This window comes from Pseudomonas sp. LJDD11, assembly GCF_024584215.1.
In the GTDB taxonomy this organism is placed as follows: Bacteria; Pseudomonadota; Gammaproteobacteria; order Pseudomonadales; family Pseudomonadaceae; genus Aquipseudomonas.
Genome location: NZ_JANJFL010000001.1, coordinates 143,830 through 201,040, shown reverse-complemented (window position 1 = coordinate 201,040; position 57,211 = coordinate 143,830). Strand labels below are relative to the sequence as shown.

Annotated in this window: 50 protein-coding genes, 2 rRNA genes and 2 pseudogenes (1 of these 54 cut by a window edge); 35 read left to right on the top strand and 19 right to left on the bottom strand. The window is 59.8% G+C overall.

Annotation, left to right across the window (positions count from 1 at the left end; genetic code table 11):
• Nucleotides 1-566, bottom strand: the 5' portion of a protein-coding gene (locus NRB16_RS00905) for a LysE family transporter (protein ID WP_257105247.1). It extends 52 nt beyond the left edge of the window; 566 of the gene's 618 nt are visible here — the first part of the coding sequence; it begins with the start codon at nt 564-566; the stop codon falls past the left edge of the window.
• Between the two features lie 173 nt (nt 567-739).
• Here NRB16_RS00905 and NRB16_RS00900 point away from each other — a divergent pair, with 173 nt between their 5' ends.
• From NRB16_RS00900 to NRB16_RS00865, 8 genes are all read left to right on the top strand, one after another.
• Entirely contained in the window at nt 740-1,453 is a 714-nt protein-coding gene (locus NRB16_RS00900; RefSeq protein WP_257105246.1) for a response regulator transcription factor, read from the top strand.
• Nucleotides 1,450-2,787, top strand: coding sequence for a sensor histidine kinase (locus NRB16_RS00895; RefSeq protein ID WP_045493082.1), 1,338 nt, complete (start codon nt 1,450-1,452; stop codon nt 2,785-2,787). The genes NRB16_RS00900 and NRB16_RS00895 overlap by 4 nt, the downstream gene beginning before the upstream one ends.
• Before the next feature lie 67 nt (nt 2,788-2,854).
• Entirely contained in the window at nt 2,855-3,247 is a 393-nt protein-coding gene (tusD, locus tag NRB16_RS00890) for a sulfurtransferase complex subunit TusD (RefSeq protein WP_257105245.1), read from the top strand.
• A 1-nt stretch (nt 3,248) separates the two neighbouring features.
• Nucleotides 3,249-3,605 carry a sulfurtransferase complex subunit TusC gene (gene tusC / locus NRB16_RS00885; protein WP_257105244.1) on the top strand — a complete coding sequence of 119 codons (357 nt, stop codon included), beginning with the start codon at nt 3,249-3,251 and terminating at the stop codon, nt 3,603-3,605.
• Nucleotides 3,605-3,889 (top strand): sulfurtransferase complex subunit TusB, encoded by a 285-nt coding sequence (tusB, locus tag NRB16_RS00880; RefSeq protein ID WP_045493088.1) that lies wholly within the window; start codon nt 3,605-3,607, stop codon nt 3,887-3,889. The genes tusC and tusB overlap by 1 nt, the downstream gene beginning before the upstream one ends.
• Nucleotides 3,886-4,221: a TusE/DsrC/DsvC family sulfur relay protein gene (locus tag NRB16_RS00875; protein ID WP_257105243.1), complete on the top strand. Its 336-nt coding sequence runs from the start codon at nt 3,886-3,888 to the stop codon at nt 4,219-4,221. The genes tusB and NRB16_RS00875 overlap by 4 nt, the downstream gene beginning before the upstream one ends.
• Nucleotides 4,218-5,219 (top strand): glycosyl transferase family protein, encoded by a 1,002-nt coding sequence (locus tag NRB16_RS00870; RefSeq protein WP_257105242.1) that lies wholly within the window; start codon nt 4,218-4,220, stop codon nt 5,217-5,219. Before NRB16_RS00875 ends, NRB16_RS00870 begins: the two co-directional genes overlap by 4 nt.
• A gap of 104 nt (nt 5,220-5,323) precedes the next feature.
• Nucleotides 5,324-6,316, top strand: a complete 993-nt coding sequence (locus tag NRB16_RS00865) for a glutathione S-transferase family protein (RefSeq protein WP_045493095.1) — start codon at nt 5,324-5,326, stop codon at nt 6,314-6,316.
• A gap of 120 nt (nt 6,317-6,436) precedes the next feature.
• On the opposite strand, the gene cysG is transcribed toward NRB16_RS00865, so the two are convergent.
• The 6 genes from cysG to NRB16_RS00835 all read right to left on the bottom strand — a co-directional run bounded on the left by cysG (nt 6,437) and on the right by NRB16_RS00835 (nt 14,031).
• A complete protein-coding gene (cysG, locus tag NRB16_RS00860; RefSeq protein WP_045493098.1) occupies nt 6,437-7,831 on the bottom strand; it encodes a siroheme synthase CysG in 1,395 nt (464 codons plus the stop codon).
• Complete coding sequence (serS, locus tag NRB16_RS00855) at nt 7,832-9,112, bottom strand: serine--tRNA ligase (protein WP_045493100.1); 1,281 nt, start codon at nt 9,110-9,112, stop codon at nt 7,832-7,834.
• Nucleotides 9,113-9,128: 16 nt separating this feature from the next.
• The gene (crcB, locus tag NRB16_RS00850) at nt 9,129-9,503 is read right to left on the bottom strand and encodes a fluoride efflux transporter CrcB (RefSeq protein WP_045493103.1); all 375 of its coding nucleotides are present in this window, start codon (nt 9,501-9,503) and stop codon (nt 9,129-9,131) included.
• On the bottom strand, nt 9,500-10,825 hold the full coding sequence (locus NRB16_RS00845) for a replication-associated recombination protein A (RefSeq protein WP_045493106.1): 1,326 nt from the start codon (nt 10,823-10,825) through the stop codon (nt 9,500-9,502). Before NRB16_RS00845 ends, crcB begins: the two co-directional genes overlap by 4 nt.
• 25 nt (nt 10,826-10,850) lie before the next feature.
• Entirely contained in the window at nt 10,851-11,474 is a 624-nt protein-coding gene (lolA, locus tag NRB16_RS00840) for an outer membrane lipoprotein chaperone LolA (protein WP_253117548.1), read from the bottom strand.
• Nucleotides 11,475-11,547: 73 nt separating this feature from the next.
• Complete coding sequence (locus NRB16_RS00835; protein WP_045493112.1) at nt 11,548-14,031, bottom strand: DNA translocase FtsK; 2,484 nt, start codon at nt 14,029-14,031, stop codon at nt 11,548-11,550.
• 410 nt (nt 14,032-14,441) lie between these two features.
• On the opposite strand from NRB16_RS00835, the gene aat reads away from it, so the two are divergent.
• From aat to infA, 3 genes are all read left to right on the top strand, one after another.
• A complete protein-coding gene (gene aat, locus NRB16_RS00830; RefSeq protein WP_045493114.1) occupies nt 14,442-15,131 on the top strand; it encodes a leucyl/phenylalanyl-tRNA--protein transferase in 690 nt (229 codons plus the stop codon).
• 50 nt (nt 15,132-15,181) lie between these two features.
• Nucleotides 15,182-15,889, top strand: a complete 708-nt coding sequence (locus NRB16_RS00825) for an arginyltransferase (protein ID WP_045493118.1) — start codon at nt 15,182-15,184, stop codon at nt 15,887-15,889.
• Between the two features lie 101 nt (nt 15,890-15,990).
• Nucleotides 15,991-16,209: a translation initiation factor IF-1 gene (infA, locus tag NRB16_RS00820; RefSeq protein WP_002553999.1), complete on the top strand. Its 219-nt coding sequence runs from the start codon at nt 15,991-15,993 to the stop codon at nt 16,207-16,209.
• A gap of 131 nt (nt 16,210-16,340) precedes the next feature.
• Here infA and clpA read toward each other — a convergent pair whose 3' ends face one another.
• Together clpA and clpS are read right to left on the bottom strand one after the other, a co-directional pair.
• Entirely contained in the window at nt 16,341-18,614 is a 2,274-nt protein-coding gene (clpA, locus tag NRB16_RS00815) for an ATP-dependent Clp protease ATP-binding subunit ClpA (protein WP_045493120.1), read from the bottom strand.
• Nucleotides 18,615-18,644: 30 nt separating this feature from the next.
• Nucleotides 18,645-19,007: an ATP-dependent Clp protease adapter ClpS gene (clpS, locus tag NRB16_RS00810; protein WP_045493123.1), complete on the bottom strand. Its 363-nt coding sequence runs from the start codon at nt 19,005-19,007 to the stop codon at nt 18,645-18,647.
• 240 nt (nt 19,008-19,247) lie between these two features.
• Here clpS and cspD point away from each other — a divergent pair, with 240 nt between their 5' ends.
• Nucleotides 19,248-19,526 (top strand): cold shock domain-containing protein CspD, encoded by a 279-nt coding sequence (gene cspD, locus NRB16_RS00805; RefSeq protein ID WP_045493125.1) that lies wholly within the window; start codon nt 19,248-19,250, stop codon nt 19,524-19,526.
• Between the two features lie 83 nt (nt 19,527-19,609).
• Here the strand turns inward: cspD and icd are convergent, their stop codons facing one another.
• Nucleotides 19,610-20,872: an NADP-dependent isocitrate dehydrogenase gene (gene icd, locus NRB16_RS00800; RefSeq protein WP_257105241.1), complete on the bottom strand. Its 1,263-nt coding sequence runs from the start codon at nt 20,870-20,872 to the stop codon at nt 19,610-19,612.
• 602 nt (nt 20,873-21,474) lie between these two features.
• On the opposite strand from icd, the gene NRB16_RS00795 reads away from it, so the two are divergent.
• The 22 genes from NRB16_RS00795 (at nt 21,475) to nuoN (ending at nt 47,681) form a co-directional block, all read left to right on the top strand.
• Nucleotides 21,475-23,700: an NADP-dependent isocitrate dehydrogenase gene (locus tag NRB16_RS00795; RefSeq protein WP_045493129.1), complete on the top strand. Its 2,226-nt coding sequence runs from the start codon at nt 21,475-21,477 to the stop codon at nt 23,698-23,700.
• 236 nt (nt 23,701-23,936) lie between these two features.
• Entirely contained in the window at nt 23,937-24,383 is a 447-nt protein-coding gene (locus NRB16_RS00790; RefSeq protein ID WP_045493131.1) for an NUDIX hydrolase, read from the top strand.
• 60 nt (nt 24,384-24,443) lie between these two features.
• On the top strand, nt 24,444-25,574 hold the full coding sequence (gene mnmA / locus NRB16_RS00785) for a tRNA 2-thiouridine(34) synthase MnmA (protein ID WP_045493133.1): 1,131 nt from the start codon (nt 24,444-24,446) through the stop codon (nt 25,572-25,574).
• Nucleotides 25,574-26,194 (top strand): high frequency lysogenization protein HflD, encoded by a 621-nt coding sequence (gene hflD / locus NRB16_RS00780; protein ID WP_045493135.1) that lies wholly within the window; start codon nt 25,574-25,576, stop codon nt 26,192-26,194. Before mnmA ends, hflD begins: the two co-directional genes overlap by 1 nt.
• A 117-nt stretch (nt 26,195-26,311) precedes the next feature.
• The gene (gene purB, locus NRB16_RS00775; protein ID WP_045493138.1) at nt 26,312-27,682 is read left to right on the top strand and encodes an adenylosuccinate lyase; all 1,371 of its coding nucleotides are present in this window, start codon (nt 26,312-26,314) and stop codon (nt 27,680-27,682) included.
• Nucleotides 27,683-27,763: 81 nt separating this feature from the next.
• Complete coding sequence (locus NRB16_RS00770; RefSeq protein ID WP_253117538.1) at nt 27,764-28,930, top strand: cupin domain-containing protein; 1,167 nt, start codon at nt 27,764-27,766, stop codon at nt 28,928-28,930.
• Complete coding sequence (locus tag NRB16_RS00765) at nt 28,923-29,348, top strand: GNAT family N-acetyltransferase (RefSeq protein WP_045493144.1); 426 nt, start codon at nt 28,923-28,925, stop codon at nt 29,346-29,348. The genes NRB16_RS00770 and NRB16_RS00765 overlap by 8 nt, the downstream gene beginning before the upstream one ends.
• A 260-nt stretch (nt 29,349-29,608) precedes the next feature.
• Nucleotides 29,609-30,349 carry a secretin N-terminal domain-containing protein gene (locus NRB16_RS00760; RefSeq protein ID WP_045493148.1) on the top strand — a complete coding sequence of 247 codons (741 nt, stop codon included), beginning with the start codon at nt 29,609-29,611 and terminating at the stop codon, nt 30,347-30,349.
• Between the two features lie 573 nt (nt 30,350-30,922).
• Nucleotides 30,923-32,248 (top strand): isocitrate lyase, encoded by a 1,326-nt coding sequence (aceA, locus tag NRB16_RS00755; RefSeq protein ID WP_257105240.1) that lies wholly within the window; start codon nt 30,923-30,925, stop codon nt 32,246-32,248.
• 462 nt (nt 32,249-32,710) lie between these two features.
• Nucleotides 32,711-33,124 (top strand): NADH-quinone oxidoreductase subunit A, encoded by a 414-nt coding sequence (locus tag NRB16_RS00750; RefSeq protein ID WP_045493154.1) that lies wholly within the window; start codon nt 32,711-32,713, stop codon nt 33,122-33,124.
• A gap of 10 nt (nt 33,125-33,134) precedes the next feature.
• Nucleotides 33,135-33,809 carry an NADH-quinone oxidoreductase subunit B family protein gene (locus NRB16_RS00745; RefSeq protein ID WP_045493157.1) on the top strand — a complete coding sequence of 225 codons (675 nt, stop codon included), beginning with the start codon at nt 33,135-33,137 and terminating at the stop codon, nt 33,807-33,809.
• A gap of 73 nt (nt 33,810-33,882) precedes the next feature.
• Nucleotides 33,883-35,664: an NADH-quinone oxidoreductase subunit C/D gene (gene nuoC, locus NRB16_RS00740; RefSeq protein WP_253141047.1), complete on the top strand. Its 1,782-nt coding sequence runs from the start codon at nt 33,883-33,885 to the stop codon at nt 35,662-35,664.
• A gap of 2 nt (nt 35,665-35,666) precedes the next feature.
• Nucleotides 35,667-36,164 carry an NADH-quinone oxidoreductase subunit NuoE gene (gene nuoE, locus NRB16_RS00735; protein ID WP_253117534.1) on the top strand — a complete coding sequence of 166 codons (498 nt, stop codon included), beginning with the start codon at nt 35,667-35,669 and terminating at the stop codon, nt 36,162-36,164.
• A complete protein-coding gene (nuoF, locus tag NRB16_RS00730; protein WP_257105239.1) occupies nt 36,161-37,519 on the top strand; it encodes an NADH-quinone oxidoreductase subunit NuoF in 1,359 nt (452 codons plus the stop codon). The genes nuoE and nuoF overlap by 4 nt, the downstream gene beginning before the upstream one ends.
• A 146-nt stretch (nt 37,520-37,665) precedes the next feature.
• Nucleotides 37,666-40,389 (top strand): NADH-quinone oxidoreductase subunit NuoG, encoded by a 2,724-nt coding sequence (nuoG, locus tag NRB16_RS00725; protein ID WP_253141046.1) that lies wholly within the window; start codon nt 37,666-37,668, stop codon nt 40,387-40,389.
• A complete protein-coding gene (nuoH, locus tag NRB16_RS00720; protein ID WP_045493172.1) occupies nt 40,386-41,393 on the top strand; it encodes an NADH-quinone oxidoreductase subunit NuoH in 1,008 nt (335 codons plus the stop codon). Before nuoG ends, nuoH begins: the two co-directional genes overlap by 4 nt.
• A gap of 12 nt (nt 41,394-41,405) precedes the next feature.
• Nucleotides 41,406-41,954 carry an NADH-quinone oxidoreductase subunit NuoI gene (gene nuoI, locus NRB16_RS00715; protein ID WP_045493175.1) on the top strand — a complete coding sequence of 183 codons (549 nt, stop codon included), beginning with the start codon at nt 41,406-41,408 and terminating at the stop codon, nt 41,952-41,954.
• A gap of 10 nt (nt 41,955-41,964) precedes the next feature.
• The gene (gene nuoJ / locus NRB16_RS00710) at nt 41,965-42,480 is read left to right on the top strand and encodes an NADH-quinone oxidoreductase subunit J (RefSeq protein WP_045493178.1); all 516 of its coding nucleotides are present in this window, start codon (nt 41,965-41,967) and stop codon (nt 42,478-42,480) included.
• Nucleotides 42,477-42,785 (top strand): NADH-quinone oxidoreductase subunit NuoK, encoded by a 309-nt coding sequence (gene nuoK, locus NRB16_RS00705; protein WP_003317980.1) that lies wholly within the window; start codon nt 42,477-42,479, stop codon nt 42,783-42,785. Before nuoJ ends, nuoK begins: the two co-directional genes overlap by 4 nt.
• Nucleotides 42,782-44,632: an NADH-quinone oxidoreductase subunit L gene (gene nuoL / locus NRB16_RS00700; protein WP_045493186.1), complete on the top strand. Its 1,851-nt coding sequence runs from the start codon at nt 42,782-42,784 to the stop codon at nt 44,630-44,632. The genes nuoK and nuoL overlap by 4 nt, the downstream gene beginning before the upstream one ends.
• A gap of 39 nt (nt 44,633-44,671) precedes the next feature.
• On the top strand, nt 44,672-46,204 hold the full coding sequence (nuoM, locus tag NRB16_RS00695; protein WP_045493189.1) for an NADH-quinone oxidoreductase subunit M: 1,533 nt from the start codon (nt 44,672-44,674) through the stop codon (nt 46,202-46,204).
• A 7-nt stretch (nt 46,205-46,211) separates the two neighbouring features.
• On the top strand, nt 46,212-47,681 hold the full coding sequence (gene nuoN / locus NRB16_RS00690) for an NADH-quinone oxidoreductase subunit NuoN (protein ID WP_045493192.1): 1,470 nt from the start codon (nt 46,212-46,214) through the stop codon (nt 47,679-47,681).
• A 55-nt stretch (nt 47,682-47,736) separates the two neighbouring features.
• On the opposite strand, the gene NRB16_RS00685 is transcribed toward nuoN, so the two are convergent.
• The 7 genes and pseudogenes from NRB16_RS00685 to NRB16_RS00660 all read right to left on the bottom strand — a co-directional run bounded on the left by NRB16_RS00685 (nt 47,737) and on the right by NRB16_RS00660 (nt 53,264).
• Nucleotides 47,737-48,801 carry an AI-2E family transporter gene (locus NRB16_RS00685; RefSeq protein WP_045493195.1) on the bottom strand — a complete coding sequence of 355 codons (1,065 nt, stop codon included), beginning with the start codon at nt 48,799-48,801 and terminating at the stop codon, nt 47,737-47,739.
• Nucleotides 48,802-48,894: 93 nt separating this feature from the next.
• Nucleotides 48,895-49,482: pseudogene (locus tag NRB16_RS29500) on the bottom strand (methyl-accepting chemotaxis protein); the annotation flags it as partial.
• Nucleotides 49,483-49,752: 270 nt separating this feature from the next.
• Nucleotides 49,753-50,574 (bottom strand): annotated as a pseudogene (locus NRB16_RS29495) (cache domain-containing protein); the annotation flags it as partial.
• 92 nt (nt 50,575-50,666) lie between these two features.
• Nucleotides 50,667-51,983, bottom strand: a complete 1,317-nt coding sequence (locus tag NRB16_RS00675; protein ID WP_257105237.1) for a sensor histidine kinase — start codon at nt 51,981-51,983, stop codon at nt 50,667-50,669.
• Complete coding sequence (locus tag NRB16_RS00670; protein ID WP_045493204.1) at nt 51,980-52,648, bottom strand: response regulator transcription factor; 669 nt, start codon at nt 52,646-52,648, stop codon at nt 51,980-51,982. The genes NRB16_RS00675 and NRB16_RS00670 overlap by 4 nt, the downstream gene beginning before the upstream one ends.
• The gene (locus NRB16_RS00665; RefSeq protein WP_045493207.1) at nt 52,648-52,956 is read right to left on the bottom strand and encodes a PepSY domain-containing protein; all 309 of its coding nucleotides are present in this window, start codon (nt 52,954-52,956) and stop codon (nt 52,648-52,650) included. Before NRB16_RS00665 ends, NRB16_RS00670 begins: the two co-directional genes overlap by 1 nt.
• Nucleotides 52,956-53,264: a PepSY domain-containing protein gene (locus NRB16_RS00660; protein WP_253117527.1), complete on the bottom strand. Its 309-nt coding sequence runs from the start codon at nt 53,262-53,264 to the stop codon at nt 52,956-52,958. The genes NRB16_RS00665 and NRB16_RS00660 overlap by 1 nt, the downstream gene beginning before the upstream one ends.
• 171 nt (nt 53,265-53,435) lie before the next feature.
• Here NRB16_RS00660 and queD point away from each other — a divergent pair, with 171 nt between their 5' ends.
• On the top strand, nt 53,436-53,792 hold the full coding sequence (queD, locus tag NRB16_RS00655) for a 6-carboxytetrahydropterin synthase QueD (protein WP_144403353.1): 357 nt from the start codon (nt 53,436-53,438) through the stop codon (nt 53,790-53,792).
• 125 nt (nt 53,793-53,917) lie between these two features.
• Here queD and rrf read toward each other — a convergent pair.
• Together rrf and NRB16_RS00645 are read right to left on the bottom strand one after the other, a co-directional pair.
• Nucleotides 53,918-54,033 (bottom strand): 5S ribosomal RNA (rrf, locus tag NRB16_RS00650).
• Nucleotides 54,034-54,166: 133 nt separating this feature from the next.
• Nucleotides 54,167-57,058, bottom strand: a 23S ribosomal RNA gene (locus tag NRB16_RS00645).
• Between the last annotated feature and the right edge of the window lie 153 nt (nt 57,059-57,211).

The following is a 57,211-nucleotide window of genomic DNA, read 5'->3' as shown; positions in this document are numbered from 1 at the left end:
AGCCGTTCAAGCAGATTGGCGGTGCGCGGGTTGGCACGCATGCGCTCGGCCAGGTGCTGGGTCAGCAGTACCGCAATCAGCCCATAAAGGAATGTCACCACCGCCACCGTGGCGGCCAGAAAGCCAAAGGTCAGCAGGCCCTGATGGCGGACCGGATCGACGAACAGAGGAAAGAACGCCATGTAAAACATGATCGCCTTGGGGTTGAGCAAGGTGATCATCATGGTCTGGCGCAGGTACTGGCCGTTGTCCATACGGCTTTTGCGCGGGGTGCCGCCTGGCTTGCTCAGCAGCATGCGCAGGCCCAGATAAGCCAGGTACGCCGCCCCCGCCCACTGCACGACATGAAAGGCGGCCGGGTAAGCCGCCAGCAGCGTAGCGACCCCGGCCACCGCCAGCCACAGCAGGACCTGATCGCCAAGAATGACCCCGCAAGTGGCCGCCAGCCCGGCCTTGACCCCACCTTTGCCGGTCGCCGTGATCAGTGCGAAATTGCCTGGGCCGGGAATGGCCAGGACGATGATGAACGCAATGACAAAAGCGCCGTAGTCAGTCACGCCTAGCATGGATCCAGCTCCTTGAGGGTGTAGAGCGCGCAGTCTATCCGGTTTTGCCGAAATGCTGTGCTGAGGCTTGGGCTTGCTCCCTATGCAAGCCACGTATAAATACGCCGGTATGAATCTTCAGCGGCTTTCGTCAGAATAGCCAACGTAGAATCATTCTCATACAAGGCACTGTCATGCACCACCTGCCCGCCCCCGCTGCGCCGCCAAGGATTCTGGCCATCGAGGACGATCCCTTGCTGGCCAGCCACCTGGAAGCTCATCTGCTCCAGCGTGGCTTTGCCGTGACCTTGCGACTGCATGCTGAAACCATTATTGAGCTGGTGACCCAGGAACACTTCGACCTGATTCTGATGGACATCATGCTGCCTGACGGCAACGGCCTGGATTTGTTGAGTGAGTTGCGTCGACGCCAGCGGGTGCCGGTGATCCTGATGTCGGCGCTGGGCGCCGAGCAGGACCGTATTCTGGGTTTCAGTCAGGGGGCCGACGATTATTTGCCCAAGCCCTTCAGCATGCGCGAAATGGACGTGCGCATTGATGCAGTGTTACGCCGCGTGGCTTATGAGCACGAAGCCAAGACGCGGCATGATGACCTGCAACTGATCGTCGATAATCGGCGTTGCGATGTTTGCCATGCGCAGCAGTGGGCCGATCTGAGCGGCATGGAATTTCGCGTCCTGCAAGTGCTGCTCGACCATAGCGGCGAGGTGCTGAGCAAAGCGTTTCTGTATCAGCAGGCGATGCATCGTGCCTGGTCGCTGCATGATCGCAGCCTGGACATGCATGTCAGCCGGATCCGTCGCAAGTTGCTGGCCATCGGTTATAACAGCCGCTGCATCGAGACCGTGCGCGGCACCGGTTATGTGCTGAGCCCGACCAAAGCATGAGCCTGCCTGATCGTCATTCGTTGCTGTGGAAGCTGGTTGCGGCCTTGGCATTGCTGTGTCTGCTGGTGGTGATCCTTGAAGAGGACCTGGCCGAGCGGGTGGAAAATGCCACTTCACGTTTGCCTGAAGAAACCCAGCAGGTGCTCAAAGGGTACGCCGCTCAGGCGCAGCGCGCCTGGGAGCAGCAGGGTGCGGCCGGCGTCGATGCGTTTCTCGAGCAACTGCAAGAGCACGAACAGGTCTGGGCGGTGGTCGTCAGTGCCCAGCGCGAATCACTGGCGTCGCAGCCGTTGTCGGAAGACGAGCACACCAGACTCAACTTCATCCGTCCCATTGATGGTCTGATAGGCAGGCCGGGCGCGCGACCGAGTTTCTATATTCCTTTCGAAGGCAGTGACGCGCGGCTGGTGATGGAGCTGCCGTTGCGCCTGAATCCACGCCAGCATAACCGCCTTTGGGAGATCCTCGCCCAGCAGGTGTTGCCCGCCAGCCTGGCTGTGCTACTGGGCGCGCTGCTGTATCGCATGCTGATTGCGCCAATGGCCAGCCTGCGTCGCCAGGCCATTGCGCTGGGCAGCGGCGATCTGTCGGCGCGCATCGAGCCGCGGATTGCCGAGCGCCGCGACGAACTGGGCGAACTGGCGCGCACCGTCAATCACATGGCTGCACGCCTGGAGTCCACCGTCGACTTCCAGCGCCGGCTGTTGCGCGCGCTGTCCCATGAGCTGCGCACGCCGTTGAGCCGCCTGCGGGTGGCTGGCGAGCGTGAACTGGATATCGCCACATTGCGTCAGCGTCAGGAGCGTGAAGTGCTGGCCATGGAACGCTTGATCGACGACACCCTGGAGCTGGTCTGGCTCGACACCGAGCGCCCCCGGTTGCCCGCAGAATCCGTGGAAGTGGCCGAACTGTGGAATATCCTGCGCGAAGACTGCTGCTTTGAAACCGGCTGGCCGGTCGAGCGCCTGCCCTGCGAACTACCGGCCGACTGCCGGGTGTCAGGCAACCTCAATGGCCTGGCCCAGGTGCTGGAGAACATCCTGCGTAACGCGGTACGCCATTCTCCGGAACACGGCATCGTGCGCCTGAGCGGCCAGCGCGAGGACGCCCACTGGCATCTATGGATCGAGGACCAGGGTCCTGGGGTGGCGCCGGAACAACTGCAACAGATTTTCAAGCCGTTTACCCGGCTCAGCGCCGACCGGCCTGGCGGCGACGGCTTTGGCCTGGGGCTGTCGATCGCCCAGAGCGTGGTGCATTCACAAAGCGGCGATATCTGGGCCGATAACGCCCATCCTGGGCTGCGGGTGCATGTACGCTTGCCAGCCGCCTGAGCGGGTTGCTCACACTCAGGCGCCTTAATTCTTTATCATTGTGCCTGTCACGCTGATCGAGCCGAGCATGAAATTCGCCCTTTGTCTGTTTTCCGCCCCCCATGCACCCTCCTCGCGCCGCGCCCTGCTGTTCGCCCAGGCATTGCTGGCGGGCGGGCATGAAATTGTGCGGCTGTTCTTTTATCAGGATGGTGTGCACAACGCCTGCGGCAGTGTGGTTACGCCGCAGGACGAGCAGGACCTGCCGCTACAATGGCGCGCCTTCATCAGCGAACACCAGCTCGATGGCGTGGTGTGCATTGCGGCGGCGTTGCGCCGTGGCGTGCTGAACGCCGAAGAGGCTGCACGCTATCAGCGCAGTGCGGCCAGCCTGCTGGCGCCCTGGGAGCTGTCCGGGTTGGGCCAGTTGCACGATGCGGCGCAGGCAGCCGACCGGGTGATCTGTTTTGGAGGGCCATAAGATGAGCAAATCGCTATTGATTATCAGCCGCCAGGCGCCGTGGTCAGGGCCTGGAGCACGCGAAGCGCTGGACATTGTCCTGGCCGGCGGCGCCTTCGATCTGCCGGTCGGCCTGCTGTTTCTCGACGATGGGGTATTTCAGTTGCAGACCGGGCAGCACGCCAGCGCCGTGCAGCAGAAAGACATCACCGCCAACCTCAAGGCCTTGCCGATGTTCGGTATCGAAGACTTGTATGCCTGCGGCCACAGCCTTGAGCAACGCGGCGTCCAGGCTGACAATCCGGATGTCCAGAGTCTGGCCAGCGGTGCCGATATCGCCGCCCTTATCGACCGTTACGACCAGGTGATCACGATCTGATGGCGACCTTGCACGTTGTATCCCACTCCCCATTCGCCGACAGCCGCCTGAGCAGTTGCCTGCGTGTGCTCGGCGAACATGACGCGCTGCTGCTGTGCGGCGACGCCACCTATGCGCTGCGCCAGCCCGATGCTGCGCTCAGTGCGCTGGGTGAGCGGCTGTTCGCGCTCGAAGAAGACCTGCTTGCCCGACACTTGGCACTGCCCGCCAGCGCCCGTGCGGTGGACTATCCAGGCTTCGTCGAGTTGTCGGTACGCTTCGACAAGGTGAATACCTGGCTATGACCCATCTGAACGTAGACGGCCGCCAGATCCCGCTGGACAGTGATGGATTTCTGCAGAACCTCGGCGACTGGTCACTGGCGGTTGCCCAGGCACTGGCCGCCGAAGAAAACATCGATTTTGGCGACGAGCATGTGGAAATCCTCCTTCTGCTGCGCGCGTTCTACAGCGAATTCCAGCTGTCGCCCGCCACCCGGCCGCTGATCAAGTACACGGCACTCAAGCTGGGCCCGGAAAAGGGCAACAGCATGCACCTCAACCGCCTGTTCAACGGCCGGCCCGCCAAACTGGCGGCCCGTCTGGCAGGCCTGCCCAAGCCGACCAATTGCATATGACCGACTACCGCCCGCTGGTTACCGAAACACCAGAAGAACACTCCTTCGCCCAGTTCGTACGCATCCTCGGCAAGGGCAAACGCGGCGCTCGCGGCCTGACCCGCGAAGAGGCCCGCCAGGCCATGGGCATGCTGCTCGATGAACAGGTCGAGGACACCCAGCTCGGCGCGTTTCTGATGCTGCTGCGCCACAAGGAAGAAAGCCCCGAAGAGCTGGCCGGTTTTACCGAAGCGGTGCGTGAGCGGGTCAAGGCGCCGGCCATTGAGGTGGATATCGACTGGCCGAGCTACGCCGGCAAGAAACGCCACCTGCCGTGGTTTCTGCTGGCCGCCAAATGCCTGGCCAACAACGGTATCCGTGTCCTGCTGCACGGTGGCGGGGCGCACACCGCCGGGCGCCTGTACACCGAACAACTGCTGGAGCTGCTGAATATTCCGCTGTGCCGCAACTGGCAGAGCGTCGACAGCGCGCTGCAACAACGCCACCTGGCGTTCATCCCGCTGGCCGACTGGGCACCGCAGTTGCAGCGCATGATCGACCTGCGCAACACCCTGGGGCTGCGCTCGCCGATCCATTCCCTGGCGCGGGTGCTCAATCCGCTCAAGGCCCGCTGCGGCCTGCAGAGCATCTTCCACCCCGGCTACCAGGCGGTGCACCGTGAAGCCAGCCGCCTGCTGGGCGACCATGCGATTGTGATCAAGGGTGATGGCGGCGAGATCGAGGTCAACCCTGACACCATCAGCCATCTGTACGGTGCCACGGCCGGCGTCGAGTGGGATGAAGAATGGCCGGCATTGTCCGAGCGCCGCCACGTCAAGCCTGCCAGCCTGGAGCCGACACATCTGGTGGCCTACTGGCGCGGTGAAGTCGAAGACAGTTATGGACAACTGGCGCTGCTGTCGAGCATGGCGCTGGCGCTGCGTGGCCTCGGTGTCGAGCGTGAAGCGGCGTTCGAACAGGCCAGGCAGTTCTGGGACAAGCGTGATCGCAACCTTTGATTGATCGAACTGTTCGATAATTAAGGGCCTATATTTGCGCTTTTAGTTCGAACCAATACCGATAGACTGACTCCAATTTCCAACTACGGACCTGGAGTCAGGACATGGGTTTGCTTGTCGAAGGACGCTGGCACGACCAGTGGTACGAAACCAAGGAAGGCGCGTTTCAGCGCGAGAACGCCCAGCGCCGCAACTGGGTGACGGCTGACGGCGCGCCCGGCCCGTCCGGCGAGGGTGGCTTTGCGGCACAAGCCGGTCGCTACCACTTGTATGTGTCGCTGGCCTGCCCGTGGGCGCACCGCACGCTGATCGTGCGCCAGCTCAAAGGTCTGGAAAAGCTCATCGACGTCTCGGTGGTCAGCTGGCTGATGCTGGAAAACGGCTGGACCTTCGACCCGCAGACCGGCTCGACCGGCGATGCGCTCGACGGCCTGGAATTCATGCACCAGCGCTACACCAAAGATGACCCGAACTACACTGGCCGGGTCACGGTGCCGGTGCTGTGGGACAAGAAGCTCAAGCGCATCGTCAGCAACGAGTCGGCGGAGATCATCCGCATGTTCAACTCGGCGTTCAACGAACTGACCGGCAACCCGCTGGACCTTTATCCCGAGCACTTACGGGCGCAGATTGATGAGCTGAACGAGCAGATCTACCCGAATGTGAACAATGGCGTATACCGCGCCGGCTTCGCCACCTCACAGGCGGCGTACGAGCAAGCCTTCGACGCGCTGTTCAGCAAACTTGATGAGCTGGAGCAGTTGCTGGGAGAAAACCGCTACCTCAGCGGTGAATACCTGACCGAAGCCGACGTGCGCCTGTTCACCACACTGATTCGCTTCGATGCCGTGTACCACGGCCACTTCAAGTGCAACCTGCGGCGCTTGAGCGATTATCCGAACCTGAGCAATTGGCTGCGTGAGCTGTACCAGTGGCCGGGCATTGCCCAGACCGTGGATTTCCAGCATATCAAGCATCACTACTACGCCAGCCACCGCACCATCAACCCGACCGGGGTGGTGCCTAAAGGTCCTTGGCAGGACTTCAGCGTGGCGCATGATCGGCAGCGCTTGGCAGGCAAAGGAATTTGGCAGTAACTGCCGCAAGCGTGCAGGAGCGACCTTGGTCACGAAGAGGCCAGATCAGTCAGCGCACCATCTGTGACTGAAATATTGCATTCGCCAGCAAGCTCGCTCCTACCCGGCCATACCGAAGGCTCAGAGTGTCCCCTGAGCCCCTTCAAACCACGCCAGCTTGTTGCGCAACACCACCACTTCCCCCACGATCACCAGGGTCGGAGCATGGACTTCATGCTCGGCTACCAGCTGCGGCAGGTTGGCCAGGGTGCCGGTGAACACCCGCTGACCGGTGGTGGTGCCCTGCTGGACCAAAGCTGCCGGGGTGCTGGCAGCGCGGCCGTGTTTGATCAACTGCTCGCAGATGGTCGGTAGCCCCACCAGGCCCATGTAGAACACCAGAGTCTGCGCCGGCGCGACCAGGTCGCTCCAGGGCAGGTCACTGCTGCCGTCTTTCAGGTGCCCGGTGATGAACCGCACCGACTGCGCATAATCACGGTGGGTCAGCGGAATCCCGGCATAAGCCGCGCAACCGCTGGCGGCGGTAATGCCCGGCACGACCTGGAACGGGATGCCATGGGCGGCCAGTTCTTCGATTTCTTCACCGCCACGACCGAAGATGAACGGGTCACCACCCTTCAGGCGCACGACCCGCTTGCCCTGTTTCGCCAGATCGACCAATTGCTGGTTGATCTGGTCCTGCGGCACGGCATGCTCGGCACGGCGCTTGCCGACGTAAATGCGTTCGGCATCCCGGCGGCACAGCTCAAGAATGGTTGGTGCCACCAGACGGTCGTAAAGCACCACATCAGCCTGCTGCATCAGCCGCAGCGCCTTGAAGGTCAGCAGGTCAGGATCGCCGGGGCCGGCGCCGACCAGATACACCTCACCCGGCGCATGCGGTGGTTCGCCGTCGACCTTGGCCTGCAACAGACGTTCGGCTTCGGCGCCCTGCCCGGCCAGTTGCCGGTCGGCGATAGGCCCCTGAAACACCTCTTCCCAGAAAGCGCGGCGCTGCTGCACATCCGGATAAAGGCTTTTCACCTGGCTGCGAAACCGCGCCGCCAGCCCGGCCAACTGACCATAAGTAGCGGGAATCCAGGCTTCCAGTTTGGCGCGAATCAGGCGCGCCAGCACCGGCGCATCGCCGCCACTGGACACCGCAATGACCAATGGCGAGCGATCGACGATGGCTGGAAAGATCACACTGCATAGCGCCGGCGCATCGACCACGTTGACCGGCATGCCACGACTGCGCGCATCGGCGGACACCTGGGCGTTGAGCGGTTCGTCATCGGTGGCGGCGATCACCAGCACACAGCCGTCCAGGTCGTTCGGCACATAGCCGCGCAGGCGCTGCTCACCGCCACTGCGCTCGATCAGCTCACTCAACTGCGGCTCGATATGCGGGGCGACGACCCGCAACAACGCACCGGCATCGGCCAGCAGGCGTGACTTGCGCAAGGCAATCTCGCCGCCGCCGACCACCAGCACCCAGCTGCCACGCAGGTTGTGGAACAGTGGCAGAAATTCCATTTAGCCGATGACCTCAAGGCCGCCCATGTACGGTTTGAGCACTTGCGGCACACGAATCGAACCGTCGGCCTGCTGGTAGTTCTCCAGCACGGCAACCAGGGTACGGCCCACCGCCAGACCCGAACCGTTCAAGGTGTGCACCAGCTCAGGCTTGCCGGTTTCCGGGTTGCGCCAGCGCGCCTGCATGCGGCGGGCCTGGAAGTCGCCACAGTTGGAGCACGAGGAAATCTCGCGGTACTTGTCCTGGCTCGGCACCCAGACTTCCAGATCGTAGGTCTTGACCGCGCTGAAACCCATGTCGCCGGTGCACAGCGCCAGAACGCGATAAGGCAATTCCAGCAGTTGCAGAACGCGCTCGGCGTTGGCCGTCAGGGATTCGAGCTCATTCATCGATTCGGCCGGGGCCACGACCTTGACCATCTCGACCTTGTCGAACTGGTGCTGGCGGATCATGCCGCGAGTGTCACGACCCGAGGCACCGGCCTCGCTGCGAAAGCACGGCGTGTGAGCGACGAACTTCAGCGGCAGCTCCTTGGCATCGAGGATCTGCCCGGACACGATATTGGTCAGCGACACTTCGGCGGTCGGGATCAGGTACAGGTCGGCTTCGCCATCGCGGCTGATCTTGAACAGGTCTTCTTCGAACTTCGGCAACTGGCCAGTGCCCTGCAAGGCAGGCGCCTGGACCAGATACGGGGTGTAGGTTTCCTCGTAGCCGTGTTCGTTGATGTGCAGGTTGATCATGAACTGCGCCAGAGCGCGGTGCAGGCGGGCAATCGGGCCGCGCAGCAGGGCGAAACGCGCGCCGGACAGTTTGGCGGCGGTCTCGAAGTCCAGCCAGCCGAACTTCTCGCCCAGTGCGACGTGATCCTGTACCTGGAAATCGAACGCGGTCGGCGTGCCCCAGCGGCGCACTTCAAGGTTGCCGTCTTCGTCTTCACCGACCGGCACAGAGGCGTCCGGCAGGTTGGGGATGGTCAGCAGGATGGCGTCCAGCTCGGCCTGCAGCTTGTCCAGCTCAAGCTTGCCTTCGGAGAGCTCGTTACCCATACGCTCGACGTCAGCCATCAGCGGTGCGATGTCTTCGCCGCGTTGCTTGGCCTGTCCAATCGTCTTGGAACGGGCGTTACGCTCGGCCTGCAGCTGTTCGGTGCGGGTCTGTACCACCTTGCGCTGGGCTTCGAGTGCCTCGATGCGGGCCACATCCAGGGTGTAGCCACGCGAAGCCAGGCGGTCCGCTACGTCCTGAAGTTGAGTACGTAACAGTTTGGAATCGAGCATATCGGTCTCTCGTCTATCAAAGTCGGGTCAATGTCAGGCCCACCCAGGTTGCGAGCAGGCCGCCGAACACGCTGATGCCGGCATAGCCCAGGGCCAGTGGCAGTTGCCCGCTTTCCAGCAGGCGCAGCGTATCCAGTGAAAAGGATGAAAAGGTCGTCAGACCACCTACAAAACCGACGATCAGGCCGGCGCGAATCTCGATCGGCACTTCCGGACGAATCAGGAACAGGCCGTACAGCACGCCAATGATCAGACAACCGATCAGGTTGACCGCCAATGTGGCTGTGTAAAAGTGCCGTGGCCAGTGGGCGCTTACCCAGTTGCCAGTGGCGAAACGCAGTAATGTACCAGCGATGCCGGCAATCGACACCGCAAGAATGGTCTGAATCAAGACTTTCTCCGTTGAAGAGGGCTGGCAGCATCCAGCGCATGCAGATGACGCAGCTTTTCGCCGATCTTCATTTCCAGGCCTCGGGGCACCGGATGATAGTACTGGCGCGGCTCCAGGTCGTCGGGAAAATAGTCTTCGCCGGCGGCGTAGGCGTCCGGCTCGTCGTGAGCATAACGATACTGCTCGCCATAACCCAGTTGCTTCATCAGTTTGGTGGGGGCATTGCGCAGGTGCAACGGCACTTCCCGCGAACCATTGGCCGCCACGTCAGCCATGGCAGCCTTGTAGGCCATGTACACCGCATTGCTTTTCGGCGCACAGGCCAGATAGACAATCGCCTGGGCAACGGCCAGCTCGCCTTCAGGACTGCCGAGGCGCTCCTGAACGTCCCAGGCCGACATGCACAGCGGCAAGGCACGCGGGTCGGCATTACCGATGTCTTCGCTGGCCATGCGCACTACCCGTCGCGCCAGATACAGCGGGTCACAGCCGCCGTCGATCATCCGCGCGAACCAGTAAAGCGCCGCATCGGGGTTTGAGCCTCGAATCGACTTGTGCAACGCCGAAATCTGGTCGTAAAAGGCTTCGCCGCCCTTGTCGAAGCGCCGGCGGGTGTCGCCCAGCAGGCTGTTGAGCAGCTCGCTGCCGATTTCGCTGCCGTCTTCGGCGAGGTCCGAGGCATTTTCCAGCAGGTTGAGCATGCGCCGGCCATCGCCGTCGGCGGCCGCCATCAGGGTGGCAAAGCCTTCGTCACTCAGGCTCAACTGACGCCGCCCCAGGCCACGCTCTTCGGTGAGGGCACGCTGTACCAGCTTGCGCAGGGCAGCTTCGTCCAGGCTTTTGAGCACATAGACCCGCGCCCGCGATAGCAAGGCATTGTTCAGTTCGAACGAGGGGTTTTCGGTGGTCGCACCGATGAAGATCAGCGTGCCGTCTTCAACATAGGGCAAGAAGGCGTCTTGCTGGGACTTGTTGAAGCGGTGCACTTCGTCGACGAACAGGATGGTACGCCGCCCGTACTGGGCCGCCTGCTGCCGGGCGACTTCAACGGCCTGACGGATCTCCTTGACCCCGGCCAGCACTGCCGAGACGGTTTCGAAATGTGCATCCGAGACCTTGGCCAGCAACTTCGCCAGGGTGGTCTTGCCCACCCCCGGCGGGCCCCAGAAGATCATCGAATGCAGCGCCCCCTGCTCCAGGGCTTCACGCAGGGGCTTGCCATGGGCCAGGACGTGCTCCTGGCCCACGTATTCGTCCAGGTTAGTGGCACGCAGGCGCGCCGCCAGGGGCTGGGCAATGGGTTCACGGCTGAACAGGTCCATGATTCGGGCGCCTTGTGTCGGCTACTTACTCTTGGATCACGTCCGCGCCCTTGGGAATCTGGAACTGGAACTTGTCCTTGGCTACGGGCTGGTTGGCAGTAACCCCGGTGAACAGGATATTGGTGCGCTGGCCAACGTTGTCCACCAGTTGCATGTCGTTGATCAGGCCATTGCGAAACGACAGGCGCAGGTTATCGAACAGCGTGTCCTTGGTCTTGGGCTTGAGCACGAAATCCACTACACCACCGGCCTCTTTCGAGGTGATATCGAAGCTTTCGCTGATTTTCGATACATCGCCGGACAGCAGCAGCGCCGGGGTCTGGGTCAGGCGCTGGTCGAGGGTCTTGATCGTCACCTGTTGCAGGTCCGGGTCCCAGAGGGTGACCTTCTTGCCATCGGAAACCATCAGTTGCTCCTGAGGCGGATCGATGTGCCAGTTGAACAGCCCTGGACGTTGCAGGGTCATGCTGCCCTGCGACTCCTGCAACTGGGTGCCACTGCCGTCGAGGGTCATCTGCGAAAAGCGGCCGCTGAGGGTCTGGGACTTCTCCAGCAACTGGGTCAGGCGCGCCACGTCCTTGCTGTCGGCATGGGCGGTCAGCGCGGAAAAGGTCAGAGCAGTAGCCAGAAACATGCGGATCAGACGCATGGGATTCCTCTTTAAATTCACTGAAAGTGCGGCAGCGCGACACACACGCTGCCAACAGGGTTGCTCTGCGGGATCAGTCGCGCATCGGTGCCGGCGCGATGACCTCACGTGAGCCATTGGTGTTCATCGGGGTGACCACGCCTGCGTTTTCCATCGCCTCGATCATACGTGCGGCGCGGTTGTAACCGATCTTGAGTTTGCGCTGCACCGCCGAAATCGACGCCCGACGGCTTTCCAGCACAAACTTGACCGCTTCGTCGTAAAGCGCATCGCTTTCGCTGTCTTCACCGTCGCCACCCCCACTACCGCCATCGAACCCGCTACCGGCCTCTTCGACGCCGGCCAGAATATCGTCGTTGTAGTCAGGGGTGCCACGCATTTTCCAGGCCTCAACGACCCGATGGACCTCATCATCGGACACGAAGGCACCATGGACCCGGATCGGCAGGCTGGTGCCTGGTGGCATGTAGAGCATGTCACCGTGCCCCAGCAGTTGCTCGGCACCGCCCTGGTCGATGATGGTCCGCGAGTCAATCTTGCTCGACACCTGAAACGCCATACGGGTCGGGATGTTGGCCTTGATCAGACCGGTAATCACATCCACCGACGGCCGCTGGGTGGCAAGAATCAGGTGAATACCGGCGGCACGGGCTTTCTGGGCGATACGCGCGATCAGTTCTTCGACCTTCTTGCCGACGATCATCATCATGTCGGCAAATTCGTCGACCACCACCACAATGGTCGGCAGCGTACTGAGCAACGGCGCCTCATCGTGAATGCTTTCACGGCGATACAGCGGGTCGCTGACCGGTGTACCGGCCTCTTCGGCATCCTTGATCTTGCGGTTGAAGCCGGCCAGGTTACGCACGCCCATGGCCGCCATCAGCTTGTAGCGCCGCTCCATCTCGGCAACGCTCCAGCGCAGGGCGTTGGCCGCGTCCTTCATGTCGGTGACCACCGGGCACAGCAGATGCGGAATGCCCTCATAGATCGACAGCTCAAGCATTTTCGGGTCGATCATGATCAAGCGGGCATCTTGCGGACCGGACTTGAACAGGATCGACAGGATCATGGCGTTGACCCCCACCGACTTACCGGAACCGGTGGTACCGGCGACCAGCAGGTGCGGCATCTTGGCCAGATCGGTAATTACCGGGCGGCCACCGATGTCATGCCCCAGCGCCAGGGTGACTGGCGATTTGGCGGTATCGAATTCGGGGGTCGACAATACTTCCGAGAAACGCACGATCTGCCGGTCTTCGTTGGGGATCTCGATACCCACGGTGGTTTTGCCGGGAATCACCTCGACCACCCGCACACTGGTCACCGCCAGTGAACGAGCAAGGTCTTTGGCCAGGTTGGCAATCCGACTGACCTTGACCCCGGCCGCTGGCTGGATTTCGTAGCGGGTAATCACCGGCCCCGGATGAATCGAGTCCACCGTAACCTCGACACCAAACTCCTTGAGCTTGATTTCCAGCAGCTTGCCCACCGCGTCCAGCGATTCGGGTGAATAACTAAGGGCTTTCTTTTCCACCGGATCAAGAATCGACAGCGGCGGCAATGTGCCTTCGATGGCGCTGTCGACAAACAGCGGCGCCTGCTTTTCCTTCATCACCCGGTTGCTCGGCTCCGGCGCTTTGGCCGGAGTCGGCGGAATGATCGCCGGCATCGGCTTGCCCGGTTGCGCAGGTGTTGCCAGCGGCGCCACAGCAGCACTGGCGGCGGGCACCACAGGCGCGGCGACAGGCGCCGGTTTGCCGGCGGCAGGCTGCTCACGCTCAAACACCTTGTCGCGGGCGCCGAGTGCCGGCTCACGGCGACTGGCGGGTCTGGGCGCCTGCTTCTCGTCTTCCAGATGCAGGTCGACCTCGCGCAACTTGACCACCATGCTGCGCCGCTCGGCACGGGCGGCCCACCAGCGGCTGACCGCGCCTTGCAGCAATTCGACCAGATCCAGGGTGATCTTACCGGTGACATCCATGACCTTGAACCACGACAGGTCAGTGAACACGGTCAGCCCGAACAGGAACAGGGCAATGAACAGCAGCGTGCTGCCCTGAATATTCAGCGCCCGCTTGGCAAGGTCACCGAGCACCTCACCCAGCACTCCGCCTGCCGAACCCGGAAAGCCGGCTGTGAAATGAAAGTGGATGTGCGCCAGGGCCGCGCCGGCCAGGACCAGAAACACCAGACCGATCAGGCGCCAGGAGAACAGCCAGCCGCTCCATTGCCAGGGTTCATGCCGCTGACGGAACACCTGCCAGGCCTTGATCCCCAGCAACAGCGGAAAGATATAGGCGAAGTAGCCCAGAACCATGAACAGGATGTCGGCACTGAACGCTCCGGCCCGGCCAGCGGCATTCTGTACCTGGCCGCCACTGCTGCTGGTATGGCTCCAGCCGGGGTCGCTCTGGTCGTAGGTCAGCAAGGCCATGATCAGATACAGGCACAGGAAGCCGAAGGCGATCAATGCCCCTTCCTTGAGCCGATAGTGCAACTGCTGCCGCCATAGGGGTACAGCTGCGGGTGCGGGTGCTGGAGTGGATTTCTTCAAAACGCTTTAATTCCTGCGCAGGAGCGCGAACAACTCATTGAACGACCAGGTGTGGCGACGGCGCGAGACAAGCGCGAACGGTGACATTGACATTGCACTACGGATGAACGCCTCCTGAAACACTCGGCTTGAATGATAACGCGCAACGTTGGCATTGTACGGTTTTGTAGCGGTACCGGTCTGTACTGGCACGCGACAAGTCTGGCGCGCCGGTCTGCTCTGTTCAAGCAGCACTGACGATAGCCCAATTTGAGCATGCATTGTCTTGCGTGACAAAGGCTTATGACATGACGTTGATCCTGTATCGGCAGCAGCTCAGGGGTACGACAACCTGACTCAGACCTGCTTGAGCGTATAGAGTTGCAAAATGACTGACGCCCTCCCCTCCCCTGCTGAGACCCATTGATCCCATGCTGACCTGGTTACGACGTGACAGCCTCGACTTCCCGCCCCTGGACAAGGCCCTGCGCGAGCCCAACGGGTTACTGGCCGCCGGCGGCGACCTGTCTGCCGACCGCCTGGTGCAGGCTTATCGCCACGGCTGCTTTCCGTGGTTTCAGGACGGCCAGCCCATTCTCTGGTGGTCCCCCGACCCACGCACCGTTCTGCCCCCGGCAGAGCTGCATGTTTCCCGCAGCCTCGCCAAGCTGCTGCGCCAACAGAAGTACCGGGTCACCTTCGACCAGGACTTTGCCGCGGTCATTGAGGCCTGTGCAGCCCCGCGCAGCTATGCGCAGGGCACCTGGATCACCGCCAGCATGCAGGACGCTTACCTTGAGTTGCATCAACGCGGCCATGCTCACAGCGTCGAAGTCTGGCTGGGCGACGAACTGGTCGGCGGCCTGTATGGCTTGGCCATGGGACGCCTGTTCTTTGGCGAATCGATGTTCAGCCGCGCCGACAATGCTTCAAAGGTCGGCTTTGCGACTCTGGTGGAGCACCTCAAGGCCTGGGACTTCGTGCTGATCGATTGCCAGATGCCTACCCAGCACCTGCACAGCTTCGGCGCCCGCTCGATCCCGCGCCAGGCATTTGCCCAATACCTGAACCAATACCTCGACTCGGCCAATAAGGCTGACTGGTCAGCTAGTCGAGTCTGACATGCTGGCTTACACTGATAGCTACAAGGTTTTCGAGAACGGGGGCAATCATGACAGAGCTGGCGCGCCTCAAGTTTTATGCCACTCAACCCCACTCCTGCAGCTACCTGCCCGATGAACAGGCGACCACGCTGTTCCTCGATCCCAGCCAGCCCATGGACGTACAGGTCTATGCCGACCTGTCTGACATGGGGTTTCGCCGTAGCGGTGACCACCTGTACCGCCCGCACTGCCAGAACTGCAGCGCATGCATCCCGGCGCGCATTCCGGTGGCATTGTTTGAACCCGACCGCCAGCAAAAGCGCATCATCAAGCGCAATGCCGACCTGGTGGTACGCAGCGTCAAGCCGGTGTTCACCCAGGAATACTTCGATCTTTATCAGCGCTACATCGAACAACGCCACGCCGATGGCGACATGTACCCACCCAGCCGTGAGCAGTTCAGCACGTTTCTGGTTCGCGACCTGCCGTTTACCCGCTTCTACGAATTCCGCGCCGAAGGCCGGCTGATGGCAGTGGCGGTTACCGACCTGCTGCCCAATGGCCTGTCGGCGGTTTATACCTTCTATGAGCCTGACGAAGAACGCCGCAGCCTGGGGCGTTACGCGATCCTCTGGCAGATCGCCGAAACGGCACGTTTGCACCTGCACTCGGTCTATCTCGGCTATTGGATCAAGAATTGCAAAAAGATGAATTACAAGACCCAATATCGGCCCATTGAGCTGCTAACCAATCAAAGATGGGTCACTCTGTACTGAACTGCTTGGCTTGAAACACATTTTTCGGGCACAATGCACGCCGCTTTTGCCTGGCGCCACTTGCACCGGGCCACTCATTTGATTCCCGAGGGCTTTACTGCATGTCGAAAGAAGACAGCTTCGAAATGGAAGGCACTGTCGTCGACACCCTGCCCAACACCATGTTTCGTGTGGAGTTGGAAAATGGGCACGTCGTAACCGCGCACATCTCCGGCAAGATGCGCAAGAACTACATCCGCATTCTGACTGGTGACAAGGTACGCGTTGAACTGACGCCATACGACCTGAGCAAAGGCCGTATCACCTACCGCGCACGCTGATCGCACAAGCTTTAAACGACAAAGCCCGGCAGTGCCGGGCTTTGTCGTTTTTGCTTGCCTGAAGCATTTGTTTACCTGAATAAACACCTGCTCGCCCACTGCCATAATGGCAGCGGGCGAAGCAAGTGGGATCAGGCCATTTCTGCCGTGGTTTCGTAGTCGAAGGTAATCTCGCCATCCTTGACATCGATATGCACGACACCGCCATGCTCGGACAACTCGCCGAACAGGATCTCTTCGGCCAGCGGCCGCTTGATCCGGTCCTGGATGAGTCGAGCCATCGGCCGCGCGCCCATTGCTGCATCGTAACCGCCCTGAGCCAGCCAGCTGCGCGCCGCATCCGACACTTCAAGCTGGACACGCTTGTCCTCAAGCTGCGCCTGCAGTTCGGTGAGGAACTTGTCGACGACGCTCTTGATGACTTCGTGACTGAGCCGGCCGAACTGGATGATGGTATCCAGACGGTTGCGGAACTCTGGCGTGAAGCTCTTCTTGATCACTTCCATGGCATCGGAGGAGTGGTCCTGATGCGTGAAGCCGATCGAGGCCCGCGAAGCGGTCTCGGCACCGGCGTTGGTGGTCATGATCAGGATCACATTGCGGAAGTCCGCCTTGCGCCCGTTGTTGTCGGTCAGGGTACCGTGGTCCATGACCTGCAGCAGCAGGTTGAAGACTTCCGGGTGAGCCTTCTCGATTTCATCGAGCAGCAATACGCAATGCGGCTGCTTGGTGATCGCCTCGGTCAACAGACCGCCCTGGTCGAAACCGACATAACCCGGTGGCGCACCGATCAGCCGCGAGACGGTATGGCGCTCCATGTACTCGGACATGTCGAACCTGACCAACTCGACGCCCAGCGCTTTGGCCAACTGGCGTGCCGCCTCGGTCTTGCCAACCCCGGTAGGACCGGCAAACAGGAACGAGCCTACTGGCTTGTCGGGTGACTTCAAGCCGGCCCGGGACAGCTTGATGGCAGTCGACAGCGAGTCGATGGCCGCATCCTGACCGAATACGGTGAGCTTGAGGTCACGCTCCAGGTTGCGCAGCAGTTCCTTGTCGGAGCTGTTGACGTGCTTGGGCGGAATGCGCGCGATCTTGGCAACGATATCCTCGACCTGAGCAACCTCAATGCGCTTGACCCGCTGCTCGACCGGCCGCAGGCGCTGGTAGGCACCGGCCTCGTCGATCACATCGATGGCCTTGTCAGGCATGTGCCGGTCGTTGATATAGCGTGAAGCCAGCTCGGCGGCGGCACGCAGGGCTTCGTCGCTGTACTCGATGTTGTGGTGTTGCTCGAAGCGACCCTTGAGCCCCTTGAGAATGCCAATAGTGTCTTCAACCGACGGCTCAGACACGTCAACCTTCTGGAAGCGCCGTGCCAGGGCACGATCCTTCTCGAAAATACCGCGAAATTCCTGGAAGGTGGTGGAACCGATACAGCGGATCTCGCCTGAGGACAACAGCGGCTTGAGCAGGTTGGAGGCATCCATCACGCCACCGGAGGCAGCACCGGCACCGATGATGGTGTGAATCTCGTCGATGAACAGGATCGCATGCGGGCGTTTGCGCAATTCGTTGAGCAGCGCCTTGAAGCGCTTCTCGAAGTCACCGCGGTACTTGGTGCCCGCCAGCAGCGCGCCCAGGTCCAGCGAGTAGACGACACTGCTGGCCAGCAGGTCAGGCACCTGATTGTCGACAATACGCTTGGCCAGGCCCTCGGCAATGGCTGTCTTGCCCACACCGGCCTCGCCAACCAGTAGCGGGTTGTTCTTGCGACGACGGGCCAGGATCTGCGCCACACGCTCGACTTCCTGCTCGCGACCGACCAGCGGGTCGATACGCCCCTGGCGGGCCTGGTCGTTAAGGTTACTGGCATAGGCATCCAGAGGATTGCCAGAGGAAGAAGCCTCACCACCCTCGTCGTCCTGCATATCTTGCTCACCTTCGGAAGAGTGTTCGCCGTGCCCGGGGACCTTGGAAATCCCGTGGGCAATGTAATTGACGACATCGATCCGGGCCACGCTCTGCTGCTTGAGCAGAAAGACGGCCTGGCTTTCCTGTTCGCTGAAGATTGCAACCAGTACATTGGCGCCGGTCACTTCACGCTTGCCGGAGCTCTGTACATGAAAGACTGCGCGCTGCAGAACGCGCTGGAAGCCCAGCGTCGGCTGAGTTTCCCGATCTTCGTCATGCACGGGGATCAGTGGCGTAGTGGAGTCGATGAACTCCTGCAGATCATGCTTGAGCTTATCGAGGTTCGCGCCGCATGCCCGCAAAACGGTGGCAGCGGCCTCGTTGTCCAATAAGGCCAGAAGCAGATGCTCGACGGTCATGAACTCATGACGCTTCGAGCGCGCCTCCTTGAAGGCCAGATTGAGGGTGACTTCGAGCTCACGGTTTAACATAGCTTCACCTCATAACCCAAGTGGTCGGCGTTAACCGTCCTTCTCGATCTCACAGAGTAGTGGATGCTGACTTTCCCTGGCGTACTGATTGACCTGCATGGCCTTGGTCTCGGCGATGTCACGGGTAAACAATCCGCATACTGCCCGCCCCTCTGTATGGACAGTCAGCATGATCTTGGTTGCCAGCTCACGATTCAGATTGAAGAACACCTCCAGCACTTCGATGACGAAATCCATCGGCGTGTAATCATCGTTGAACAAAACCACCTTATACATCGGTGGGGCCTGCAGAGTCGGCTGAGCGTCCTGCACTGCAACACCGGCCGAGTCATCCTCGTAAGGCTGCTGATCGTCCTGATTGAAGGTTAGTCGAATCTTGCTGATTGCATGCATGGGAAAACGTTCGAAATTTGCGTAGGTCGGATTGAACTAATAGCAATTGGCCGCTGTCAGAACGCCCATTCATTGAAATGGACTGCCGCATGACCTTGACTATCAGCTAAACGGTGTTACAAACAATAGAGCCCACATTGGGTAAAAAGGGTCCGCGCAGTCAACCAAAATTTTATTTCAGGTATGGCGGATTGAGGTGGATGATACTCCAGACGGAGTCCTTTGCAGAGGGATATGGCTATGCTCAGTGGTAAAGTCAAGTGGTTCAATAATGCAAAAGGCTATGGATTTATCCTTGCCGACGGCCGGGATGAAGATCTGTTCGCGCATTATTCAGCTATTCAGATGGACGGTTACAAGACACTCAAAGCCGGCCAGCCGGTCAACTTCGAGATTATTCAGGGCCCCAAGGGTCTGCACGCCGTTAACATTTCGCCCGCTGCGGCCACTGCCGCCAAGCCGATCGAAGCGTCCAGTGCAGCGACCTTGACCTTGAAAACCTCCAATGTGCCAGCCTGAGGCGAACCACCACAAACCCCAGCCATGATGTGATGTAAAGCACGCCGGTTCAGCAGTTCGAACCGGCCGCTCGTGACCCCTCTTTACGCCTGCATGTGCGCAATCAGCGCATCACCAAACCCCGAGCAGGACACCCGGTTGGCCCCCTCCATCAGCCGTGCGAAATCATAGGTAACGGTTCTCTCAGCCATTGCCGCTTCGATCCCCTGAACGATCAGCCCTGCCGCCTCAACCCAGCCCAGATGGCGCAGCATCATTTCTGCCGACAGAATCAGAGACCCCGGATTGACCTGGTCCTTGCCCGCATAACGCGGCGCCGTACCATGGGTTGCTTCGAACACCGCAACGTCATCAGACAGATTGGCGCCCGGAGCAATACCGATACCACCGACCTGAGCGGCCAGCGCATCGGACAGGTAGTCGCCATTGAGATTCAGGGTTGCAATCACGTCGTACTCAGCCGGGCGCAACAGCACCTGCTGCAACATCGCATCGGCGATGACGTCCTTGACGACCACCTCATTACCGGTCCTGGGATTGATGAACCGCATCCAGGGCCCGCCGTCGAGCAGCGTCGCACCAAACTCCGCCGAGGCCACCTCATAACCCCACTCCTTGAAGGCGCCTTCGGTGTATTTCATGATGTTGCCCTTGTGCACAATGGTCAGCGAACGCCGGTCATGATCCACCACATATTGCAGAGCCTTACGCACCAGCCGCCGGGTGCCATCACGGGAAACCGGCTTGATACCGATTCCGCAGTCGTGGTCGAAGCGCAGGCGCGTCACTCCCATTTGCTCTTTCAGAAAATCGATGACCCGCTGCGCCTCGGGTGAACCCGCCGCCCACTCGATACCGGCGTAAATGTCTTCGCAATTCTCACGAAAGATCACCATATCGACATCACCCGGCTTGTTGACCGGGCTGGGCACCCCGGCAAACCAGCGCACCGGACGCAGGCAGACGTACAAATCCAGTTGCTGGCGCAGAGCAACGTTCAGCGAACGGATTCCGCCGCCAACCGGTGTAGTCAGCGGCCCCTTGATCGACACCACGTAGCGCTGCAGTGCATCCAGGGTTTCATCGGGCAACCATATGTCCGGGGCATAGACCTGGGTGGCCTTTTCTCCGGCATAGACCTCCATCCAGGCAATTTTTCGGCTTCCGGCGTAAGCCTTGGCGACTGCAGCATCGACGACCTTGAGCATGACAGGCGTGATATCGACGCCCACGCCATCGCCTTCTATATAAGGAATAATCGGTTGCTCGGGGACATTGAGCGAGTGATCCGGGTTGACGGTGATCTGCTCACCAATGGCGGGGATTGTGATCTTTGCGTATTTCATGCTGAACTCCAATACGTGTTTGATTGGACAGCCTGACCGCAATGAAGCCTAGCACCCGTGCCGCTTCTGACAATCACGGCCACTGGACACCATCGCGCAATCTTTTGCAAAATCCCGAAAAGCATTGATCCAGAGCGCTTGCGTTCGACCAAGGCCGTATTGGCATGCGCCAATTGGCCGCATAGCATTAATGCTTGCGTTTCAGGGTTTGATATACTCCGGCGTGACTGCCGAGTCATAGGGGCTCCAGTCACTGGAACTGGCCCGTCCGGATACACGACACCAGCTCCGATCTGCGTTGGGACTTATGGGCGCCTTTAAAAACGTAGGCGAGGCAGCCAGTGCAAGGCAAAAACAGGCGAGAAAGCGGAGTTTACGGGTTGTAAATGAGCATTTTGAGCCTGTTTTTAACGCAGCGATGGCAACGCAGGTAGTTTTTAGAGGTGCCGTTATGGTGCCCGATTGCTTGACGCTCGACTGATGCACCCAACATCACCGCGAATCAATCCCGACCCGAGCCCGTGGCACGAACCCGGGTCAAGCGCCTACTCAGCGCGTATCGGGATTTTGTGCATGCTCAGCAAAACAGAGAGTTAATACGAATGTCCAACCGCTCGAAGATCATCTACACCTTCACCGACGAAGCTCCGGCCCTCGCCACTTATTCCCTGCTGCCCATCATCGAAGCGTTCACGGCTTCGTCCGACATCGACGTCGAGACCCGTGACATTTCCCTGGCGGGCCGTGTATTGGCCAGCTTCCCGGAGTCGCTGCGCGCCGACCAGCAAATCCCGGATCATCTTGCCGAGTTGGGCAAACTGGCTACCACACCAGAAGCCAACATCATCAAACTGCCGAACATCAGTGCTTCGGTTCCGCAACTCAAAGCCACCATCAAAGAGCTGCAGGAACAGGGCTACGCCATTCCTGACTACCCTGAAGCGCCGTCCACTGACGCCGAGAAAGACGCCCGCGCCCGCTACGACAAGGTCAAGGGCAGTGCCGTGAACCCGGTCCTGCGCGAAGGCAACTCCGACCGTCGCGCACCGCTGTCGGTCAAGAACTACGCGCGCAAGCACCCGCACAAGATGGGCGCCTGGGCAGCAGACTCCAAGGCCCATGTAGCCCACATGAGCAGTGGCGATTTCTACGGCAGCGAAAAAGGCGCCCTGATCGAAGCCGACGACAGCCTGAAGATCGAACTGATCGCCAAGGACGGCACTGCCACCGTCCTGAAAGAGAAAACCGCCGTCAAGGCCGGTGAAATCATTGACAGCTCGGTACTGAGCAAAAAGGCCCTGCGCAGCTTCATCGCGGCCGAGATCGACGACGCCAAGAAACAAGGCGTACTGTTCTCGGTGCACCTCAAAGCCACCATGATGAAGATCTCCGATCCGATCATCTTCGGCCAGATCGTCGAAGAGTTCTATCAGGACGCCCTGACCAAGCACGCCGACGTGCTCAAGGAAATCGGCTTTGACCTGAACAACGGTATCGGTGACCTGTACAACCGTATCGGCAGCCTGCCGGCCGACAAGCAAGCCGCAATCAAGGCTGACATCGACGCCGTGTACGCTGCTCGCCCACAACTGGCGATGGTCAACTCCGACAAGGGCATCACCAACCTGCACGTACCAAGCGACGTGATCGTCGATGCTTCGATGCCAGCCATGATCCGTGACTCGGGCAAGATGTGGGGCACCGATGGCCAACTGCACGACGCCAAGGCCGTGATCCCGGATCGCAGCTACGCCACCATCTACCAGGCGGTTATCGAAGACTGCAAAAAGCACGGTGCATTCGATCCGACCACCATGGGCAGCGTGCCGAACGTCGGCCTGATGGCCCAGAAAGCCGAAGAGTACGGCTCTCACGACAAGACCTTCCAGGTCAAGACTGACGGCGTTGTACGTGTATCCAACAGCAAGGGTGAAGTCCTGCTGGAGCAGAACGTCGAAGCGGGCGATATCTTCCGCGCCTGCCAGACCAAAGACGCACCGATCCAGGACTGGGTCAAACTCGCCGTCAACCGCGCTCGCGCCAGCAGCACGCCTGCGCTGTTCTGGCTGGACCCGGCACGTGGTCACGACGCACTGGTGATCGACAAGGTCAAGAAGTACCTGGGCGACCACGACACTTCGGGCCTGGACATCCAGATCCTGACTCCGGTCGAGGCGATGAAGCTGACCCTGGAGCGCACCCGCGCCGGCAAAGACACCATCTCGGCCACCGGTAACGTACTGCGCGACTACCTGACCGACCTGTTCCCGATCATGGAGCTGGGCACCAGCGCCAAGATGCTGTCGATCGTGCCGCTGATGAACGGTGGCGGCCTGTTCGAAACCGGTGCTGGCGGTTCGGCGCCAAAGCACGTGCAGCAGTTCGTCGAAGAGAACTTCCTGCGCTGGGACTCGCTGGGCGAATTCCTGGCTCTGGCGGCTTCTCTGGAGCACCTGGGCAACGCCTACAACAACCCGAAAGCACTGGTACTGTCCAAGACTCTGGACCAGGCGACCGGTGAGTTCCTGGACCGCAACAAGTCGCCATCGCGCAAAGTCGGCAGCATCGACAACCGCGGCAGCCATTTCTACCTGACCCTGTTCTGGGCTCAGGCACTGGCAGCACAGAATGACGACGCGGCCCTGAAGGCCCAGTTCGCGCCACTGGCCAAGACCCTGACCGACAACGAAGAGAAAATCGTTGCCGAGCTCAATGCGGTACAAGGCAAGCCGGTTGAGATTGGCGGTTACTACTTCGCCAAGCCGGAGCTGGCCAGCAAGGCCATGCGTCCTAGCGAGACCCTGAACGCGGCAATCGCTGCGCTGTAAGGTTCAAGCTGCTGTAAACAACAACCCCGGCCCACGCAGCCGGGGTTGTTGTTTTTTGAGTCACCGAAGTTTCCAGCTTTTTTGTAGGAGCGACTTCAGTCGTGAAAGCCTTCTAAAAGCGCAAAGGTGACTAAAACCCGACACATGAGGATGCACACCACACGACACCCCCTCAAACCACCCGCTCCCCGCCTTTACGTATACTGCCACCCACCAAGACTCTTAAGGATTCGCCCATGACCTGGCAAGCCCACGTAACCGTCGCCACTATCGTTGAAGATCAGGGCCGCTTCCTGTTCGTCGAGGAGCTGCAAAGCGGCCAGCCGGTACTGAATCAGCCGGCCGGACATCTGGATCCGAATGAAAGCCTGCAGCGCGCGGCAGTGCGCGAAACCCTGGAAGAAACCGGCTGGGATGTGGAGCTGACCGGGGTGGTCGGCATTTACCTGTACACCGCACCCAGCAATGGCGTCACATATCAGCGAATCTGCTTTGCCGCCAAGCCCCTCAAGCACAACCCCGACTATCAACTGGACGACGGCATCATCGGCCCGGTCTGGCTGAATCGCGATGAACTGGTTACCCAACAGGCACGCTGGCGCAGTGAGCTGGTGCTGCGCTGTGTCGATGATTACCTGCAAGGCGAGCGTTTCAGTCTTGAGCTGCTGCGCGACAAGGCATGAGACGCAACAGCCCGCGCCTGATAGAATCGCGTCCTTTTCACCCATAGCTGTTGAATGCCCATGTCTGATTCTGCCCTTCCAAACACCGATAAACCCCGTGTCATCGTCGGCATGTCCGGCGGCGTGGATTCCTCCGTATCCGCCGTTCTGCTGCTGGAACAGGGCTATCAGGTGGAAGGTCTGTTCATGAAGAACTGGGAAGAAGACGACGGCACCGAATACTGCACCGCGAAAGAAGACCTGGCCGACGCCCAGGCCGTTTGCGACCGCATCGGCATCAAGCTGCACACGGCCAACTTCGCTGCCGAGTACTGGGATCACGTGTTCGAACACTTCCTGGAAGAGTACAAGGCCGGCCGCACGCCCAACCCCGACATCCTGTGCAACCGGGAAATCAAGTTCAAGGCATTCCTCGACTATGCGCTGAGCCTGGGCGCCGACCTGATTGCAACCGGCCATTATGTGCGTCGCCGCGACACCGCCACCCACACTGAGCTGCTCAAGGGCCTGGACCCGAACAAGGACCAGAGCTATTTCCTGCATGCCGTCGGCGGCGAGCAGATCGCCCGCACCCTGTTTCCGGTCGGTGAACTGGAAAAACCCGAAGTGCGGGCGATTGCCGAGAAACACGGCCTGATCACCGCCCGAAAGAAAGACTCGACCGGGATCTGTTTCATCGGCGAGCGACGCTTCACCGACTTTCTGCGCCAGTACCTGCCTGCCCAGCCCGGCGAGATCAAGACCACTGAAGGCGAAGTCATCGGCCAGCATGCCGGGCTGATGTACCACACCATTGGCCAGCGCCAGGGCCTGGGCATTGGCGGTCTGAAAGACGCCGGCGACGAGCCCTGGTATGTGCTGGAAAAAGACCTGACCCACAACGAGCTGATCGTCGGTCAGGGCAACGATCATCCATGGCTGTTCTCGCGTGCCCTGCTGGCTTCGCAAATTTACTGGGTCAACCCGATTGACCTGCACAGCCCGCGACGACTGACTGCCAAGGTCCGCTATCGCCAGGCCGACCAGGCCTGCACCCTGGAGAAAACCGCCAACGGTTACCGTGCAGTGTTTGACGAGCCGCAACGCGCTGTCACACCAGGGCAATCGGTGGTGTTCTATGACGGTGAAATCTGCCTGGGCGGCGGCGTGATTGAAACTGCCGAACCCTGGCACAGCAAGGACATGGTTTGATGACTCCGATTCAGGAACAATTGACCGCCCTGGGCGGTGTATTCCAGACCGCTGTGCTGGTCGACCGCATCGCCAAGACCGGCCAGGTCAGCGAGGCCGAACTGGGCTGCATGCTTGGCAGCCTGCTGGTACTTGACCCGAAGGACACTCTGGAGGTGTACGGCGGCAGCGATCAGTACCTGCGCGAAGGCTTGCGCGCCCTGGCCAGCGCCCTGGAGCGCGACCCCGGCACATTGCAGCGCGAGCCGCTGCGCTATGCGCTGTCGATGCTGGGCCTGGAGCGTCAATTGGCCAAGCGCAACGACATGCTGGAAGTGATTGGCCGGCGGCTGCCGCAGATCCAGTCTCAGGTTGAGCATTTCGGCATCACTCACGAAAACGTGATCGCCGCCAGCGGTGCGCTGTACCAGGACACCCTGAGCACCCTGCGCCAGCGTATTCAGGTGCAAGGCGACATGCGCAATCTGCAGCAGCCCAGCAACGCCTCGAAGATTCGCGCCCTGTTGCTGGCCGGCATTCGCTCGGCGCGCCTGTGGCGGCAAGTTGGCGGCCATCGCTGGCAACTGGTGTTCAGCCGCCGCAAGTTGTTGAATGAACTCTATACCATGATGCACGGCTGAAACGCCGCGCGTCGACTGCACGCGACGCTATCTACGCTGGTCAGCCCGCTCCAGATGAGCGGTGATTTCGTGTATGATGTGCGCCCTTTTCAAAGCCAGACTGTCCGAGAGCACCCCATGCAGCTTTCTTCGCTCACCGCGGTTTCCCCTGTCGACGGCCGCTACGGTGGCAAAACCCAGGCCCTGCGCCCTATCTTCAGCGAATACGGCCTGATCCGTTTCCGTGTTCTGGTCGAAGTACGCTGGTTGCAGCGTCTGGCGGCGCACCCGCAAATCACCGAAGTACCGGCCTTCAGCGCCGAAGCCAACGCCATTCTCGACACCCTGGCAGACAATTTCCTGCTGGAGCACGCCGAGCGCGTCAAGGAAATCGAGCGCACCACCAACCACGACGTGAAAGCCGTGGAGTACCTGCTCAAGGAACAGGCCGCCAAGCTACCTGAACTGAACAAGGTCAGCGAGTTCATCCATTTCGCCTGCACCAGTGAAGACATCAACAACCTGTCCCACGCACTGATGCTGCGCGAGGGCCGCGACACCGTGGTACTGCCGCTGATGCGCCAGATCGCCGACGCCATCCGCGAACTGGCCCAGCGCTTTGCCAGCGTGCCGATGCTGTCGCGCACCCACGGCCAGCCGGCTTCGCCAACCACCCTGGGCAAAGAACTGGCCAACGTCGTCTACCGCCTCGAGCGGCAGATCGCCCAGGTCGCAGCCGTACCGCTGCTGGGCAAGATCAACGGCGCCGTGGGCAACTACAACGCCCACCTGTCGGCTTACCCGGACATCGACTGGGAAGCCAACGCCCGCGCCTTCATCGAAGACGAGCTGGGCCTGGAGTTCAACCCGTACACCACCCAGATCGAGCCGCACGACTACATTGCCGAGCTGTTCGATGCGGTTGCCCGTTTCAACACCATCCTGATCGACTTCGACCGCGATATCTGGGGCTACATTTCCCTGGGCTACTTCAAGCAGAAGACTGTCGCTGGCGAAATCGGCTCCTCGACCATGCCGCACAAGGTCAACCCGATCGACTTCGAAAACTCCGAAGGCAACCTGGGTATCGCCAATGCGCTGTTCCAGCATCTGGCCAGCAAACTGCCGATCTCGCGCTGGCAGCGCGACCTGACCGACTCTACTGTACTGCGCAACCTGGGCGTGGGCTTTGCACACAGCGTCATCGCCTACGAAGCCAGCCTCAAGGGCATCGGCAAACTGGAGCTGAACGAGCAACGCATCGCCGCCGACCTGGACGCCTGCTGGGAAGTGCTGGCCGAGCCGATCCAGACCGTCATGCGCCGCTACAACATCGAGAACCCGTACGAGAAGCTCAAGGAGCTGACTCGCGGCAAAGGCATCAGCCCTGAAGCGCTGCTGACCTTCATCGATGGCCTGGACATGCCGGGCGACGCGAAGGCCGAACTCAAGAAACTGACGCCAGCCAACTACATCGGCAATGCCGTGGCCCAGGCCAAACGCATCTGACCTGCGCCCCGCGAATAACGCCCGGCCCAGCCGGGCGTTTTTATTCGCGAACGAAAATCACCTTATTTCAATGGTTTGAACATGAATCCTGATATTCCTCTGCAACTTCTGGGCGGCATAAGTGCACGCGTCTTCCTGCGTGACTACTGGCAGAAGAAGCCTTTGCTGATCCGTCAGGCCATCAGTGACTTCCAGAGCCCTATCGAGCCTGACGAACTGGCCGGCCTGGCGCTTGAAGAAGAAATCGAATCGCGCCTGATCATCGAGAACGGCGAGCGCCCATGGGAGCTGCGTCGCGGCCCGTTCGCAGAGGACGAGTTCAGCAAGCTGCCAGAGCGTGACTGGACCCTGCTGGTGCAGTCGGTTGACCAGTTCGTGCCGGAAGTCGCCGAACTGCTGGAGAACTTCCGTTTCCTGCCAAGCTGGCGCATCGACGACGTGATGATCAGCTACGCCGCACCGGGCGGCAGCGTTGGCCCGCATTTCGACAACTACGACGTATTCCTGCTGCAAGGCCACGGCAAACGCAACTGGAAAGTGGGCCAGCTGTGCAACACCGAAAGCGAGCTGATCCAGCACGCTGACCTGCGCATCCTGGCAGACTTCGAAGGTACTGATGAGTGGACTCTGGAGCCTGGCGACATGCTCTATCTGCCACCGCGCCTGGCCCACTGGGGCGTGGCGGTAGACGACTGCCTGACCTATTCGGTAGGTTTCCGCGCGCCAAGCGCCGCTGAAGTTCTGACACACTTTACCGACTTCCTCAGCCAGTTCATTCCTGACGAAGAGCGTTACACTGACGCTAACCTTCAGCCCGCTGCAGATCCACACCAGATCCAGCACGACGCGCTGGACCGTCTCAAGAGCCTGCTCGCCGAGCACATGGGCGATGAGCGGCTGCTACTGACCTGGTTCGGCCAGTTCATGACCGAGCCACGCCACCCGGAACTGGTCAGCGGCGAAGAGTTGCAAGAAGAAGACCTGCTGGACAGCCTGGAACAAGGTGCCATCATCATTCGCAACCCAAGCGCGCGTCTGGCCTGGTCGAATGTCGATGAAGACCTGCTGCTGTTCGCCAGCGGCCAGAGCCGCTTGCTGCCGGGCAAGCTGCGCGATCTGCTCAAACTGATCTGCGCCGCCGACGCCCTGCACATCGAGAACCTCGGACCCTGGCTGGCGGACGAGGACGGACGCACACTGCTTTGCGAGTTGGTAAAACAAGGAAGCCTGGGATTTGCCGATGAATAAAATCAGCGTATCGGTTGCAGACTGGCACAAGGACAACGCCGCCATACGGCGTATCCGTGAAAGCGTGTTCATCTTCGAACAGGCGGTTCCTCCAGAGCTGGAATGGGATGCCGAAGATGCCGACGCCGTACACTTCCTGGCCAACGAAGGCGACTATCCGATAGGCACCGCACGTTTGCTGCCGGACGGTGAAATCGGTCGTCTGTCGGTACTCAAGGACTGGCGTGGCCTGAAGGTTGGCGAAGCCCTGCTCGGCGCGGTGCTGAGCGAGGCCGAAAAGCGCGGCCTGCAACAGCAGAAGCTAAGCGCACAGGTTCATGCCGCGCCCTTCTATGAGCGCTTTGGCTTTCGCGTGGTCAGCGACGAGTTCCTCGAAGCCGGCCTGCCGCATGTGGATATGCTCCGCGAGGCGGTGTAGTTTAAAAACTGCACACCTGCGATCAACGCCCCGCTCGACCCGCCGTTACCGGCCGGTTGATCGGGGCGTTTTGCTATCGCTCGGCAAAGTGGCACACTCAAGCCTTCAGGGCACCTCTAAAACGTAGGCGAGGCAGCCAGCGCAAGGCAAAAACAGGCGAGCAACGGTCGGACTCGCGCACAAGCCTGTTTTTAACCCAGCGATGGCACGCAGGTAGTTTTTAGCGGCGCCCTTCTGGAAGCTCTTCGCGGAGAAAGGACATGTCTGTACGCCCCTTGCTGGTTTCACTGCTGCTGGCTGTAAGCACCCCGGTACTGGCTGCCACGGAAGTGGTGCCGCTCAATTACCGCACCAGTGACGAAATGCTGCCGGTAGCACGCAACTTCCTTGGCCAGGACGGCACGGTCAGCGCCTATGGCAACCAGTTGATCGTCAACGCCGAGTCGCGCAGGATCGAAGAACTGCGCGCCCTGCTCGCCCAACTCGATGTAGCCGCCAGACGCCTGCTGATCAGTGTCGACACCAGCGACAGTGCTGCACACAGCCACAACGGCGCCAGCAGCGGCCGGGTGATCAGCTACGGCACCAGCAGCCGTGAGGGCGGCGTGCAGCAGGTGCAGACCAGCGAAGGCACCCCGGCGCTGATTCAAGTCGGCCAGAGTGTTCCGCTGACCACCTCACGCACCGACAGTTACGGTTATAGCCAGAGCGAAACCCAGTATCGCAACGTGACCCAGGGCTTCTATGTCACCGCCAGCGTGACCGGCGATATCGTGCACCTGAGCATCAGCACCAACCGTGACCGCCTCAGCCAGGAGCGCCCGGACGCAATCAAGGTGCAGAGTACCGATAGCAAGGTCAGCGGCCGGCTTGGCGAATGGATCACCCTGGCAGGCAACCAGAGCCAGTCGATAGCCGATCGTCAGGGCAATGCCCAGTACTACTCGACCCAGGGCCGCGACGACATGCTGCTACGCGTCAAGGTCGATGCCCTCGACTAACCCGGCCTCTGGCGCAAAGCCAGAACCTACGGGCCTTTTGGTGACCCACCAGTCGTATTAGACCAAAGATGTAGTGACACCATAAAAGCACTACAAAACGTTTGACGGAGCAAAAACGGCGCGGCATGATGGCCTCGCTCCCGCTGATCAGAGGCTTGAATAGAGCCTTCGAAGCACGTCCGTCGCCACTGCATGGACCGTTTCGTGTCTTGACCGCCCAAAAGGCAGTTTGACGAGGTTGCGACTGGAACGAAGTTGTCCTGAGGGACGGTAGCCCTGTTCGGCAGTCAGATAAAATGTAGTGAGCTTCGCACTGTGCAACATCGTTCTGTGCGTACTTTTCGACAGCACCTGAATGCCCGCTCGACACCCCGAGCCATTCGTTCATCCGTCGCAACCCGATGCAAATGCGGTTCGCCGCAAGTTTTCCGATCAGTGAGCTAATCGTGCCTTCGATAAACGAGGCGTTTTGGCGGAGCAGGACACTCCAACCGCATCAGACTGCTGAAACGTAGCGAGTCATTGACGCGACGCTTCACAGCCTGAAAAACCCAGGAACTGAGGTTTATCAACATGGCACTGACACGCGAACAACAAATAGCGGCTCTTGAAAAAGACTGGGCTGAAAATCCGCGCTGGAACAATGTGACCCGAACCTATTCTGCTGCTGATGTCGTCCGCCTGCGTGGCTCGGTACAACCGGAACACACGTTTGCAAAACTGGGCGCCGAAAAACTGTGGAACCTGATTACCCAGGGTGCGCGACCGTCGTTTCGTCCCGACAAAGACTTCGTCAACTGCATGGGGGCACTGACCGGCGGACAAGCCGTCCAGCAGGTCAAGGCGGGTATCCAGGCCATTTACCTGTCCGGCTGGCAGGTCGCTGCCGACAACAACTCGGCCGAGTCCATGTACCCCGACCAATCACTGTACCCGGTCGACTCGGTGCCCACCGTCGTGCGACGGATCAACAACGCCTTCACCAGGGCCGACCAGATTCAATGGAAAACCGGCAAGAATCCCGGCGATGAAGGCTACATCGATTACTTTGCCCCTATCGTGGCGGACGCCGAGGCCGGCTTTGGCGGTGTGCTCAATGCTTATGAGCTGATGAAAAGCATGATTGAAGCCGGCGCCGCCGGGGTGCATTTCGAAGACCAGCTGGCCTCGGTTAAAAAGTGCGGTCATATGGGCGGCAAGGTACTGGTGCCGACCCAGGAAGCGGTGCAGAAGCTGGTTGCCGCACGTCTGGCTGCCGACGTGGCCGGGGTGCCGACCATTATCCTGGCGCGCACCGACGCCAACGCTGCCGACCTGCTGACCTCTGACTGCGACCCTTATGATCAGCCATTCGTGACCGGGACCCGCACCCATGAAGGCTTCTACAAGGTGCGCGCCGGCCTCGATCAGGCGATCGCCCGGGGCCTGGCCTACGCACCTTATGCCGACCTGGTGTGGTGCGAGACCGCCAAGCCGGATCTGGACGAGGCTCGCCGGTTTGCCGAGGCAATCAAGAAGGAATACCCGGACCAGCTGCTGTCGTACAACTGCTCGCCATCCTTCAACTGGAAGAAGAACCTGGACGATGCCACCATCGCCAAATTCCAGCGCGAGCTGTCTGCGATGGGCTACAAACATCAGTTCATCACCCTGGCCGGCATCCACAACATGTGGCATGGCATGTTCAGCCTGGCGCATGACTACGCCCGCAATGACATGACCGCCTACGTCAAGCTGCAGGAACAGGAGTTTGCCGACGCCGCCAAGGGTTACACCTTCGTCGCCCACCAACAGGAAGTCGGTACCGGCTATTTCGACGACATGACCACAGTGATTCAGGGTGGCAGTTCGTCGGTCACCGCCCTCACCGGCTCCACCGAGCAGGAGCAGTTTCACTGAAACTGAGCGCAGTTGAGTAACCATGAGCCACTTTTACCAGTGGCTCATCTTTTACACCCCGAGTAACGTTACTTTCCGCAACATTGACCTCAAGCAAGGTGGCATTCTCGCAATTGTGCTACTTGTAAGATGAGTTAAATCACTTTCTTTCAGCAGCAGCAAACCAATGAAACTGATTACCGGATGATATCAATTATCATTAAGATTCTCTTCGTTCGCTTTTCGATACGATAAACATACTTGACTAAAACAGTAGTAATACACGGTTTACGTGGCCTGCAGCGCCATGCAAGCCATTACTGCGACCAACCGGTCGAATAATTTTCATGTAGAAAATTTACTTGCCCTCTATTTGCACATAAAATCAGTTTTATTGATTTCGTTGCGACATTTCGTCACGGCCTACACTCTTAAATATTTCAAGCTCAGAGCCCTTTCGCGCTCTGATTAAGGATTGCCAGCATGTCCGAATCGACAGGTTTGATCGCCCACAACTGGGCCCTCGCCATCTTCCTTTTGGGCGTCGTCGGCCTCTGTGCCTTCATGCTTGGCCTGTCCAGCCTGCTCGGCAGCCGCGCCTGGGGGCGCAGCAAGAACGAACCTTTCGAGTCTGGCATGTTGCCCACCGGCGGCGCCCGGCTGCGACTCTCCGCAAAATTCTATCTGGTCGCGATGCTGTTCGTGATCTTCGATATCGAAGCCCTCTTTCTCTTTGCATGGTCTGTGTCGGTACGCGAAAGCGGCTGGGCCGGATTCGTCGAAGCTCTCGTTTTCATAGCAATTCTGTTGGCAGGTCTTGTCTACCTTTGGCGAGTGGGGGCGCTCGATTGGGCACCCGAAGGTCGTCGTAAGCGGCAGGCGAAGCTAAAACAATGAGGCTTTGGCAATGCAATACAATCTCACCAGGATCGACCCGGATGCGCCTAACGAGCAGTATCCAATCGGTGAACGGGAAACCGTTTCCGACCCGTTAGAAGACCAGGTTCACAAGAACATCTTCATGGGCAAGCTCGAAGATGTTCTGAGCAACGCAGTCAACTGGGGGCGCAAAAACTCCCTGTGGCCGTATAACTTCGGCCTTTCGTGCTGCTACGTGGAAATGACCACCGCCTTCACGGCGCCCCACGACATCGCGCGCTTCGGCGCCGAAGTCATCCGGGCATCGCCGCGTCAGGCGGATTTCATGGTTATTGCCGGGACCTGCTTCATCAAGATGGCTCCGATCATCCAGCGTCTCTACGAGCAAATGCTCGAACCCAAGTGGGTCATTTCCATGGGCTCGTGCGCTAACTCCGGCGGCATGTATGACATTTACTCCGTGGTTCAGGGCGTGGACAAGTTCCTGCCTGTGGATGTCTACGTGCCAGGCTGCCCGCCCCGCCCCGAAGCGTTCCTGCAAGGCTTGATGCTGCTGCAGGAGTCGATCGGCAAAGAGCGGCGCCCGCTTTCCTGGGTTGTCGGCGATCAAGGCATCTACCGTGCCGAAATGCCGTCGACCAAGGTTCAGCGCCGCGAACAGCGTATTCAGGTCACCAACCTGCGCAGCCCCGACGAAGTCTGATACGCCCCGTTGTTCTTATAACAAAGACAAGAACGGGGTTGACTCTGTACGTTGACCGAAGTGATTGAGACCTATGACTGCAGGCACCGCTCTGTACATCCCGCCGTACAAGGCTGACGACCAAGATGTCGTCAATGAACTGAATTCCCGCTTCGGCGCCGAGGCCTTCACGGCCCAGCCGACCCGTACCGGCATGCCGGTGCTGTGGGTCGAACGCGCCCGGCTGATCGAAATACTGACGTTCCTGCGCAATGTCGCCAAACCGTACTCCATGCTCTATGACCTGCATGGTGTCGACGAGCGTCTGCGCACCCATCGCCGCGGCTTGCCGGGCGCTGACTTCACGGTGTTCTACCACCTGATGTCGGTTGAACGTAATAGTGACGTAATGATCAAGGTCGCACTGTCCGAAAGCGACCTGAGCGTACCTACCGTCACCCGTATCTGGCCTAACGCCAACTGGTACGAGCGTGAAGTGTGGGACATGTTCGGCATCGATTTCCCGGGCCACCCGCACCTGTCGCGCATCATGATGCCGCCGACCTGGGAAGGTCACCCGCTGCGCAAGGACTTCCCGGCCCGCGCCACCGAGTTCGACCCGTACAGCCTGAACCTTGCCAAGCAGCAGCTTGAAGAAGAAGCCGCGCGCTTCAACCCCGAAGACTGGGGCATGAAGCGTTCTGGGGCGAACGAGGACTACATGTTCCTCAACCTCGGCCCCAACCACCCGTCTGCGCACGGTGCTTTCCGTATCGTGCTGCAACTGGACGGTGAAGAGATCGTCGACTGCGTTCCGGACATCGGCTACCACCACCGTGGTGCAGAGAAAATGGGCGAGCGTCAGTCCTGGCACAGTTACATCCCCTACACCGACCGTATCGACTACCTCGGCGGGGTGATGAACAACCTGCCGTACGTGCTGGCGGTGGAAAAACTCGCCGGTATCAAGGTGCCGGACCGGGTCGACACCATCCGCATCATGATGGCCGAGTTCTTCCGCATCACCAGCCACCTGCTGTTCCTGGGTACCTATATCCAGGACGTCGGCGCCATGACCCCGGTGTTCTTCACCTTTACCGACCGCCAGCGCGCCTACACCGTGATCGAGGCGATCACCGGTTTCCGCCTGCACCCGGCCTGGTACCGCATCGGTGGCGTGGCTCACGACCTGCCGCGCGGCTGGGAGAAACTGGTCAAGGACTTCGTCGACTGGCTGCCCAAGCGCCTCGACGAGTACACCAAAGCTGCCTTGCAGAACAGCATTCTCAAGGGCCGGACCATCGGTGTGGCCGCCTACAACACCAAAGAGGCGCTGGAATGGGGCGTCACAGGTGCTGGCCTGCGTTCCACCGGCTGTGATTTCGACCTGCGCAAGGCGCGTCCGTACTCGGGCTACGAGAACTTCGAATTTGAAGTGCCACTGGCCCACAACGGCGACGCCTACGACCGCTGCATGGTTCGTGTCGAGGAGATGCGCCAGAGTATCCGCATCATCGACCAGTGCCTGCGCAACATGCCTGAAGGCCCGTACAAGGCGGATCACCCGCTGACCACGCCGCCACCAAAAGAGCGCACCCTGCAGCACATCGAAACCTTGATCACCCACTTCCTGCAGGTTTCGTGGGGTCCGGTCATGCCGGCCAACGAATCATTGCAGATGATCGAAGCGACCAAGGGTATCAACAGTTATTACCTGACGAGCGACGGCGGCACCATGAGCTACCGTACCCGGATCCGTACTCCGAGCTATCCGCACCTGCAACAGATCCCTTCGGTGATCAAAGGCAGCATGGTCGCGGACCTGATTGCGTACCTGGGTAGTATCGACTTCGTTATGGCCGACGTGGACCGCTAAGAATGAACAGCCCACTTATCCAGACAGACCGTTTCGTTCTCAGCGAAACAGAGCGCTCGGCCATCGAGCACGAAATGCATCACTACGAGGACCCGCGTGCGGCGTCCATCGAAGCCTTGAAAATTGTCCAGAAGCAGCGCGGCTGGGTGCCGGACGGCGCGATCTATGCGATCAGCGACATCCTCGGCATCCCTGCCAGCGACGTCGAAGGCGTAGCCACCTTCTACAGCCAGATCTTCCGTCAGCCGGTCGGCCGGCACATCATCCGCGTCTGCAACAGCATGGTGTGCTTCATTGCCGGTCACGAGTCGATCGTCGAAGAAATCCAGAGCTCGCTGGGCATCGCTCCGGGCCAGACCACCGCCGACGGCCGCTTTACCCTGCTGCCGGTGTGCTGCCTGGGCAACTGCGACAAGGCGCCAGCGGTAATGGTCGATGACGATACATTCGGCAATCTGCAGCCCGGCGGCGTTGCCAAGATGCTGGAGGCTTACCCATGACCCTGACTTCCTTCGGTCCGGCCAACCGCATTGCGCGCACGGCTGAAACCCACCCGCTGACCTGGCGTCTGCGTGACGACGGCGAGCCGGTGTGGCTCGACGAGTACCAGAGCAAGGACGGCTACGCTGCGGCGCGCAAGGCGCTGACCCAGCAATCGCCCGATGAGATCGTCCAATCGGTCAAGGACTCCGGTCTCAAAGGTCGTGGTGGCGCAGGCTTCCCCACCGGCGTGAAGTGGGGTCTGATGCCTAAAGACGAGTCCATGAACATCCGTTACCTGCTGTGTAACGCCGATGAAATGGAACCCAACACCTGGAAAGACCGCATGCTGATGGAGCAACTGCCCCATCTGCTGATCGAAGGCATGCTGATCAGTGCCCGTGCACTGAAAGCCTACCGCGGCTACATCTTCCTGCGCGGTGAGTACGTCACCGCCGCCCGCCACCTCAACCGTGCGGTCGAAGAAGCCAAGGCTGCCGGCCTGCTGGGCAAGAACATTCTTGGCAGCGGTTTTGATTTCGAGCTGTTCGTGCACACCGGCGCCGGCCGTTACATCTGCGGTGAAGAAACCGCACTGATCAACTCGTTGGAAGGCCGCCGCGCCAACCCGCGCTCCAAGCCGCCCTTCCCTGCCGCCGTAGGCGTGTGGGGCAAGCCGACGTGCGTGAACAACGTCGAAACCCTGTGCAACGTGCCGGCCATCGTCAACAACGGCAACGACTGGTACAAGTCGCTGGCCCGCGAAGGCAGTGAAGACCATGGCACCAAGCTGATGGGCTTTTCCGGTAAGGTCAAGAACCCGGGCCTGTGGGAGCTGCCGTTCGGCGTGCCGGCCCGCGAGCTGTTCGAAGACTACGCCGGCGGCATGCGCGACGGCTTCAAGCTCAAGTGCTGGCAGCCAGGCGGCGCCGGTACCGGCTTTTTGCTTCCGGAACATCTGGACGCGCAAATGTACGCCGGCGGCATCGCCAAGGTCGGTACCCGGATGGGTACGGGCCTGGCCATGGCGGTGGACGACAAGGTCAACATGGTTTCCTTGCTGCGCAACATGGAAGAGTTCTTTGCCCAGGAGTCCTGTGGCTTCTGTACTCCGTGCCGCGATGGCCTGCCCTGGAGCGTGAAGATGCTGCGCGCCCTGGAAAAAGGCCAGGGCCGTGCCGAAGACATCGAGACGCTGCTGGGCCTGGTCAACTTCCTCGGCCCTGGCCGGACCTTCTGTGCTCACGCACCGGGTGCGGTCGAGCCGCTGGGTAGCGCGATCAAGTACTTCAGGCCGGAATTCGAGGCAGGTGTCGCGCCAGCAAGCGCGGGCCTGCCCATCCCCGGCAAGATCCCGACCACAGTCGGGGCATAAACAAGACTGACCGGTCGCCAATGCCTGGCATGGCGACCCTGTACCGGCTGACGCCGCCCCTTCCATGAAGGGGCCGAGCGAAGCAGGTACCACCGGATTCCATTAGCCACGCCCGCTGACAACGGGCCAACGAAGAACTTTGAACCATGGCCACTATCCACGTAGACGGCAAAGCGCTCGAAGTCAACGGTGCGGACAACCTGCTACAGGCTTGTCTGTCCCTGGGCCTCGACATTCCGTATTTCTGCTGGCACCCCGCGCTGGGTAGCGTCGGTGCCTGCCGCCAGTGCGCGGTCAAGCAGTACAACGATGAAAACGATACCCGCGGCCGGATCGTCATGTCCTGCATGACCCCTGCCACCGACAACACCTGGATCTCCATCGAAGATGAAGAGTCCAAGGCGTTCCGCGCCAGTGTCGTCGAATGGCTGATGACCAACCACCCGCATGACTGCCCGGTCTGCGAGGAAGGCGGTCACTGCCACCTGCAAGACATGACCGTGATGACCGGCCACAACGAGCGCCGTTATCGCTTTACCAAGCGCACGCACCAGAATCAGGACCTGGGGCCGTTCGTCGCTCACGAGATGAACCGCTGCATCGCCTGCTACCGCTGCGTGCGTTACTACAAGGACTACGCCGGCGGCACCGACCTGGGCGTGTATGGCGCTCACGACAACGTGTACTTCGGTCGCGTTGAAGACGGCGTGCTGGAGAGCGAGTTTTCCGGCAACCTGACCGAGGTCTGCCCGACCGGCGTGTTCACCGACAAGACCCACTCCGAGCGCTACAACCGCAAGTGGGACATGCAGTTTGCCCCGAGCATCTGCCATGGCTGCTCCAGCGGCTGCAACATCAGCCCCGGTGAGCGTTATGGCGAACTGCGGCGCATCGAAAACCGTTTCAACGGATCGGTGAACCAGTACTTTCTGTGCGACCGTGGCCGTTTCGGCTATGGCTACGTCAACCGCAAGGATCGTCCGCGCCAGCCGCTGCTGAACAAGGGCCAGGAGCAGCTGAAACTGAGCCTGGACGACGCGCTGGACACCGCCGCCGACCTGCTGCGCGGTCGTAACATCGTTGGTATCGGCTCGCCACGCGCCAGCCTGGAAGGCAACTACGCGCTGCGCGAACTGGTCGGTGCCGAGCACTTCTACAGCGGTATTGAAGCCGGTGAGCTTGAGCGCGTGCGCCTGATCGCCCAGGTATTGAGCGACAGCCCGCTGCCGGTGCCGAACATGCGTGACATCGAAGATCACGACGCGATCTTCATTCTTGGCGAAGACCTGACCCAGACGGCTGCCCGGGTCGCCCTGGCCGTGCGTCAGGCGGTCAAGGGCAAGGCCCGCGACATGGCCGCCGCCATGAAGGTCCAGCCATGGCTTGATGCTGCGGTGCGTAACATTGCCCAGCACGAACTGAACCCGCTGTTCATTGCCAGCCTGACTGACACCCGTCTGGACGACGTGGCCGAGCACTGCGTGCACGCCGCGCCAGACGACCTCGCCCGTCTCGGCTTTGCCGTGGCCCACGCCATCGACGCCAGCGCCCCGGCTGTTGCTGGCCTGGACGCCGAAGCGCTGGAACTGGTGAAAACCATCGCCGATGCGTTGCTGGCCGCCAAACGCCCACTGATCATCTCCGGCGGTTCGCTGGGCTCCAAGGCCATGATCGAAGCCGCCGCCAACATCGCCAAAGCGCTGAAACTGCGCGAGAAAGAAGGCTCGCTGAGCCTGGTGGTGCCGGAAGCCAACAGCATGGGCCTGGCCCTGCTCGGTGGTGATTCGCTCGATGCTGCGCTGCAGCAGGTGATCTCGGGTCAGGCCGACGCCATCGTGGTGCTGGAAAACGACCTGTACAGCCGTACCGATGCCGCCACCGTGGACGCCGCACTGAACGCGGCCAAGGTAGTGATCGTTGCCGATCACCAGAAGACCGCGACCGCCGACCGTGCCCATCTGGTCCTGCCAGCGGCCAGCTTCGCTGAAGGCGATGGCACCCTGGTCAGCCAGGAAGGCCGCGCCCAGCGTTTCTTCCAGGTGTTCGATCCGACCTATCTGGACGCCAGCATTCTGGTCCACGAAGGCTGGCGCTGGCTGCACGCGCTGCGTTCGACCCTGCTCAATCAGCCGGTGGACTGGACCCAGCTCGACCAGGTCACCGAAGCCTGCGCCGCGGCCAACCCCCGCCTGGCAGGTATTGTCGATGCCGCACCGTCCGCGTCGTTCCGTATCAAAGGTCTGAAACTGGCTCGCGAACCGCTGCGTTACAGCGGCCGGACCTCGATGCGCGCCAATATCAGCGTGCACGAGCCGCGCACGCCACAAGACAAGGACACGGCGTTCTCGTTCTCGATGGAAGGTTATTCGGGCTCGGTCGAACCACGCCAGCAGGTGCCATTCGCCTGGTCACCGGGCTGGAACTCACCGCAGGCCTGGAACAAGTTCCAGGACGAGGTCGGTGGTCATCTGCGTGCCGGTGACCCGGGCGTGCGCCTGATCGAAAGCACCGGCGACAAGCTGAGCTGGTTTGCCAGCGTGCCACGCGCCTTCGCTCCGGCGCAGGGTAGCTGGCAAGCGGTGCCGTTCTACCACCTGTTCGGCAGCGAAGAGAACTCTTCGAAAGCCGCACCGGTGCAAGAGCGCATCCCGGCTGCTTACGTTGCACTGGCCAAAGCAGAAGCCGATCGTCTGGGCGTCAACGAGGGCGCGCTGGTCAGCCTGGAGGTGGCCGGCCAGACCCTGCGTCTGCCGCTGCGCATCAATGAAGAACTGGGCGCTGGCCTGGTCGCCCTGCCGGTCGGTCTGGCAGGCATTCCGCCGGCGTTTTCCGGCAAATCCGTGGCCGGTCTGCAGGAGGCAGCGCAATGAGCTGGTTCACCCCTGAAGTGATCGATGTGATCATTGCGGTCCTCAAGGCCATCGTCATCCTGCTTGCCGTGGTCATCAGCGGCGCGTTGCTCAGCTTCGTCGAGCGACGCCTGCTGGGCTGGTGGCAGGACCGCTATGGCCCGAACCGGGTTGGCCCGTTCGGTATGTTCCAGATCGCTGCCGACATGCTGAAGATGTTCTTCAAAGAGGACTGGATGCCGCCGTTTGCCGACAAGGTGATCTTCACCCTGGCACCGGTGGTGGCCATGAGCGCCTTGCTGATCTCGTTCATCGTCATCCCGATCACCCCGACCTGGGGTGTCGCAGACCTGAACATCGGCCTGCTGTTCTTCTTCGCGATGGCGGGTCTGTCGGTGTACGCAGTGCTGTTCGCCGGTTGGTCGAGTAACAACAAGTACGCGTTGCTGGGCAGCCTGCGGGCCTCGGCCCAGACCGTGTCGTACGAAGTGTTCATGGGTCTTGCGCTGATGGGCGTGGTGGTTCAGGCCGGCTCGTTCAACATGCGCGACATCGTCGAGTATCAGGCGCAGAACCTGTGGTTCATCATTCCACAGTTCCTCGGCTTCTGTACGTTCTTCGTCGCTGGCGTCGCCGTGACTCACCGTCACCCGTTCGACCAGCCCGAAGCCGAGCAGGAACTGGCCGACGGTTACCACATTGAATATGCCGGCATGAAATGGGGCATGTTCTTCGTCGGCGAGTACATCGGCATCGTGCTGATCTCGGCGCTGCTGGTCACCCTGTTCTTCGGTGGCTGGCATGGTCCGTTCGGTATCCTGCCGCAGATCCCCTTCATCTGGTTCGCTTTGAAGACCGCGTTCTTCATCATGCTGTTCATCCTGCTGCGCGCTTCGATTCCGCGCCCGCGCTATGACCAGGTGATGGATTTCAGCTGGAAATTCTGCCTGCCGCTGACCCTGATCAATTTGCTGGTGACTGCCGCGATCGTGTTGCTCAACACGCCGGCAGGCGCGGTTCAGTGAGGTAACTGACCCATGTTCAAATATATTGGCGACATCGTTAAGGGTACCGGTACCCAGTTGCGCAGCCTGGTGATGATTTTCGGTCACGGCTTTCGCAAGCGCGACACCCTGCAATACCCGGAAGAACCGGTTTATCTGGCACCACGCTATCGCGGCCGGATCGTCCTGACCCGCGACCCCGACGGTGAAGAACGCTGCGTGGCCTGCAACCTGTGCGCCGTGGCCTGCCCGGTCGGCTGCATCGCCTTGCAGAAGACCGAGGCCGAAGACGGTCGCTGGTACCCGGAGTTCTTCCGCATCAACTTCTCGCGTTGCATTTTCTGCGGCCTGTGCGAAGAAGCCTGCCCGACTACCGCGATCCAGTTGACCCCGGATTTCGAAATGGCTGACTTCAAGCGCCAAGACCTGGTGTACGAGAAAGAAGACCTGCTGATTTCCGGCCCCGGCAAGAACCCCGACTATAACTTCTATCGCGTTGCCGGCATGGCAATCTCCGGCAAGCCCAAAGGCGCCGCGCAGAGTGAAGCCGAACCGATCAACGTCAAGAGCTTGCTGCCTTAAGGAAGTCCAGATGGAATTCGCTTTCTACTTTGCATCCGGCATTGCTGTCGTGTCGACCTTACGGGTCATCACGAACACCAATCCCGTGCATGCCCTGCTCTACCTGATCATCTCACTGATCGCCGTGGCTATGACCTTCTTCAGCCTCGGCGCACCATTTGCCGGGGTGCTGGAAATCATCGCCTACGCTGGCGCGATCATGGTTCTGTTCGTGTTCGTGGTCATGATGCTCAATCTGGGCCCTGCCTCGGTGCAGCAAGAACGTAACTGGTTCAAGCCTGGGATCTGGGCGGGACCTGTGTTCCTGGGCGGCATGCTGCTGTTCCAACTGCTGTATGTGCTGTTTGCCAACCCGAGCGGTGCCGGCCTGGGCCACACCACAGTGGACGCCAAGGCCGTCGGCATCAGCCTGTTCGGTCCTTACCTGCTGGTGGTGGAACTGGCCTCGATGCTGCTGCTGGCGGCTGCCGTGACCGCATTCCACCTTGGCCGTACCGATACCAAGGAAGAAGGAGCCCAGCCATGAATGCAATTCCTCTCGAACACGGCCTGGCGGTTGCCGGGGTGCTGTTCTGCCTTGGCCTGGTCGGCCTGATGGTGCGCCGCAACATCCTTTTCGTGCTGATGAGCCTGGAAATCATGATGAATGCCGCCGCCCTGGCATTCGTGGTAGCCGGTAGCCGCTGGGGTCAACCGGATGGACAGGTAATGTTCATTCTGGTGATCAGCCTCGCAGCTGCCGAGGCCAGTATCGGCCTGGCGATCCTGATGCAGCTGTATCGCCGCTTCCACACTCTCGATATCGATGCTGCCAGCGAGATGCGCGGATGAACCTTCTCTTTCTGACTTTTGTATTTCCCCTGATCGGTTGGCTGCTGCTGTCGTTCTCCCGTGGCCGTATCTCGGAGAACCTCGCGGCACTGATCGGCGTCGGCTCGGTCGGCCTGTCGGCCATTGTCACTGCCTGGATCATCTGGCAGTTCAACGTCGCACCACCCGAAGGCGGCCACTACACCCAGGTGCTGTGGCGCTGGATGGACGTGGACGGCTTCAGCCCCAACTTCGCCCTGTACCTGGACGGCCTGTCGGTCACCATGCTCGGCGTGGTGGTCGGGGTGGGCTTTCTGATCCATCTGTTCGCCTCCTGGTACATGCGCGGCGAAGAGGGCTACTCGCGCTTCTTCTCCTACACCAACCTGTTTATTGCCAGCATGTTGTTCCTGATCCTGGGCGACAACCTGCTGTTCATCTACTTCGGTTGGGAAGGCGTGGGCCTGTGCAGCTACCTGCTGATCGGTTTCTACTATGGCCAGCGCAAGAATGGCGATGCCGCACTGAAAGCCTTCATCGTCACCCGGATCGGCGACGTGTTCATGGCGATCGGTCTGTTCATCCTGTTCCAGCAACTGGGCACCCTGAATATCCAGGAACTGCTGGTGCGTGCGCCTGAGCACTTCAAGGCCGGCGACTTCTGGATCGTGCTGGCGACCCTGATGCTGCTTGGCGGTGCCGTAGGTAAATCCGCGCAACTGCCGCTGCAGACCTGGCTGGCTGATGCAATGGCCGGTCCTACTCCGGTTTCGGCACTGATTCACGCCGCGACCATGGTCACCGCCGGCGTGTACCTGATCGCCCGTACCCACGGTCTGTTCGTCCTGGCGCCGGATATCCTGCATCTGGTCGGCGTCGTCGGTGGTGTGACGCTGGTACTGGCCGGCTTCGCCGCGCTGGTACAGACCGACATCAAGCGGATTCTCGCCTACTCGACCATGAGCCAGATCGGCTACATGTTCCTGGCCCTGGGCGTCGGTGCCTGGGAAGGTGCGATCTTCCACCTGATGACCCACGCGTTCTTCAAGGCCCTGCTGTTCCTTGCCTCCGGTGCGGTGATCGTCGCCTGCCACCACGAGCAGAACATCTTCAAGATGGGTGGCTTGTGGAAGAAACTGCCTCTGGCCTACGCCAGCTTCATCGTCGGCGGCGCCGCCCTGGCCGCCCTGCCGCTGCTGACCGCCGGTTTCTATTCCAAGGACGAGATCCTCTGGGAGGCTTTCGCCAGCGGCCATACCGGCCTGCTGTATGCCGGTCTTGCCGGTGCGTTCATGACCTCGATCTACACCTTCCGGCTGATCTTCATCGCCTTCCACGGCGAGGCCAAGACCGAAGCTCATGCAGGCCATGGCATCTCGCACTGGCTGCCACTGTCGGTGCTGATCGTGCTGTCGACCTTCATCGGTGCCTGGATCACTCCACCACTGGCAGGCGTGCTGCCGCAAAGCGTCGGCCATGCCGGCGGCGATGCCAAGCACAGTCTGGAGATCGCTTCGGGGGCCATTGCCATTGCCGGTATCGTGCTCGCCGCGCTGCTGTTCCTGGGCAAACGCACCTTGGCTACCGCCATCGCCAACAGCCGTATCGGCCGTTTGCTCTCGGCCTGGTGGTTCGCCGCCTGGGGCTTCGACTGGATCTACGACAAACTGTTCGTCAAGCCATACCTGGCGATCAGTCACTTGCTGCGCAGTGATCCGTTCGACCGTCTCATTGGTGTGATCCCGCGTCTGGTCAAAGGCGGTCATGTTTCCATGAGCCGCACCGAGACTGGTCAGCTTCGTTGGTACGCTGCCTCGATCGCGTTTGGTGCCGTTCTGGTACTGGGCGGCATTCTGGTTGCGGTCTGACATGAACCTTGCGAATTTGCGAAAGGAATTGAGCCCGTCATGATTCTGCCTTGGCTAATCCTGATCCCCTTTATCGGCGGCCTGCTCTGCTGGCAGTTCGAGCGCGTCAGCGCGACAATGCCACGCTGGATCGCGCTGGCGACCATGTCCCTGCTGCTGGGCCTCGGCCTGTGGCTGTGGGCTGTCGGCAACTACACCCTGGCCCCTGCGCCGGGCGGTAATCCTGCCTGGGCCCTGGAATTCCAGGCCCAGTGGATCACCCGCTTCGGTATCAGCCTGCACCTGGCGCTCGATGGCCTGTCGCTGCTGATGATCATGCTCACCGGCCTGCTCGGTGTGCTGTCGGTGCTGTGTTCGTGGAAAGAGATCGACCGCAAGGTCGGCTTCTTCCACCTCAACCTGATGTGGATCCTCGGTGGCGTGGTCGGTGTGTTCCTGGCCATCGACCTGTTCCTGTTCTTCTTCTTCTGGGAAATGATGCTGGTGCCGATGTATTTCCTCATCGCACTCTGGGGTCACAGCTCCTCGGACGGCAAGAAGACCCGGATTTACGCCGCGACCAAGTTCTTCATCTTCACCCAGGCCAGCGGCCTGATCATGCTGGTGGCGATCCTTGGTCTGGTTCTGGTGCATTACAACCAGACCGGCACCCTGACCTTCGCCTATGCCGAGCTGCTCAAAACGCAACTGGCACCTGGCACCGAGTACATCCTGATGCTGGGCTTTTTCATCGCTTTCGCGGTGAAGCTGCCGGTGGTGCCGCTGCACTCGTGGCTGCCTGACGCTCACGCCCAGGCGCCGACCGCAGGTTCCGTGGACCTGGCCGGTATCCTGCTGAAAACTGCTGCATACGGCCTGTTGCGCTTTGCTCTGCCGTTGTTTCCGAATGCTTCGGCAGAGTTCGCGCCGATTGCCATGACCCTGGGTCTGGTCGGGATTTTCTACGGTGCCTTCCTGGCGTTCGCCCAGAGCGACATCAAGCGCCTGATCGCGTTCTCCAGCGTCTCGCACATGGGCTTCGTGCTGATCGGTATCTACTCGGGCAGCCAGCAAGCCCTGCAGGGCGTGGTGATCCAGATGATCGCCCACGGCCTGTCGGCAGCGGCACTGTTCATCCTCAGCGGCCAGTTGTACGAGCGTCTGCACACCCGTGACATGCGCCAGATGGGTGGCCTGTGGTCGCGCATTCCTTACCTGCCGGCAATCAGCCTGTTCTTCGCAGCCGCGTCGCTGGGCCTGCCCGGCACCGGTAACTTTGTCGGTGAGTTCCTGATCCTGCTGGGTGCCTTCGTCAGTTCGCCATGGGTCACTGCCATCGCCACCTCCGGTCTGGTGTTCGGTTCGGTCTATTCGCTGATCATGATCCACCGCGCCTACTTCGGCCCGTCGCAGTCCGATGCGGTCTACAAGGGCCTGGATGCACGGGAAATGATCATGGTGCTGGGTCTTGCCGTCCTGCTGATCGTGCTCGGGGTCTACCCGCAGCCGTTCCTGGACACTTCGGCGTCGACCATGCACGGCGTGCAGCAATGGCTAGGCACTGCCTTCACTCAACTCGCTTCGGCCCGGTAAGAGCGCTATGGACCTGACGATTCAACACTTTATTGCGCTAGGCCCTCTGCTGATCACCAGTATCACCCTTGTGGTGGTGATGCTGGCCATCGCATGGCGCCGCAATCACTCGCAAACCTTCCTGCTCAGCGTGGCCGGCCTGAACCTGGCCCTGCTGTCGGTTTACCCGGCCCTGAAGGTCGCGCCACTGGTGGTCACCCCACTGCTGCTGGTCGATCCGTTCGCCTGCTTCTACATGGCGCTGATCCTCGCTTCGACCCTGGCTTGCGTGACCATGGCTCATGCCTATCTGGGTGATGACAAGACCGGCTATCCAGGCAACCGCGAAGAACTGTACCTGCTGATTCTGCTGGCGGCAGCCGGCGGCATGGTGCTGGTCTGCGCGCAGAACCTGGCCGGCCTGTTCATCGGCCTGGAATTGCTCTCGGTACCGGTCTATGGCCTGGTAGCCTATGCGTTCTTCAACAAGCGTTCGCTGGAAGCCGGTATCAAGTACATGGTGCTGTCGGCAGCCGGCTCAGCGTTCCTGCTGTTCGGCATGGCACTGCTGTACGCCGAAGCCGGCAGCCTGAGCTTCGACGCGATCGGCAAGGCGCTGGAGGCCACCGGCCTGCCTAGCCCGATTGCCAGCATGGGTCTGGGCATGATGGTCATCGGCCTGGGCTTCAAGCTCTCGCTGGTGCCGTTCCACCTCTGGACGCCAGACGTTTATGAAGGTGCTCCGGCGCCGGTCGCGGCCTTCCTGGCCACTGCCAGCAAGGTGGCGGTGTTCGCGGTGCTGGTGCGGCTGTTCCAGATGTCGCCGGCGGCAAGCGGCGGTGTGGTGCTGGACGTGCTGGCGGTTGTGGCCGTGGCATCCATCCTGGTCGGCAACCTGCTGGCACTGGTGCAGAACAACCTCAAGCGGCTGCTGGGTTACTCCTCGATCGCCCACTTCGGTTACCTGATGATCGCGCTGGTGGCAAGCAAGGGCATGGCGGTAGAAGCCATCGGCGTGTACCTGACCACCTATGTGCTGACCTCGCTGGGCAGCTTCGGTGTGATCACCATGATGTCCTCGCCGTACAGCGGCCGTGACGCTGATGCCATGTTCGAGTACCGCGGCCTGTTCTGGCGTCGTCCATACCTGACCGCAGTGATGACCCTGATGATGCTGTCGCTGGCGGGTATTCCGCTCACTGCAGGCTTCATCGGCAAGTTCTACATCATCGCTGCCGGTGTCGAGTCGCACCTGTGGTGGCTGATCGGTACGCTGGTGCTGGGTAGCGCCATCGGCGTGTTCTACTACCTGCGGGTGATGGTCACCATGTACCTGGTCGACAACAAACTGCCGCGTCATGACGCCGCCTTCAACTGGGCACAGCGTACCGGCGGTGTGATGCTGCTGGCCGTGGCGATCCTGACCTTCGTGCTGGGTGTGTACCCGCAGCCGTTGCTGGATCTGGTACTTAGTACCGGCCTGCAAGTACCGAGCTGATTCACTGCGCATAAAAAAACCCTGCCTCGGCAGGGTTTTTTATTGCCTGGGTTTTTTAACCCGGCAGGCGTACCGGGCGTTTATTGCTGCTGAACAGTGCCCAGGACGACATGAACAGGGCAGCGATCAACGGCCCGATGACAAAGCCATTGAGGCCAAATACCGACATGCCGCCCAGGGTGCTGATCAGGATCAGGTAGTCCGGCATCCGAGTGTCCTTGCCGACCAGTACCGGGCGCAGCACGTTATCTACCAGGCCGATCACAAACACGCCGAACAAGGCCAGTACCACACCTTGCCAGATCATCCCGCTGAGCAGGAAGTACACTGCCACCGGCGCCCAGACAATCCCTGCACCCACCGCCGGCAACAGCGACAAGAAGGCCATGATCACTGCCCAGAGCAACGCACTGGGAATATCGAGGAACCAGAAGATAAGGCCGCCCAGCGCGCCTTGGGTGACCGCAACCACCAGGTTGCCCTTGACCGTGGCGCGCACCACGCGGGTGAACTTCAATTGCAGGCGGCGCTTGTGCTGGTCTGCCAATGGCGCTGCATTGCGCATCTTGCGGACCAGTTCCTGACCGTCACGCAGGAAAAAGAACAGCAGGTAAAGCATGATGAAGAAGCTGACCACAAAATCGAAAGTGCCCTGACCAAAACTGAACGCCTGGCCGGCCAGGTATTGGCTGCCTTGCATGGCCCCCTTGGAGATTTTGTCGCGCAAGCCGTTGAAATCGCCCATGCCCATCCGGTCCAGCAGACGCTGCCCTGAGGCCGGCAACAGTTCCTTGTACTCGGTCAGGTACTGCGCGACATCCAGCTTGCCGCTCTCGACATTCTTGTACAGCAGCGCGCCTTCCTGAACCAACATGGCGCTGATCACGATCACCGGCAAAATGGCGATGACCAGACAGATTCCCAAGGTCAGCAACGAGATACGGTTACGTGGCCAGCCCAGCTTGAGTTGCAGGCGACGCTGCATGGGGGAAAAGATAATGGCCAGGATCACCGCCCAGAATACCGCGCCATAGAACGGCAGCAGGATCCAGATAAAAGCGATGCTGACCAGCACCAACAGGAGCAGAAAGGTCTTGTAATGCAGGGAGGTTTCGTTCATGTCTCATCCGTGTCGTCAGGCTGGCTAGATGCCCGCTCAGAGCATTAGTCAGCCACGACACGCAGGAGTGCCCCGAAGCCTTCGGGCAATGGTTCAGACGCGAAATTGTGCCGCCAGCCCTCCCAGCCGCTGGCCGAGATCGGACAGGCTGCGTGAAGTGATCGCGCTCTGGCGGGTTTCCTCAGCAACGCTGTCCACTGCTACGGCGATCTGGTGCACGCTGCGGTTGATCTCTTCGGCCACGGCAGTCTGCTCCTCTGCGGCGCTGGCAATCTGCGCGTTCATCGCGTTGATGGTGGCGATCAGTTCACCAATGGTGACCAGCGAACGGCCGGCTTCGTTGGCCTGCACCGAGGTGCCCTCCCCCGCCTCACTGGAACGCCGCATGGCACTGACTGCCTCTTGAGTGCCAGACTGCAGACGGTCGATCATGCCCTGGATTTCCTGAGTGCTCTGCTGGGTTCGGCTAGCCAGCGCCCGAACCTCATCGGCAACCACGGCAAAGCCACGTCCCGCCTCGCCGGCCCGCGCCGCTTCGATGGCTGCGTTGAGCGCCAACAGGTTGGTCTGCTCGGCAATCGAACGAATCACCCCCAGAACGCTGACAATCGACCCGACGTCTTGCTGCAGGCTGTCGAGCGACACACCACTTTTGCGAATGTCTTCGACCAGCGAATGGATCTGCACAATGCTGCCGTCCACCACCCGCTTGGCAGTACGCCCCTGCTCGTCGGTCTGCTGCGCGGCGTTCGAGGCATTTTGCGCGCTGCTGGCCACCTCGTGGGCAGCTGCAGACATCTGGTTGATGGCAGTGGCCACCTGATCGGTTTCGTAGCGCTGGCGCTCCATGGCCTGCTCAGAGCGCTGAGCCTGGGAGGACACCTCAGCCACCAGCCCGGTGAGTTGCGAGGTCACTTCGGTCATTTGCCGCACCAACGAATGGATCTTGTCGACAAAGCGATTGAAAGAACCGGCAAGCTCGCCCAACTCGTCCTGACTGGTGACAGGCAGACGGCGGGTCAGGTCGCCTTCGCCGGCGGCAATATCGTCAAGGCTGGCTTTCATCAGGCGCAGTGGGCGCAGCAGCGTGCCTGTCACCAGCACGCCAATCACGCTGATGATGACCAGCACCACCAAAGTAATGCCGACAATGCTGTAGAGCATGTCCTGCAGGCGAGCATCGACATTCTTGCGCACCTGTTCGACCTGGGCCTCGATGCCATCAAGGTTGACCGCGCTGCCAACCACCAGGTCCCACTTGGGCAGGTATTCGGTGTAACCCACTTTAGGTACCGGTTCGCTCTTGCCGGGCAATGCCGAAGCGTAGCGTACGTAGTGAGTGCCGTTCTTAGCCACCGCCACCAGTTCGCGGTTCAGGTAGATGCCGTTGGGGTCCTTGGTGTCCTTGAAGCTTTTGCCCAGACCATCGGCGCTGTTACTGCGAAAGATCCGGATAATCTCCGAATCATAGCCGAACAGATAACCGTCTTTGCCGTAGCTGACAGAGGCAAACTGCTTGATCGCAGCGGCGCGGGGCGCTTCATCGCCAGGCGCGGCAGCATCGTAAAGGGGTTTGATCGCACTGATGGCGACGGAGACGTGATCCTTGAGATTGCTTTTGGCTTCTTCAAGCAGACGTTCACGGGTCTCGTTGACCTCTATATCAGCCTGTTGGTGGAGGATATAGATCGTCGAGGCACTGACGACCAGGGCGAATAACAGAACCGGCGCAATCGCCAGTGACAGCACTTTGGCCTTGAGATTGGGTCGCATGATCTTTGCCTTATCGTTATTGTCGTTCTTGAAACAAGCGCTCTTGATCAGCTATCGACTGATAGCCAGGAAACTGATGCCCCTTTGGCAATTCATTTACGTTCTGGCAAATCGATACGGACGCGTAGCCCGTCTGCCGGGCTCACCAGCAGTTGCAATGTGCCACCCCATGTTTCCACGATATCACGAACAATGCCCAAGCCAAGCCCGTGGCCGCTAATCTGTTCATCCAGACGGGTTCCGCGGCTGAAAACCCCTTCACGGCGTGACTCAGGAATACCCGGACCGTCGTCATCAATCAACAGGCATGTTCCTGCTGCGCTGACACTGATGCTCAGGCTCACCTCGCTGTCGGCCCATTTGCAGGCGTTGTCCAGCAAATTGCCGAGCAGTTCCAGCAGATCCTCGCGATCCCAGGGCAGCGTCAACCCGGGTGGGGTGTCGTTGACCAGTTGCAAGTGTTCGCCATGGATCATGTTCAGGGTGGAAAACAGCGCGGGAAGCTCCACATCACAATCAAAGCGTGCCCCCGGTAACGCATCTCCCGACAGGCGTGCACGATTAAGCTCACGTTCAAGACGCTGCTGAATCTGTTGCAGTTGTTCATGCAAGGTCTTGCGCAGCGCAGGCTGGGACTCCAGCGCCGAGCTGGACGCAATGCTAAGCAGCACCGCCAACGGAGTCTTGAGTGCATGGCCAAGATTGCCCAAGGCATTGCGCGAACGTTTGAGGCTGTCTTCAGTATGGGCAAGCAGATGGTTGATCTGGTCGACCAAGGGCTCAAGCTCACGAGGCACCTGATCATCAAGTTGCGAACGCTGGCCCTGCTGCAACTGAAAGATCTGTTCACGTACGGTATTGAGAGGCCGCAGTGCCCTGCGCACAGTAACCCGCTGCAAGCCCAAAACCAGTAACAACGCCGCCAGCCCCAGCCCCATGCCAATCTGCTGCACGCGCTTGAAGGTCTGGCGTACTGGCGTGTAGTCCTGCGCGACGCTGATGGAGAACTGCTGGCCGAACTTGCGGTAATCGGCTGTCAGGACCAATAACGACTGGCCAGTCTCGCCCAGTTCGAGGTCGCTGTGCAGCCCTGTGCTCTGTGGCTTGGGCAGCTCGAAATCCCACAAGGATCGCGAGCGCCAGTGGCCATCGGCAAAATCGACGCGAAAGTAGTGACCCGAGAAAGGCCGATGGTAGGCGCCGGACAACCGCTGCTCGTCAAGTTGCAAGCCCACCGGGCCGCGCACGATAGCGACCAACAGGTTCTCACTCTCGTTGCGCAGTCCTGACTCCAGATAACGCTGCAGGCCCAGCTCGAACAACCACAGACTGGTCTGCGCCATGACCAGGCCGATCACCAGCATGATCGTGACCAGCCCCAGGCTCAGACGTCGCTGGATGGACCTCAACCGCCAGCCCCACCATACAAATAACCCTGACCGCGGCGGGTTTCGATCACTGAGCGGCCCAGCTTGCGGCGCAAGTGATTGACGTGAACCTCGATGACATTGGAATCACGCTCGCTCTCGCCGTCGTAGAGATGCTCGGCCAGATGACTCTTGGAAAGGATTTGTTCCGGGTGCAGCATGAAGTAGCGCAGCAAGCGGAACTCTGCGGAAGTCAGCTGGATATCGACGCCGTCGCGTGCCACCGATTGACGTCCCTCATCCAAGTGCAAGCCTGCCGACTCCAGTTTCGGCTGATTGGCCAGGCCCCGGGCGCGGCGCAGCAGGCCCTGAATGCGCAATTGCAGTTCTTCAGGATGAAAAGGCTTGGTCAGGTAATCGTCTGCACCGGCCTTGAGTCCCTCTATGCGCTCTGACCAGGAGCCGCGCGCGGTCAACACCAGCACCGGCGTCGCCAGACCGTTGCTGCGCCAGTGCGCCAGAACTTCCAGGCCGGGTATGCCCGGCAATCCCAAATCAAGCACGATGAGGTCATAGGGCTCGCTCAGCCCCTGATACTGCGCATCCCGGCCATCTGCCAACCAGTCAACCGCATAACCCTGGCGGGCCAGGGTCGCCATTAGCTCATCAGCCAGAGATACATGGTCTTCAACCAGCAACAGACGCATCAGTCATCTTCCTCGTCTTTGAGTAACCGACTGTCACGGGCATCGAACTTGAGTTCACGTACCACGCCTTCAGGAGTAACCAATTCAACCTCATAGACATACACATCGTTCTTTTCTTCGAGTTCGGCCTCAAGCAACCTGGCGCCGGGATACCGCGCCAAGGCCTGCCCGATGAACTGTTCGAGTGGCAGAATAACGCCACGCTGGCGCAGTTGCAGGGCTTCATCCTGGTCAAGGTCACGGGCCTGAACCAAGGTGCAGGTAAACAGCAGACCCAGTAATGCGATACGACGCTTAGCAGCAGTCATCAATTATCCTGATGGTTCTTGTAGATCTGCCCGGTTACCGCATCGAGTTCCAGATCCCATTCAATGCCCTTAGTATCGCGCAATTCCACCTGGTAAACATATTTGCCGTATTCACTTTCGAGCTCAGTATCGGTAATGCTCGAACCAGGATGAGCGGCCAGCGCAACGGCATTGAGTTTCTCGAACGACTGGATAACACCGTTATCTCTGAGTCGCAGGGCTTCATCCGGACCCAGGTCCCTGGCCTGTACCAGATTGGCCGTCAGGGCCCAGGCAAAGGCAGTTGTAAAGGTCAGCAAAGCTTTCATTGTTGGCTCCACAGTCAGCTAATGTTGATGCCGTCACCATACCTTCAGGAACTTAATTCAAACTGAATGACTCTGGCCACATGCCATTAGCTTTGCAATGGTACTGATCATGCCGTGTTGAGTGTATTGCTGTTACACTCGTGTGCTGTATCTCGTTTCAGAGTCAAGATTTTGGAAATTTTCAAGGAATTCACTTTTGAGTCCGCGCATCGCCTTCCCCACGTGCCGGAAGGCCACAAGTGCGGTCGCCTGCATGGCCACTCATTTCGCGTAGGTATCCATCTGTCCGGCCCGGTCGACCCCCATACCGGCTGGATCCGGGACTTCTCAGAGATCAAGGCGATATTCAAGCCGCTGTACGAGCGACTGGATCACAATTACCTCAATGACATTCCCGGCCTGGAGAACCCGACCAGCGAAAATCTGGCCAAGTGGATCTGGAATGAGTTGAAGCCGCTGTTACCTGAGCTGTCTGCCATTCGTATTCACGAGACCTGCACCAGCGGGTGTGAATACCGAGGCGACTGAAACAGAATTGACGTTGTTGACCGCCCTCTGAGGCGGTCTTTTTTTGCCCGGCAGGAGCGGCCGACTTTTCTTTCGCGCAAAGCAAAACCCCCGATCGCAGTGCGATCAGGGGTTCTGTGTTTGAATCTTGACGATGACCTACTCTCACATGGGGAAGCCCCACACTACCATCGGCGATGTATCGTTTCACTACTGAGTTCGGGATGGGATCAGGTGGTTCCAACACTCTATGGTCGTCAAGAAATTCGGTAGCCAGTGCGTGTTCACACGCTGGCAAATTCGGTTATGTGAACATTTTTCGGCGTTTGTTGATCAGCTTTCGGCTGTATCGTCTTCACACACCGCCACTGCTGTGCAGATGGCTTGGGTGTTATATGGTCAAGCCTCACGGGCAATTAGTATGGGTTAGCTCAACGCCTCACAGCGCTTACACACCCCACCTATCAACGTCGTAGTCTTCGACGGCCCTTTAGGGGATTCAAGATCCCAGTGAGATCTCATCTTGAGGCAAGTTTCCCGCTTAGATGCTTTCAGCGGTTATCTTTTCCGAACATAGCTACCCGGCAATGCCACTGGCGTGACAACCGGAACACCAGAGGTTCGTCCACTCCGGTCCTCTCGTACTAGGAGCAGCCCCTCTCAAATCTCAAACGTCCACGGCAGATAGGGACCGAACTGTCTCACGACGTTCTAAACCCAGCTCGCGTACCACTTTAAATGGCGAACAGCCATACCCTTGGGACCGGCTTCAGCCCCAGGATGTGATGAGCCGACATCGAGGTGCCAAACACCGCCGTCGATATGAACTCTTGGGCGGTATCAGCCTGTTATCCCCGGAGTACCTTTTATCCGTTGAGCGATGGCCCTTCCATACAGAACCACCGGATCACTAAGACCTACTTTCGTACCTGCTCGACGTGTGGGTCTCGCAGTCAAGCGCGCTTTTGCCTTTATACTCTACGACCGATTTCCGACCGGTCTGAGCGCACCTTCGTACTCCTCCGTTACTCTTTGGGAGGAGACCGCCCCAGTCAAACTACCCACCATACACTGTCCTCGATCCGGATAACGGACCTGAGTTAGAACCTCAAAGTTGCCAGGGTGGTATTTCAAGGATGGCTCCACGCAGACTGGCGTCCACGCTTCATAGCCTCCCACCTATCCTACACAAGCAAATTCAAAGTCCAGTGCAAAGCTATAGTAAAGGTTCACGGGGTCTTTCCGTCTAGCCGCGGATACACTGCATCTTCACAGCGATTTCAATTTCACTGAGTCTCGGGTGGAGACAGCGCCGCCATCGTTACGCCATTCGTGCAGGTCGGAACTTACCCGACAAGGAATTTCGCTACCTTAGGACCGTTATAGTTACGGCCGCCGTTTACCGGGGCTTCGATCAAGAGCTTCGCTTGCGCTAACCCCATCAATTAACCTTCCGGCACCGGGCAGGCGTCACACCCTATACGTCCACTTTCGTGTTTGCAGAGTGCTGTGTTTTTAATAAACAGTCGCAGCGGCCTGGTATCTTCGACCGGCATGGGCTTACGGAGCAAGTCCTTCACCCTCACCGGCGCACCTTCTCCCGAAGTTACGGTGCCATTTTGCCTAGTTCCTTCACCCGAGTTCTCTCAAGCGCCTTGGTATTCTCTACCTAACCACCTGTGTCGGTTTGGGGTACGGTTCCCGATTATCTGAAGCTTAGGAGCTTTTCCTGGAAGCATGGCATCAACCACTTCATGTTCTAAAGAACACTCGTCATCAGCTCTCGGCCTTGGGATCCCGGATTTGCCTAAGATCCCAGCCTACCACCTTAAACCTGGACAACCAACGCCAGGCTGGCCTAGCCTTCTCCGTCCCTCCATCGCAATAACCGGAAGTACAGGAATATTAACCTGTTTTCCATCGACTACGCTTTTCAGCCTCGCCTTAGGGACCGACTAACCCTGCGTCGATTAACGTTGCGCAGGAAACCTTGGTCTTTCGGCGTGGGAGTTTTTCACTCCCATTGTCGTTACTCATGTCAGCATTCGCACTTCTGATACCTCCAGCAAGCTTCTCAACTCACCTTCACAGGCTTACAGAACGCTCCTCTACCGCATCACCAAAAGGTGATACCCGTAGCTTCGGTGCATGGTTTGAGCCCCGTTACATCTTCCGCGCAGGCCGACTCGACTAGTGAGCTATTACGCTTTCTTTAAAGGGTGGCTGCTTCTAAGCCAACCTCCTAGCTGTCTAAGCCTTCCCACATCGTTTCCCACTTAACCATGACTTTGGGACCTTAGCTGACGGTCTGGGTTGTTTCCCTTTTCACGACGGACGTTAGCACCCGCCGTGTGTCTCCCATGCTCGGCACTTGTAGGTATTCGGAGTTTGCATCGGTTTGGTAAGTCGGGATGACCCCCTAGCCGAAACAGTGCTCTACCCCCTACAGTGATACATGAGGCGCTACCTAAATAGCTTTCGAGGAGAACCAGCTATCTCCGAGCTTGATTAGCCTTTCACTCCGATCCACAGGTCATCCGCTAACTTTTCAACGGTAGTCGGTTCGGTCCTCCAGTCAGTGTTACCTAACCTTCAACCTGCCCATGGATAGATCGCCCGGTTTCGGGTCTATACCCAGCGACTAAACGCCCTATTAAGACTCGCTTTCGCTACGCCTCCCCTATACGGTTAAGCTTGCCACTGAATATAAGTCGCTGACCCATTATACAAAAGGTACGCAGTCACCTAACAAGTAGGCTCCCACTGCTTGTACGCATACGGTTTCAGGTTCTATTTCACTCCGCTCTCCGCGGTTCTTTTCGCCTTTCCCTCACGGTACTGGTTCACTATCGGTCAGTCAGTAGTATTTAGCCTTGGAGGATGGTCCCCCCATATTCAGACAAGGTTTCTCGTGCCCCGTCCTACTCGATTTCATGACAAGGAGATTTTCGCGTACAGGGCTATCACCCACTATGGCCGCACTTTCCAGAGCGTTCCGCTAATCTCCAAGCCACTTAAGGGCTGGTCCCCGTTCGCTCGCCACTACTAAGGGAATCTCGGTTGATTTCTATTCCTCAGGGTACTTAGATGTTTCAGTTCCCCTGGTTCGCCTCTTGCACCTATGTATTCAGTGCAAGATACTCAGCTTGTGCTGAGTGGGTTCCCCCATTCAGAGATCTCCGGATCAAAGTCTGTTTGCCGACTCCCCGAAGCTTATCGCAGGCTACCACGTCTTTCATCGCCTCTGACTGCCAAGGCATCCACCGTATGCGCTTCTTCACTTGACCATATAACCCCAAGCTATCTGGTTATACTGTGAAGACGACATTCGCCGAAAGCTTGATTCAACAAACTTTCTTTGCCTTAGCCTGCACCCCACCAGTGAAAGTGGTGCACAGTCTAAAATGTTTCACATATCCGAATTTTTAAAGAACGATCTG

Excerpts from the sequence above, each read along its gene's own strand:
- nuoK (WP_003317980.1), top strand. The coding sequence starts at position 42,477 with ATGAATGCAATTCCTCTCGAACACGGCCTGGCGGTTGCCGGGGTGCTG.
- NRB16_RS00745 (WP_045493157.1), top strand. The coding sequence starts at position 33,135 with ATGCAATACAATCTCACCAGGATCGACCCGGATGCGCCTAACGAGCAG.
- aceA (WP_257105240.1), top strand. The coding sequence starts at position 30,923 with ATGGCACTGACACGCGAACAACAAATAGCGGCTCTTGAAAAAGACTGG.
- serS (WP_045493100.1), bottom strand. The coding sequence starts at position 9,112 with ATGCTCGATTCCAAACTGTTACGTACTCAACTTCAGGACGTAGCGGAC.
- lolA (WP_253117548.1), bottom strand. The coding sequence starts at position 11,474 with ATGCGTCTGATCCGCATGTTTCTGGCTACTGCTCTGACCTTTTCCGCG.
- NRB16_RS00895 (WP_045493082.1), top strand. The coding sequence starts at position 1,450 with ATGAGCCTGCCTGATCGTCATTCGTTGCTGTGGAAGCTGGTTGCGGCC.
- purB (WP_045493138.1), top strand. The coding sequence starts at position 26,312 with ATGCAGCTTTCTTCGCTCACCGCGGTTTCCCCTGTCGACGGCCGCTAC.
- aat (WP_045493114.1), top strand. The coding sequence starts at position 14,442 with ATGCTGACCTGGTTACGACGTGACAGCCTCGACTTCCCGCCCCTGGAC.
- tusD (WP_257105245.1), top strand. The coding sequence starts at position 2,855 with ATGAAATTCGCCCTTTGTCTGTTTTCCGCCCCCCATGCACCCTCCTCG.
- nuoI (WP_045493175.1), top strand. The coding sequence starts at position 41,406 with ATGTTCAAATATATTGGCGACATCGTTAAGGGTACCGGTACCCAGTTG.
- nuoM (WP_045493189.1), top strand. The coding sequence starts at position 44,672 with ATGATTCTGCCTTGGCTAATCCTGATCCCCTTTATCGGCGGCCTGCTC.
- clpS (WP_045493123.1), bottom strand. The coding sequence starts at position 19,007 with ATGCATGCAATCAGCAAGATTCGACTAACCTTCAATCAGGACGATCAG.
- NRB16_RS00760 (WP_045493148.1), top strand. The coding sequence starts at position 29,609 with ATGTCTGTACGCCCCTTGCTGGTTTCACTGCTGCTGGCTGTAAGCACC.
- hflD (WP_045493135.1), top strand. The coding sequence starts at position 25,574 with ATGACTCCGATTCAGGAACAATTGACCGCCCTGGGCGGTGTATTCCAG.
- nuoH (WP_045493172.1), top strand. The coding sequence starts at position 40,386 with ATGAGCTGGTTCACCCCTGAAGTGATCGATGTGATCATTGCGGTCCTC.
- NRB16_RS00660 (WP_253117527.1), bottom strand. The coding sequence starts at position 53,264 with ATGAAAGCTTTGCTGACCTTTACAACTGCCTTTGCCTGGGCCCTGACG.
- mnmA (WP_045493133.1), top strand. The coding sequence starts at position 24,444 with ATGTCTGATTCTGCCCTTCCAAACACCGATAAACCCCGTGTCATCGTC.
- nuoC (WP_253141047.1), top strand. The coding sequence starts at position 33,883 with ATGACTGCAGGCACCGCTCTGTACATCCCGCCGTACAAGGCTGACGAC.
- clpA (WP_045493120.1), bottom strand. The coding sequence starts at position 18,614 with ATGTTAAACCGTGAGCTCGAAGTCACCCTCAATCTGGCCTTCAAGGAG.
- NRB16_RS00825 (WP_045493118.1), top strand. The coding sequence starts at position 15,182 with ATGACAGAGCTGGCGCGCCTCAAGTTTTATGCCACTCAACCCCACTCC.
- cspD (WP_045493125.1), top strand. The coding sequence starts at position 19,248 with ATGCTCAGTGGTAAAGTCAAGTGGTTCAATAATGCAAAAGGCTATGGA.
- nuoL (WP_045493186.1), top strand. The coding sequence starts at position 42,782 with ATGAACCTTCTCTTTCTGACTTTTGTATTTCCCCTGATCGGTTGGCTG.
- icd (WP_257105241.1), bottom strand. The coding sequence starts at position 20,872 with ATGAAATACGCAAAGATCACAATCCCCGCCATTGGTGAGCAGATCACC.
- NRB16_RS00685 (WP_045493195.1), bottom strand. The coding sequence starts at position 48,801 with ATGAACGAAACCTCCCTGCATTACAAGACCTTTCTGCTCCTGTTGGTG.
- tusB (WP_045493088.1), top strand. The coding sequence starts at position 3,605 with ATGGCGACCTTGCACGTTGTATCCCACTCCCCATTCGCCGACAGCCGC.
- infA (WP_002553999.1), top strand. The coding sequence starts at position 15,991 with ATGTCGAAAGAAGACAGCTTCGAAATGGAAGGCACTGTCGTCGACACC.
- nuoE (WP_253117534.1), top strand. The coding sequence starts at position 35,667 with ATGAACAGCCCACTTATCCAGACAGACCGTTTCGTTCTCAGCGAAACA.
- NRB16_RS00670 (WP_045493204.1), bottom strand. The coding sequence starts at position 52,648 with ATGCGTCTGTTGCTGGTTGAAGACCATGTATCTCTGGCTGATGAGCTA.
- nuoN (WP_045493192.1), top strand. The coding sequence starts at position 46,212 with ATGGACCTGACGATTCAACACTTTATTGCGCTAGGCCCTCTGCTGATC.
- tusC (WP_257105244.1), top strand. The coding sequence starts at position 3,249 with ATGAGCAAATCGCTATTGATTATCAGCCGCCAGGCGCCGTGGTCAGGG.
- NRB16_RS00750 (WP_045493154.1), top strand. The coding sequence starts at position 32,711 with ATGTCCGAATCGACAGGTTTGATCGCCCACAACTGGGCCCTCGCCATC.
- NRB16_RS00845 (WP_045493106.1), bottom strand. The coding sequence starts at position 10,825 with ATGGACCTGTTCAGCCGTGAACCCATTGCCCAGCCCCTGGCGGCGCGC.
- NRB16_RS00795 (WP_045493129.1), top strand. The coding sequence starts at position 21,475 with ATGTCCAACCGCTCGAAGATCATCTACACCTTCACCGACGAAGCTCCG.
- NRB16_RS00875 (WP_257105243.1), top strand. The coding sequence starts at position 3,886 with ATGACCCATCTGAACGTAGACGGCCGCCAGATCCCGCTGGACAGTGAT.
- nuoG (WP_253141046.1), top strand. The coding sequence starts at position 37,666 with ATGGCCACTATCCACGTAGACGGCAAAGCGCTCGAAGTCAACGGTGCG.
- NRB16_RS00870 (WP_257105242.1), top strand. The coding sequence starts at position 4,218 with ATGACCGACTACCGCCCGCTGGTTACCGAAACACCAGAAGAACACTCC.
- nuoF (WP_257105239.1), top strand. The coding sequence starts at position 36,161 with ATGACCCTGACTTCCTTCGGTCCGGCCAACCGCATTGCGCGCACGGCT.
- NRB16_RS00765 (WP_045493144.1), top strand. The coding sequence starts at position 28,923 with ATGAATAAAATCAGCGTATCGGTTGCAGACTGGCACAAGGACAACGCC.
- cysG (WP_045493098.1), bottom strand. The coding sequence starts at position 7,831 with ATGGAATTTCTGCCACTGTTCCACAACCTGCGTGGCAGCTGGGTGCTG.
- NRB16_RS00790 (WP_045493131.1), top strand. The coding sequence starts at position 23,937 with ATGACCTGGCAAGCCCACGTAACCGTCGCCACTATCGTTGAAGATCAG.
- NRB16_RS00865 (WP_045493095.1), top strand. The coding sequence starts at position 5,324 with ATGGGTTTGCTTGTCGAAGGACGCTGGCACGACCAGTGGTACGAAACC.
- NRB16_RS00900 (WP_257105246.1), top strand. The coding sequence starts at position 740 with ATGCACCACCTGCCCGCCCCCGCTGCGCCGCCAAGGATTCTGGCCATC.
- NRB16_RS00770 (WP_253117538.1), top strand. The coding sequence starts at position 27,764 with ATGAATCCTGATATTCCTCTGCAACTTCTGGGCGGCATAAGTGCACGC.
- NRB16_RS00665 (WP_045493207.1), bottom strand. The coding sequence starts at position 52,956 with ATGACTGCTGCTAAGCGTCGTATCGCATTACTGGGTCTGCTGTTTACC.
- nuoJ (WP_045493178.1), top strand. The coding sequence starts at position 41,965 with ATGGAATTCGCTTTCTACTTTGCATCCGGCATTGCTGTCGTGTCGACC.